The sequence below is a fragment of the Thioclava atlantica genome (genome assembly GCF_000737065.1).
Lineage (GTDB): Bacteria > Pseudomonadota > Alphaproteobacteria > Rhodobacterales > Rhodobacteraceae > Thioclava > Thioclava atlantica.
Genome location: NZ_AQRC01000009.1, coordinates 1 through 57,402, shown reverse-complemented (window position 1 = coordinate 57,402; position 57,402 = coordinate 1). Strand labels below are relative to the sequence as shown.

Annotated in this window: 49 protein-coding genes (1 of these 49 only partly in view); 18 read left to right on the top strand and 31 right to left on the bottom strand. The window is 66.7% G+C overall.

The features are described from left to right. The 3 genes in view from DW2_RS11900 to DW2_RS11890 are tightly spaced (at most 22 nt apart) and all read right to left on the bottom strand, a layout consistent with a single transcriptional unit that may run on beyond the window. On the bottom strand, positions 1-215 hold the 5' portion of the coding sequence (locus DW2_RS11900) for a transglutaminase family protein (protein ID WP_038146862.1). Its footprint begins 664 nt before the window's first position; the window shows 215 of its 879 coding nt (coding positions 1-215); its start codon is at positions 213-215; its stop codon lies off the left edge, out of view. A 4-nt stretch (positions 216-219) separates the two neighbouring features. Then, a complete protein-coding gene (locus tag DW2_RS11895) occupies positions 220-2,637 on the bottom strand; it encodes a circularly permuted type 2 ATP-grasp protein (RefSeq protein WP_038146860.1) in 2,418 nt (805 codons plus the stop codon). Positions 2,638-2,659: 22 nt separating this feature from the next. Further along, positions 2,660-6,034, bottom strand: a complete 3,375-nt coding sequence (locus DW2_RS11890) for a transglutaminase family protein (protein ID WP_038146858.1) — start codon at positions 6,032-6,034, stop codon at positions 2,660-2,662. Positions 6,035-6,315: 281 nt separating this feature from the next. Between DW2_RS11890 and DW2_RS11885 the strand changes: the two genes are divergently transcribed. The 6 genes from DW2_RS11885 (at position 6,316) to DW2_RS11860 (ending at position 12,824) form a co-directional block, all read left to right on the top strand. Then, entirely contained in the window at positions 6,316-7,437 is a 1,122-nt protein-coding gene (locus DW2_RS11885) for an extracellular solute-binding protein (RefSeq protein ID WP_038146856.1), read from the top strand. Between the two features lie 93 nt (positions 7,438-7,530). Beyond that, complete coding sequence (locus tag DW2_RS11880; RefSeq protein WP_038146855.1) at positions 7,531-8,640, top strand: ABC transporter ATP-binding protein; 1,110 nt, start codon at positions 7,531-7,533, stop codon at positions 8,638-8,640. Next, positions 8,637-10,091, top strand: coding sequence for an ABC transporter permease (locus DW2_RS11875; protein ID WP_038146853.1), 1,455 nt, complete (start codon positions 8,637-8,639; stop codon positions 10,089-10,091). The genes DW2_RS11880 and DW2_RS11875 overlap by 4 nt, the downstream gene beginning before the upstream one ends. Next, complete coding sequence (locus DW2_RS11870; RefSeq protein WP_038146850.1) at positions 10,088-10,921, top strand: ABC transporter permease; 834 nt, start codon at positions 10,088-10,090, stop codon at positions 10,919-10,921. Before DW2_RS11875 ends, DW2_RS11870 begins: the two co-directional genes overlap by 4 nt. Beyond that, the gene (locus DW2_RS11865) at positions 10,918-11,616 is read left to right on the top strand and encodes a hypothetical protein (protein ID WP_038146848.1); all 699 of its coding nucleotides are present in this window, start codon (positions 10,918-10,920) and stop codon (positions 11,614-11,616) included. The genes DW2_RS11870 and DW2_RS11865 overlap by 4 nt, the downstream gene beginning before the upstream one ends. A gap of 209 nt (positions 11,617-11,825) precedes the next feature. Beyond that, entirely contained in the window at positions 11,826-12,824 is a 999-nt protein-coding gene (locus tag DW2_RS11860; protein ID WP_038147038.1) for a Fe(3+) ABC transporter substrate-binding protein, read from the top strand. A 6-nt stretch (positions 12,825-12,830) separates the two neighbouring features. Here the strand turns inward: DW2_RS11860 and DW2_RS11855 are convergent, their stop codons facing one another. Then, positions 12,831-13,607: a hypothetical protein gene (locus DW2_RS11855; RefSeq protein WP_038146845.1), complete on the bottom strand. Its 777-nt coding sequence runs from the start codon at positions 13,605-13,607 to the stop codon at positions 12,831-12,833. A 166-nt stretch (positions 13,608-13,773) separates the two neighbouring features. Between DW2_RS11855 and DW2_RS11850 the strand changes: the two genes are divergently transcribed. The 5 genes from DW2_RS11850 to eno all read left to right on the top strand — a co-directional run bounded on the left by DW2_RS11850 (position 13,774) and on the right by eno (position 19,337). Continuing rightward, a complete protein-coding gene (locus DW2_RS11850; protein WP_038146842.1) occupies positions 13,774-14,709 on the top strand; it encodes a nucleoside hydrolase in 936 nt (311 codons plus the stop codon). A 115-nt stretch (positions 14,710-14,824) separates the two neighbouring features. Then, positions 14,825-16,255 (top strand): protein adenylyltransferase SelO, encoded by a 1,431-nt coding sequence (locus DW2_RS11845; protein ID WP_038146839.1) that lies wholly within the window; start codon positions 14,825-14,827, stop codon positions 16,253-16,255. Between the two features lie 26 nt (positions 16,256-16,281). Then, positions 16,282-17,001 (top strand): endonuclease/exonuclease/phosphatase family protein, encoded by a 720-nt coding sequence (locus tag DW2_RS11840; protein WP_038146837.1) that lies wholly within the window; start codon positions 16,282-16,284, stop codon positions 16,999-17,001. A gap of 70 nt (positions 17,002-17,071) precedes the next feature. After that, positions 17,072-17,968 (top strand): DMT family transporter, encoded by an 897-nt coding sequence (locus tag DW2_RS11835; protein ID WP_038146834.1) that lies wholly within the window; start codon positions 17,072-17,074, stop codon positions 17,966-17,968. Between the two features lie 94 nt (positions 17,969-18,062). Then, positions 18,063-19,337, top strand: coding sequence for a phosphopyruvate hydratase (gene eno, locus DW2_RS11830; protein WP_038146832.1), 1,275 nt, complete (start codon positions 18,063-18,065; stop codon positions 19,335-19,337). Positions 19,338-19,500: 163 nt separating this feature from the next. Here eno and DW2_RS11825 read toward each other — a convergent pair whose 3' ends face one another. Beyond that, positions 19,501-20,610: an anhydro-N-acetylmuramic acid kinase gene (locus DW2_RS11825; protein ID WP_038146830.1), complete on the bottom strand. Its 1,110-nt coding sequence runs from the start codon at positions 20,608-20,610 to the stop codon at positions 19,501-19,503. A gap of 59 nt (positions 20,611-20,669) precedes the next feature. On the opposite strand from DW2_RS11825, the gene tyrS reads away from it, so the two are divergent. Further along, the gene (gene tyrS, locus DW2_RS11820) at positions 20,670-21,917 is read left to right on the top strand and encodes a tyrosine--tRNA ligase (protein ID WP_038146827.1); all 1,248 of its coding nucleotides are present in this window, start codon (positions 20,670-20,672) and stop codon (positions 21,915-21,917) included. Between the two features lie 192 nt (positions 21,918-22,109). On the opposite strand, the gene DW2_RS11815 is transcribed toward tyrS, so the two are convergent. The 6 genes from DW2_RS11815 to DW2_RS11790 form a co-directional block, all read right to left on the bottom strand. Then, positions 22,110-23,960 carry an ABC transporter ATP-binding protein gene (locus DW2_RS11815; protein ID WP_081874966.1) on the bottom strand — a complete coding sequence of 617 codons (1,851 nt, stop codon included), beginning with the start codon at positions 23,958-23,960 and terminating at the stop codon, positions 22,110-22,112. A 3-nt stretch (positions 23,961-23,963) separates the two neighbouring features. Next, positions 23,964-24,839 (bottom strand): metallophosphoesterase family protein, encoded by an 876-nt coding sequence (locus DW2_RS11810; protein WP_038146825.1) that lies wholly within the window; start codon positions 24,837-24,839, stop codon positions 23,964-23,966. A gap of 71 nt (positions 24,840-24,910) precedes the next feature. Further along, positions 24,911-26,476, bottom strand: a complete 1,566-nt coding sequence (locus tag DW2_RS11805) for an ABC transporter substrate-binding protein (protein WP_038146824.1) — start codon at positions 26,474-26,476, stop codon at positions 24,911-24,913. A 59-nt stretch (positions 26,477-26,535) separates the two neighbouring features. Next, entirely contained in the window at positions 26,536-27,417 is an 882-nt protein-coding gene (locus tag DW2_RS11800) for an ABC transporter permease (RefSeq protein WP_038146822.1), read from the bottom strand. A 4-nt stretch (positions 27,418-27,421) separates the two neighbouring features. After that, on the bottom strand, positions 27,422-28,351 hold the full coding sequence (locus DW2_RS11795) for an ABC transporter permease (protein WP_038146821.1): 930 nt from the start codon (positions 28,349-28,351) through the stop codon (positions 27,422-27,424). Further along, positions 28,345-29,106, bottom strand: a complete 762-nt coding sequence (locus DW2_RS11790) for an HAD-IIA family hydrolase (protein WP_156102958.1) — start codon at positions 29,104-29,106, stop codon at positions 28,345-28,347. Before DW2_RS11790 ends, DW2_RS11795 begins: the two co-directional genes overlap by 7 nt. 147 nt (positions 29,107-29,253) lie before the next feature. Between DW2_RS11790 and DW2_RS11785 the strand changes: the two genes are divergently transcribed. Continuing rightward, entirely contained in the window at positions 29,254-30,168 is a 915-nt protein-coding gene (locus tag DW2_RS11785) for a LysR family transcriptional regulator (RefSeq protein ID WP_038146817.1), read from the top strand. 62 nt (positions 30,169-30,230) lie between these two features. Here DW2_RS11785 and DW2_RS11780 read toward each other — a convergent pair whose 3' ends face one another. The 5 genes from DW2_RS11780 to DW2_RS11760 form a co-directional block, all read right to left on the bottom strand. Further along, positions 30,231-30,977 (bottom strand): alanyl-tRNA editing protein, encoded by a 747-nt coding sequence (locus tag DW2_RS11780; protein WP_238321319.1) that lies wholly within the window; start codon positions 30,975-30,977, stop codon positions 30,231-30,233. Then, on the bottom strand, positions 30,961-33,471 hold the full coding sequence (locus DW2_RS11775; protein ID WP_051855957.1) for a DUF3772 domain-containing protein: 2,511 nt from the start codon (positions 33,469-33,471) through the stop codon (positions 30,961-30,963). The genes DW2_RS11780 and DW2_RS11775 overlap by 17 nt, the downstream gene beginning before the upstream one ends. Next, positions 33,468-34,499: a cysteine synthase A gene (locus DW2_RS11770; RefSeq protein WP_038146815.1), complete on the bottom strand. Its 1,032-nt coding sequence runs from the start codon at positions 34,497-34,499 to the stop codon at positions 33,468-33,470. Before DW2_RS11770 ends, DW2_RS11775 begins: the two co-directional genes overlap by 4 nt. A gap of 72 nt (positions 34,500-34,571) precedes the next feature. Beyond that, the gene (locus DW2_RS11765; protein ID WP_038146814.1) at positions 34,572-35,696 is read right to left on the bottom strand and encodes an NUDIX domain-containing protein; all 1,125 of its coding nucleotides are present in this window, start codon (positions 35,694-35,696) and stop codon (positions 34,572-34,574) included. A gap of 83 nt (positions 35,697-35,779) precedes the next feature. Beyond that, complete coding sequence (locus tag DW2_RS11760; protein ID WP_038146813.1) at positions 35,780-36,268, bottom strand: TrgA family protein; 489 nt, start codon at positions 36,266-36,268, stop codon at positions 35,780-35,782. Between the two features lie 586 nt (positions 36,269-36,854). Between DW2_RS11760 and DW2_RS11755 the strand changes: the two genes are divergently transcribed. Further along, the gene (locus DW2_RS11755) at positions 36,855-37,115 is read left to right on the top strand and encodes a hypothetical protein (RefSeq protein WP_038146811.1); all 261 of its coding nucleotides are present in this window, start codon (positions 36,855-36,857) and stop codon (positions 37,113-37,115) included. 111 nt (positions 37,116-37,226) lie between these two features. On the opposite strand, the gene DW2_RS11750 is transcribed toward DW2_RS11755, so the two are convergent. From DW2_RS11750 to DW2_RS11685, 14 genes are all read right to left on the bottom strand, one after another. Continuing rightward, complete coding sequence (locus DW2_RS11750) at positions 37,227-37,922, bottom strand: lipoyl protein ligase domain-containing protein (protein WP_051855951.1); 696 nt, start codon at positions 37,920-37,922, stop codon at positions 37,227-37,229. After that, on the bottom strand, positions 37,919-38,149 hold the full coding sequence (locus DW2_RS11745) for a biotin/lipoyl-containing protein (protein ID WP_038146809.1): 231 nt from the start codon (positions 38,147-38,149) through the stop codon (positions 37,919-37,921). Before DW2_RS11745 ends, DW2_RS11750 begins: the two co-directional genes overlap by 4 nt. A gap of 77 nt (positions 38,150-38,226) precedes the next feature. After that, complete coding sequence (locus DW2_RS11740; RefSeq protein ID WP_038146807.1) at positions 38,227-39,246, bottom strand: alpha-ketoacid dehydrogenase subunit beta; 1,020 nt, start codon at positions 39,244-39,246, stop codon at positions 38,227-38,229. A 24-nt stretch (positions 39,247-39,270) separates the two neighbouring features. Beyond that, on the bottom strand, positions 39,271-40,257 hold the full coding sequence (locus DW2_RS11735) for a thiamine pyrophosphate-dependent dehydrogenase E1 component subunit alpha (protein ID WP_038146806.1): 987 nt from the start codon (positions 40,255-40,257) through the stop codon (positions 39,271-39,273). Between the two features lie 140 nt (positions 40,258-40,397). Further along, on the bottom strand, positions 40,398-42,203 hold the full coding sequence (locus tag DW2_RS11730) for a sigma-54-dependent Fis family transcriptional regulator (RefSeq protein WP_038146805.1): 1,806 nt from the start codon (positions 42,201-42,203) through the stop codon (positions 40,398-40,400). A 297-nt stretch (positions 42,204-42,500) separates the two neighbouring features. Next, a complete protein-coding gene (locus DW2_RS11725) occupies positions 42,501-43,676 on the bottom strand; it encodes an acetyl-CoA C-acyltransferase (protein ID WP_038146803.1) in 1,176 nt (391 codons plus the stop codon). Between the two features lie 8 nt (positions 43,677-43,684). Next, a complete protein-coding gene (locus DW2_RS11720) occupies positions 43,685-44,977 on the bottom strand; it encodes an ArgE/DapE family deacylase (protein WP_038146801.1) in 1,293 nt (430 codons plus the stop codon). Between the two features lie 8 nt (positions 44,978-44,985). Beyond that, complete coding sequence (locus DW2_RS11715) at positions 44,986-45,618, bottom strand: 3-oxoacid CoA-transferase subunit B (RefSeq protein ID WP_081874964.1); 633 nt, start codon at positions 45,616-45,618, stop codon at positions 44,986-44,988. A gap of 7 nt (positions 45,619-45,625) precedes the next feature. Beyond that, the gene (locus DW2_RS11710; RefSeq protein WP_038146797.1) at positions 45,626-46,318 is read right to left on the bottom strand and encodes a CoA transferase subunit A; all 693 of its coding nucleotides are present in this window, start codon (positions 46,316-46,318) and stop codon (positions 45,626-45,628) included. Beyond that, complete coding sequence (locus DW2_RS11705) at positions 46,315-47,673, bottom strand: aminotransferase family protein (RefSeq protein WP_038146794.1); 1,359 nt, start codon at positions 47,671-47,673, stop codon at positions 46,315-46,317. Before DW2_RS11705 ends, DW2_RS11710 begins: the two co-directional genes overlap by 4 nt. After that, complete coding sequence (locus tag DW2_RS11700) at positions 47,670-48,434, bottom strand: amino acid ABC transporter ATP-binding protein (RefSeq protein ID WP_038146792.1); 765 nt, start codon at positions 48,432-48,434, stop codon at positions 47,670-47,672. Before DW2_RS11700 ends, DW2_RS11705 begins: the two co-directional genes overlap by 4 nt. Before the next feature lie 16 nt (positions 48,435-48,450). Further along, a complete protein-coding gene (locus tag DW2_RS11695) occupies positions 48,451-49,107 on the bottom strand; it encodes an amino acid ABC transporter permease (RefSeq protein WP_038146791.1) in 657 nt (218 codons plus the stop codon). Positions 49,108-49,151: 44 nt separating this feature from the next. Further along, positions 49,152-49,799 (bottom strand): amino acid ABC transporter permease, encoded by a 648-nt coding sequence (locus DW2_RS11690; protein ID WP_038146789.1) that lies wholly within the window; start codon positions 49,797-49,799, stop codon positions 49,152-49,154. A 100-nt stretch (positions 49,800-49,899) separates the two neighbouring features. After that, on the bottom strand, positions 49,900-50,688 hold the full coding sequence (locus tag DW2_RS11685; RefSeq protein ID WP_038146787.1) for a transporter substrate-binding domain-containing protein: 789 nt from the start codon (positions 50,686-50,688) through the stop codon (positions 49,900-49,902). Positions 50,689-50,837: 149 nt separating this feature from the next. On the opposite strand from DW2_RS11685, the gene DW2_RS11680 reads away from it, so the two are divergent. Beyond that, positions 50,838-51,794, top strand: coding sequence for a LysR family transcriptional regulator (locus tag DW2_RS11680; protein WP_038146785.1), 957 nt, complete (start codon positions 50,838-50,840; stop codon positions 51,792-51,794). A 12-nt stretch (positions 51,795-51,806) separates the two neighbouring features. Here the strand turns inward: DW2_RS11680 and DW2_RS11675 are convergent, their stop codons facing one another. After that, the gene (locus DW2_RS11675) at positions 51,807-52,394 is read right to left on the bottom strand and encodes a cupin domain-containing protein (RefSeq protein ID WP_038146783.1); all 588 of its coding nucleotides are present in this window, start codon (positions 52,392-52,394) and stop codon (positions 51,807-51,809) included. Positions 52,395-52,554: 160 nt separating this feature from the next. Between DW2_RS11675 and DW2_RS11670 the strand changes: the two genes are divergently transcribed. The 3 genes from DW2_RS11670 to DW2_RS11655 all read left to right on the top strand — a co-directional run bounded on the left by DW2_RS11670 (position 52,555) and on the right by DW2_RS11655 (position 57,267). Next, a complete protein-coding gene (locus DW2_RS11670; protein ID WP_038146781.1) occupies positions 52,555-53,829 on the top strand; it encodes a 4-aminobutyrate--2-oxoglutarate transaminase in 1,275 nt (424 codons plus the stop codon). 2 nt (positions 53,830-53,831) lie between these two features. After that, complete coding sequence (locus DW2_RS11665; RefSeq protein ID WP_038146779.1) at positions 53,832-55,286, top strand: NAD-dependent succinate-semialdehyde dehydrogenase; 1,455 nt, start codon at positions 53,832-53,834, stop codon at positions 55,284-55,286. Between the two features lie 629 nt (positions 55,287-55,915). Then, positions 55,916-57,267 (top strand): IS3 family transposase gene (locus DW2_RS11655; RefSeq protein WP_156102957.1). Its coding sequence is split into 2 segments (ribosomal slippage): positions 55,916-56,252 and positions 56,252-57,267, totalling 1,353 coding nucleotides; the frame shifts between segments, so codons are not numbered across the junction. Positions 57,268-57,402: the final 135 nt, after the last annotated feature.

Sequence of the window (57,402 nt, the reverse complement as noted above, 5' to 3'; positions counted from 1 at the left end):
GCCAGCGGCTCGTGCCAGACCACGGAGGTCATCGCATTGCCGAAGAAATCGAGCAGATCGCGGCGCTCGTCCGGCATCGGATCGCAGGTCAGAAGCCGCGCCTGCACGCTCTGCACCCCCGCGATATCGGCGGGCAGCACCCGCAGCAGGTTGCGGGCGTGATCGCTGGGCGCCTCATAGCTGTAGGTCAGCCTCAATTTCACCTCATAGCGCATTGATCTACCTCAGATATCGTTGCGTTATGAGATCGGAGAGATGGAACAGATCGGCCCGCACCCGACCCAGCATGTCCGGCGTCACCGCGTCGGGCTCGATGATCGACAGCTCGGTGCGCAACGGCATCAGGGCGCGCAGGATCTCCCCCGGTCGCCCGGCGATTTGCGCTTCAGGCAATTTCTCAAGAAGATCTTTCAAGCTATTGATAAGGAACAGGATTGCGCGCGGGTTGTCGGCGTCGAGCACAAGCAGATCCAGCACCGTGTCGCGATTGGTCTGGACACGGTAACGGCGCTGATGGGTGATCACGCTGTCGGCCACCTCGACCGCGAGATCGAGCGAACCCTCGGGGGCCGTCTCCTCGGTGAACTGCATCAGCAGCGTGGCGAGCGCATCGGCCCGCTCGAGCGCCCGCCCGATCGAGAGGAATCGCCAGCCCGAGAACCGGTACATGTTCTCGTGCACGAGGCCGGAAAACCCGGTGATCTTGCGCAACAGCACCCCCATCGCGCGCGCCGTGTCGTCGCCGGGGCGCGCCGTCGCGGTCATCTCATGCGCGGTCCGCGCGAGATCCCTCAGCGCGAGCCAGCCATCGGTCGAGAACCGGTCGCGCACCTTCGAGGCGCAGAGCCGTGCCGCATCGAGACGGGCCAGCAACGCGTCGGGAACGGGCTGCGTGACATCGATCCCGAGCCCGGCCAGGAACTCCGCGAGCCGCGCGAGGCGCGGGTCATCGGGGCTCCCGGTCGCGGCAAGACGCAAATGATAGGCGCGGATCAGGCGGACCGCGTCCTCGCAGCGCTCGACATAGCGGCCGAGCCAGAACAGGTTGTCGGCTGCGCGCGCGGGCAGCGTGCCGGGAATGGTGCGGCGGAACCCGCCCTCGGCACGCGGGGCAAGGCTCAGGGGCGGAACGGGAGTGTCCGAGACGATCCAGACATCGGCCACCGCCCCGCCACGCTGCATGGCGAGCGCCGTCGCATCGCCTTCCGGGCCGATCCGCGCATAACCGCCCTTCATGAAGCGCCAGCCCTGCGCCGTACGCGCGGCGAAGACGCGCACCGTCATCGGCGAGGGGCGCAGCGAGCCGCCCTGCCCGTCCGCATGCCAGACCGGCGTGGTCGAGAGCGTCACCGCCTCCTGACCGACGAGCGTCGCGCCCTCCGCCTCGAGCCAGTCCGCGATCGGGATCCGCGCACCGCCGCGCAGCTCCCCGCCAAGCGCCGTCGCGGCATCGATATCGAAGGGCAGGTTCACCGCCATCGCCGGGCCGATCATCATCTGCCCGGCATGCTCGCGCACATGGGCGCGCTCGGCCGCGCCCCCGCACCACCAGGTCGCGATATTGGGCAGCGCGAGCGGGGCGCCGGTGAGAATCTCGGAGATCTTCGGCAGGAAGGCCATCAGCGCGCGGGTTTCGAGCACCCCCGCCCCCAGCGCATTGACCATCGCCAGATTGCCCGCGCGCACCGCCTCCATCAGCCCCGGCGTGCCGATATGGCTGTCCGGGTCGAGCTCGAGCGGATCGACGAAACCCGCATCCATCCGCCGCCAAAGCGCGCCGAGCGGCTGCGGCCCCTCGATCGTGCGCACCATCGCCCGGCCGTTCTGCACCAGAAGGTCCTCGCCCTCGAGGAGCGACAGCCCGAGATAGCGCGCGATATAGGTATGTTCGTAATAGCTGTCATTGGCCGGGCCCGGCGTGAGGATCGCCGAACGGCCGCGCGGCGCGCCTCCTCCGGTCGCGAGATCCTCCAGCGCGGACCGGAAATCTCCGAAGAAGGCCGCGAGCCGGTGGATGTAATCGCGCGGGAAGCTCTCGGGGAAGATCCGCCCCGTCGCCATCCGGTTTTCCAGCGCGAAACCCGCCCCCGAGGGGGCCTGCGTCCGGTCGCCGAGCACGAACCACGAGCCGTCGGGCGAACGTCCGATCTCGAAGGCGAGGAAATGCAGGTAATGCCCGCCGCGCGGCCGCACCCCGACCATCGGGCGCAGCCAGTGGCGGTTGCCTGCGATCAACTCGGGCGGCAGATGCCCTTCCGAGACCAGCCGCCCGGACCCGTAGAGATCGGCCATCACCGCCTCGAGCAGCTCGGCGCGCTGCGCGAGCCCGTCGCAGATCCCGGCCCATTCGGCCTCGTGCAGGATCACCGGGATATGGCTGAGCGGCCATTCGCGCTCGGCCAGCACGTCGTTCGAGTATTGCCGGTAATAGACCCCGGCATCGCGCAGATACTGATCGCCGCGCTCGAAGCGTTGCGTGACATCCTCGGGCGGCAGATCGAGGAAACGTTCGACGAAGGGCCGCCAGACCGGGCGCATCACCCCTTCCGCCTCGAAAAGCTCGTCCGCCACCCCCGGCACGGGGCGATAGCCCGCCAGAAGCGGATGCTGCTCAAAGGGGCTCGCGGGGTTTTGCATCGGGTCTCCGATCAGGCGCGGATCAACTCAGCCCTACGGGACGTCGCAGGTCAAGCGTGAGGGGAAACTCCGGATGGGTGCTCTCGGGTTCCGGACGATAGGCGCCGGGGCTGTAGCCATGCCCCTCGAAGCGCGCCAGACGCCGGGCCTCGGCCTCGTTTCCGTTGACCGGGAAGGTCTCGTAATTGCGTCCGCCCGGATGGGCCACGTGATAGACGCACCCCGCAATCGCCCGCCCCGTCCAGTCGTCGAAGATGTCGAAGGTCAGGGGCGCGTTGACCGGCAGCGTGGGGTGCAGCGCCTCGGCGGGCTGCCACGCCTTGTAGCGCACCCCGGCGACCGAGACCCCCGAAACCTGCGTTCGCGCCAGCGGCACGGGACGGCGGTTGCACATCACCTTGTAGCGGTCCTGATGCAGCGTGGTCATTTTCACCTGCAAACGCTCGACGGAACTGTCGGTATAGCGCACCGTGCCGCCGATCGCGCCGGTCTCGCCCAGCACATGCCACGGCTCGAGCGCCTGCCGGATTTCGAGATGAACCCCCTCCGCCTCGATCTGGCCGCAGAAGGGAAAGCGGAACTCGGATTGCGCCTCGAACCATTGCGGGTCGAGGTCGAAGCCGTGCCGGCGCAGATCGGCCAGAAGATCGGTGAAATCCTCCCAAAGGTAATGGGGCAGCATGAAGCGGTCATGCAGCACCGTCCCCCAGCGCACCGGGCGGCCCTCGACGGGGCTGCTCCAGCAGCGTGCGATGATCGCGCGCAGCAGGAGTTGCTGGGCGAGCGACATGCGCGGATCGGGCGGCATCTCGAAGCCGCGGAACTCGACAAGGCCAAGCCGGCCGGTGGGCCCGTCGGGTGAGAACATCTTGTCGATGCAGATCTCGGCGCGGTGCGTGTTGCCGGTGACATCGGTGAGCATGTTGCGCAGGAGCCGGTCCACCAGCCAGGGCGGCGGGACGTTCCCGGCCTCGGGCGGTTGGATCTGGCTCAGCGCGATTTCCAGCTCGTAGAGCGTGTCATGGCGCGCCTCGTCGATGCGCGGGGCCTGCGAGGTCGGGCCGATGAAGAGCCCCGAGAAGAGGTAGCTTAGCGAGGGATGGCGCTGCCAGATCAGGATCAGCGATTTCAGCAGATCGGGCCGGCGCAGGAAGGGGCTGTCGAGCAGCGTTTCGCCGCCCACGACGACATGGTTGCCGCCGCCCGTGCCGGTATGGCGCCCGTCGATCATGAACTTGTCGGCGCCCAGTCGCGACCGGCGGGCCTCCTCGTAGATCGCCTCGGTGGTGGCGACGCAGTCCTCCCAGCTATGGGCGGGGTGGATATTCACCTCGATCACGCCGGGATCGGGCGCGACCCGGATCACGTTGAGGCGCGGGTCATGAGGCGGCGCATAGCCCTCGATATGGATCGGCAGGCCCATCTCCTTCGCCGTCTCCTCGGCCGCGGCGATCAGTTCGAGATAATCTTCGAGGTCTTCGGTCGGGGGCATGAAGACGCATAGCCGCCCGTCACGCGGCTCGACCGAGAGCGCGGTGCGCACGACGCCGTCGATCGTGTCGAGGTCCTGCTCGACGATGGTCTGTCCCGGTTCGGCCGTCTGCGCTTCGGAGACGGGCTGCCGGTGCTCGTCGCTCGGGGCCTCGACGAGCCCCTTCGCGACCGCTTTCTCCATCTCCGCGTGGAAATCCGGCAGGGCCTCTTTCGGCAGTGAGGTGTCGGTGACGTAATGATAGGGATATTGCGCGGGCGGCACATGCGGGAGCGCGCCGAGCGGCAGGCGGAAGCCCGCTGGGCTGTCTCCGGGGATCAGGAACAGCTTGCCGCGCCGGGTCTTCCACTTCTCCGAGCGCCAGCGATGGCCGGGCTGCGCCCTCGCCTGCCAACGCTGGATCGGCAGGATGTAACCCGTGGGGGTTTCGAGCCCGCGACTGAAGACGCGGGCGAACCGGGCGCGGTCCTCCGGGTTCTTGAGCTTGCTGTCCTCGGGCGTGACATTGGGCGGCAGGTTGCCTTCCTTGAGCATCCAGTCCGCCGGGTCCTCATAGGCGGGTTGCGCGTGATCGGGGTCGATCCCCAGCCGTTCCGCAATGCCACGCATCAGCGTCCCCGCCTCTTGCGGCCCCGCCCCGGTCTTGTCGCCCTCCTTCGCGATCAGGCTCTCGTCGCGCCAGACCGATTTTCCGTCGCGCCGCCAGTAGAGCGAGAAGGTCCAGCGCGGCAGGCTTTCCCCGGGATACCACTTGCCCTGCCCGTAATGCAGGAAGCCTCCCGGCGCGAAGCGGTCGCGCAATCTGCGGATCAGCGTATCGGCGAGCCCGCGCTTGGTGGGCCCCACCGCGGCGGTGTTCCACTCGTCGCTCTCGAAATCGTCGATCGATACGAAGGTGGGTTCGCCCCCCATCGTCAGGCGCACATCGCCCGCCTTCAGGCTCTCGTCGACCTTGCGACCGAGCGCATTGAGCCGCTCCCAGGCCTCGTCCGAAAACGGCTTGGTGATGCGCGGATGCTCGGCCACGCGGTCGACCTTCATGTCGAAGGCGAAATTCACCTCCGGATTGCCGCTCGCGGTGAACCCGCCCGAGATCGGCGCCGCGTTCTGGAAATGCGGTGTCGCGGCAAGCGGGATATGGCTTTCACCGGTCAGAAGCCCCGAGGTCGGATCGAGCCCGACCCATCCAGCGCCGGGCAGGAAGACCTCGGCCCAGGCATGCAGGTCGGTGAAGTCGTGCTTCGTGCCGGACGGGCCGTCGAGCGCCTCGAGATCGGGCTTGAGCTGGATCAGGTAGCCGGAGACGAAACGCGCCGCGAAACCCAGATGCCGCAGCACCTGCACCAGCAGCCACGAACTGTCCCGGCACGAGCCCGATTTCTTCTCGAGCGTCTCTTCGGGGGGCTGCACCCCCACCTCCATCCGGATCGTGTAATCGACCACCTCCGAGACCCGCCGGTTCAGCGCGACGAGGAAATCCACCGTCCCTGTGATCGAATAGTCGAGATCGCCCACGAACTGCGCCAGCAGCGGACCCTCGGGTTCGGGCCTGCGATAGATCGAGAGATCCTCGCGCAGCTCCTCGGGATAGTGGAGGGGCCAGGTCTCGGCGCGCTCCTCGACGAAGAAGTCGAACGGGTTGTAGACCGTCATGTCGGCGGTGAGATCAACCTCGATCTTCAGCTCCCGCACCGGTTCGGGAAAGACGAACCGCGCGAGCCAGTTGCCGTAAGGGTCCTGCTGATGGTTCACGAAATGCCCGCCGGGGCTGACCTTGAGCGAATGCGAGATCACGCGGGTCCGGCTATGCGGCGCGGGGCGCAGGCGGATGATCTGCGGGCCGAGCGTGACCGGGCGGTCGTATCGGTAATGCGTCACGTGGTAGATGCTTGCGTGAATCGCCATGAAATTTCGCTCCCCGAACCCGTCCTGAGACAGCTTACGCGGAAGCTCGAACGGGAAAACCCGCTATGGGTGAAAAACGCGGGAAATCCGCATGATGCGAGCAAGCCTGCCGCTTTCTTGAGCACCGCGCGAAAGCGGGTCGAAGCGAAGCGCTCGGGCACGAACACGAACTCGTGCTAAACGAAAATTAACGATTACGAGAATGGTCAAATAACTGTAACATTCGCGCACTAAAGCGCAGGGGCCGGCCAAATAAGGCCTCATTAACTCAGGGAGTTCCCATGACCATTTCGCGTCGTAACGCACTCAAGCTCGGTTCGGCCGCTCTCGCCGCACCGATGATTCTCCGTGCCACGGATGCGCTCGCCTCCTCGGGCAGCGTGAAAGTGTTCGCCTGGCAGGACTACGTCCAGCCCAACATCGTCGAGGCCTTCGAGAAAGAGACCGGCATCAAGCTGGAACTGACCACCTTCGGTTCGAACGACGAAGCTGAATCGACCATCAAGGCGAATGGCGGCAAGGGCTTCGACATCGTCTTCCCGTCGATCACCAATGCGGGCAACTACACCGATGCCGACGGCAAGACCTATTTCGCCGAGGTTCCCGCCGAGGTGAATACGGGCAACATCATCCCCTCCTTCCTGCGCGATTCCGCGTCGCTCGGCGGCGTTCAGGACGGCAAGCAGGTCGTGCTGCCCTTCGACTGGGGCACCGAGGGCGTGACGCTCAACCGTGCCAAGCTGAACATCGCGGATGCCGACATCTCCTACGGCTCGCTCTGGCTGCCCGAAGCCAAGGGCGCGGCGGCCTTCCGTCAGAAGTCGGTCCTGATGGGCACCGGCCTCTATCTCGACGCCACGGGCGAGGTTCCCTCGAACCGCATGCTCGACGTCTACAAGTCGGAAGAAGACGCGAACCGCGTGTGGAACGCCGTGACCGAGTGGATCCTGAAGCACAAGGAAAACTTCGGTGCCTTCTGGAACAACGCCACCGAAGCCACCGGCGCGTTCAAGGATGCGGGCTGCGTCGTCGGCCAGACCTGGGACACCACGGGCCTGCTGCTGAACCGCGAGAACGGCGATTACGTCTATCGCGCGCCGAAGGAAGGCATCATCACCTGGATGGACTCGATGGGCATGCTCAAGCTCGCCGAGAACAAGGAACAGGCGATCGCCTTCATGAACTTCATGCTCAAGCCGGAAACCGGCGGCATGTTCGCCAACAACACCGGCTACAACTCGGCGGTCAACGGCGCGGCCAACCACGCCAATGACGAGTTCAAGAAGCAGTTCAACGAGGTCTATACCCCGGACGTTCTGAACAACATGTGGTGGTGGCAGGCCGATACGCCCTACTTCGCGTCGGTTCGCAACAAGTATACCGAGATCCTGACCAACGCCTGATCTCAGTCACTTCGGGCGGGTGGCCATGCGCCGCCCGCCCTTTTCGCGGTGCGCCCCGGCGCGCCGCTTTCAGCTTTAGTTTCAGGAGCGCCTATGCACGGCAAGGACATCCGGCTCGAGGCCGTCGGCATCACCTATCCCAACGGATTTCGCGCTGTCGAACCCACCGATCTCGAAATCCGCGCGGGCGAGTTCTTCTCCATTCTCGGGCCTTCGGGCTGCGGCAAGACGACAATCCTGCGCACGATCTCGGGCTTCGTGAACCCCTCCGAGGGGCGCGTGCTGATCGGCGGCGAGGATATGGCCGGCCGCAACCCCGACCAGCGCCCGACCGCGCTGATCTTCCAGAACCTCGCGCTGTTCCCGCTGATGAGCGTGCGCGACAACGTGGCCTTCGGGCTCGAGGCGCGCGGCGTATCCCGGCGCGAACGCCACGCCCGGGCCGAGGAGCTGCTCGATCTGGTCGCGCTCGGCGATCAGGCGGCCAAGAAACCGACCGAGCTCTCGGGCGGCCAGCGTCAGCGCGTGGCGATCGCCCGCGCCCTCGCGGTGGAGCCCTCGGTTCTGCTGCTCGACGAGCCGCTCTCCGCGCTCGATCTCAAGCTGCGCCAGCACATGCGCGCCGAGCTGCGCGCGATCCAGGAAAAGACCGGGGTGACCTTCCTCTACATCACCCATGACCAGTCCGAGGCGCTGGCGATGTCGGACCGGATCGCGGTGATGAACAAGGGCCGGATCGAACAGGTCGGGCCCTGCGACGAGGTCTATTCAGACCCGCGCACCGCCTTCGCGGCCTCCTTCGTGGGCGAGGTGAACATGTTCCCCGGCACGATCAAGTCGGTGATCCCCGACATGGCGCTGGTCGAGACCGCGCTCGGCACCTTCACCGCACGCAACCCGCGCGGGCTCAAGGTGGGCGATGCGACCTATCTCTTCGTGCGCCCCGAGACGATGCGCCCCGCCCCGCAACCCGGCGACAATATCGTCCCCGTGCGCTTCGAGCGGCGCGATCTCGAGGGCGCTTTCGTGACCCTGCACATGCGTGCGGAGAACGGCATGGAGCTCGCCGCCCAGCTTTCCAATGACGGCGGCGCGCTGAACCCGGCCGCGATCACCCAGCTCGGCTTCACGCCGGAGGCGGCGATCGCCTTGCCCGAGGGGCAGCTGGCGCGCACCGGGCGCGAGGAGATGGCCGCGCAATGAGCCAGCTCCTTCGCACCTATGGCAAGCTCCTCACCTCGGTCTTTCTGGCCGCGGTGCTGTTCTGGGCGCTGATGCTGATCCTGCTGCCGCAGGCGACGATCCTCGAACGCGCCCTGATCGCCCCCAAGCGGACGCTCGACAGTTCGGCCGCGCAGACGCTCTCGCGCGATGCCGCGACCTGCATGGCCGTGCTCAAGACCCACGAGAAGGACGACACGAAGACCGCCGTCGACAATGGCGGGCTTGCGATCCCCTCGATGAACCCGGGCGGCGCCTCGGGCGGCTCGGCCGCCTCGAATGGCGGGCTCGCGGTGCCGTCGATGGGCGGAATGGCCGTGCCGTCGATGGGTGGCATGGCCGTGCCTTCGATGGGCGGCTCGGCGGGCGCCGTGCGCCCCTATATCCTGCAATGCGACCGGGCCAACACCCACAAGCAGCTCAGCCGCAGATCCGGTGAACCGGCCTTTCTCGACACCGCCTACGGGCTCGCCGCGATGAAGGTGGACGACAAGGCCCCGATCGCCGAGCAGATGAGACAGGCCGAGACGATCCGCGACGCGGCGCAGAAGCTCGCCGACAAGCTGCGCATCGACGAGGCGAGCCAGTCGCGCTTCTCGACGGACAATTTCCGCACCATGATCGCGGCGACCAAGATCCCGCTTTCGGAAAGCGCCAAGGCCGCCGAGGCGAACACGATCGAGAACAAACTCTACGGCCTGATGGGGCTGCGCTTCGAGAAGGATGGCGATGTCTATGAACGGCTGGGGCTGACGAACCTGACCCGGACGCTGTTCTTCGCGATCCTCGTCACCGCGCTCGCGCTGGTGATCTGCTACCCGATCGCCTTCAAGGCGGCGCTCGCCACCTCGGAGCGGCAACAGATCTGGCTGATGCTGGGGCTCATCATTCCCTATGCAATCGTGGAGCTGATGCGGATCTACGCCTGGACGACGATCATCGACAATCACGGGCTGATCAACTCGGCGCTGATGTGGCTCGGGATCACCGACAGTCCGATCGCCTTCAACCGCAGCCCCGGCACGGTCTTCGTGGTGATCGCCTATACCTATGTGCTGTTCATGGTCTTCCCGATGCTCAACGTGATGTCGACGCTCGATCGCAACCAGATCGAGGCGGCGCGCGACCTGGGCGCCTCGACGCCGCGGCTGCACTGGCGGGTGATCATCCCGCATGCCAAGCCGGGCATCGCCGTGGGCTGCATCTCGACCTTCATGCTCGCCGCGGGCGCCTTCTCGGTGCCGCGCATCATCTCGCGCGGGCTGCAGGCCGAGTGGTTCGCCCAGACCATCTACAACAAGTTCTTCGAGAGCCAGGCGTCGAATGTGGGGGCAGCCTATTCGCTCACCTACACGCTCGTCTGTTTCGTGCTGGTCGCGCTCTTCATGTGGGCGATGCGCACCCGGCTCAAGGATTTCGCGAGGGCGCAATGAAATCGGATCGTATCCTCTCTATTTACACGCTGGCCTTTCTGGCCTTCATGTTCGCGCCTCTGCTGCTGATGATCGTGGCAAGCTTCAACAACATCTCGCCGCCCTCGGTGACCGAATGGCATGGCTTCACGACGAAGTGGTATCGCTTCTTCTGGATGCCCGACAGCCAGCTCGCCGCCGATCCGGTCCTGCGCACGCTCGACCGGGGCCGTTTCATCGGCTGCTTCGGCAACTCCATGTTCGTCGCGGGGATAGTGGTGCCGCTGTCGCTCCTGCTGGGGCTGGCGGGCGCGATCATGCTCACCCGCTGGTCGTCGAAGGCGAACGGGTTGCTGTGGTGGGTGCTCCTGTCGCCGATCCTCGCCCCGGGCGTGGTGCTGGGTCTCTCGGCACTGGTGTTCTGGGCGCGGCTGGGCGTGGGCGCGGGCCTCTACACGATCATCATGGCGCAGGTGACCTTCATCGCGGGCTATCCGATGCTCGTCCTGATGGCGCGGCTGCAGCGCCAGCCGATCGAGCTGGAGGAAGCCGCGCGCGATCTCGGGGCCTCGCCGCTCCGCTCCTTCCTGCGCATCACCCTGCCCTTCCTCGCGCCCGCGCTTTTCTCGTCGGCGGTGGTGGCCTTCCTCGCCTCGATGGAGAACTATAACACCACCATGTTCGCCAAGGGCGGCTCGTGCACCTTCGCCACCGAGATCGGGGCGATGGCGCGCAATCCGAACGGTCATCCGCCGGTGATCAACGCGGTCGGCACCGCGATCATCGTGATCACCGTCGCTGCGGCCCTGGCCCATGCGCTGATGAAACGCCGGGAGGAAAAGGCCAAGTGAAGATCGTCGCGCGTTGCCATCCGGCACTCAAGGACCTGATCCCCGCGCCGATGCCGGCGGAGAAGGCCCTGCCGGACTGGCTGCGCACGATGCCCGGCGAGGTCGAGGCCGAGAGCATGGGCGGCGAGCGGCTGCGCACGCTCAAGCAATGCCCGCCGCTGCTCGACGCGCTCGGGCTGGGGGTCCTGATCCCGCTGCCCTGCGATATCCGGGTCGAGGGCGGCAGCTTCCACTGGGACTGGGCCTTTCCCGCCATCACCGATGCGCCGCTGACCCGCGCGCCTCTGGGCGCCCATCTGCCCGAACAGGCGATCGGCGCGCCGCTGCCGCTCGGGCCCGGCCAGCTCGCGATCAAGTTCACCAATTACTGGACGCTCGAGGCCCCCGAGGGCTGGCAGCTTCTGGTCACCCATCCGATGAACCGCGCCGAGCTGCCCTTCCTCACGCTCTCGGGCCTGGTGGGCGGCGATCGCTTCGGCCTGGGTTATGTGCATTTCCCCGCGCTCTGGACCGATCCGGATTTCGAGGGCGTCCTGCCGCGCGGAACGCCCGTCGCGCAGGTGATCCCGGTCCCGCGCGACCGGCCGGGTCTGGAGATCGCCACGATGACCGAGGCCGAGATCGCCCGGAGCCGCGCGATCCAGGAAGAGCTGCAAGCCGAACCCGGGGTCTATCGGAAGAAATTCCGGCGCTAGCACACGAGAATACCGACAGGTGAAAGACATGAAGGCCGGGCCGGATGCCCGGCCTTTCTCCATTTGGGCGCGGCTTCCGAAACGGTCCGCGCGGCCCGAACGCCCCGCTTCTCGACGGCTAAATTTTATTTCCGATTGTTTTGATCAACTATTGACGCGTTCGTGAACGGCCGTTACCTCTGGCCGCGAAATCGCGAATGGAGATCAACATGAAATCGACCCTGATTCTCGCCGCCACGACCGCGCTTGCCACCCCGGCATTCGCCGATGTGAACATCTATTCCCACCGCCAGCCCGAGCTGATCCAGCCCGTGCTCGACGCCTTCACCGCACAAAGCGGGATCGGTGTGAACATCGCCTATGTCGACAAGGGCATGGTCGAGCGTCTCAAGGCCGAGGGCGACCGCAGCCCCGCCGATCTCGTGCTCACCGTCGATATCGCGCGGCTCGACGAGGTGGTGAAGGCGGGCGTGACCCAGCCGGTCGAATCGGACACCCTGACCGACGCGATCCCCGCGGAATTCCGCGATCCGGAAAACCACTGGTTCGGCCTGACCTCGCGCGCCCGCATCGTCTATGCCAGCAAGGAGCGCGTGGCGGAGGACGAAGTGACGAGCTACGAGGATCTCGCCTCCGAAAAGTGGAAGGGCCGCATCTGCACCCGTCCCTTCACCTCCGATTACAACGTCGCGCTGACCTCGGCCTATCTCGCCCATCACGGCGCGGAAGCGACCGCGGAATGGCTCGACGGAATCAAGGCCAATCTCGCCAAGAAACCCGAGGGCAATGACCGCAGCCAGGTGAAATCGATCTGGGCGGGCGAATGCGACATCTCGATCGGCAACACCTATTACATGGGCCAGATGCTGGCCGATCCCGAGCAGCAGGACTGGGCGAATGCCGTGCGCATCGTCTTCCCCGTCTTCGAGGAGGGCGGCACGCATATGAACCTCTCGGGTGTCGCGATGACGAAATCGGCGCCGAACCGCGACGAGGCGCTCAAGCTGATGGAATTCCTGGTCTCCGACGAGGCGCAGCGGATCTATGCGCAGAGCAATCACGAATTCCCGATCAAGCCCGGCGTCGCGCGCTCGGAACTGGTCGAGAGCTGGGGCAGCTTCACCCCCGACACGGTCGCGCTCGACACGCTGGCGGAGAAGCGTCCCGACGCGCTCAAGCTGATCGACGCGGCCGATTTCGACGGCTGAGGCGGCTTACTGCGCCGCCACGGCGAGCGCTGGATCGGCCCCGATGCGGACCCGGTCCATCGCGACGAGGCGGCGCAGATCCTGCTGGAAGCGCCGACGCAGACGGGACGCGGTCAGCGGATCGAACTCGGCGATCGGCGCGCCTTGCGGCAGGCCCTCGTGAAAGCGGGCCAGCCGCTCCATCTGTTTCGGCCTGATCCGGATCTTCGAGCGGTGCAGCCGCTGCATCATCGCGATCGCGGTATCGGACTGGCGCTCCTGGCGGATGCTGCGCGCGATGACCCGCGCGCCCGGCACCAGCGCGGCGAGCGCCTCTTCCGCCAGCGCAGGCGCGGGCAGAAGAACGATCTCGCGCGGATCGAGGGCAGTCTTCAGTTCGGCCACCACTTCGAGCCAGCCGCGCCCGCGCCCCGCGAGCTGCTCCACCGCCCCCTCGAAAGGCTTGAGGGCGCGACGCTCGGCCAGGTGGCGCCAGAGCATCGGATAATAGGCGTCGTAGCAGGGAAGATGCAGCACGAGGCGCCCCACCGGCCCGCCAAGCGCCTCGGCAAAGCATTCCGCGCGCTCACCCGCACGGGCGAAGAAATGAAAGAGCCCCGCCGCGGCATCCCCGATCAGGGTCGTGTCGAGATGGATCTGCCCCTCGCGATGGGCACCGAGCACCGCCGGCCCGTAACCCGCCTGCGCCAGCGCCTTCTGCGCCCCGGAGAGCGAGCGCGCCATCTGCGCGCCGATCCCGCCCGAGGCCGGTGCGGCGATGAAGATATGATGGTGCCGGGTCATGGGTGCCTCTGCCTCCCTCGCAGTCGATGGCATGGGGATAGGCGGGGAATGTGACCAAAACGGGCCGGATCGGGGAAAGCTTCGGGGCGCGCGGAGCGAGGCGCGCGACCGGCTGGACTTCTGCGCGCCCGCGCAGCACTTTGGCCGCGACAACGGGGAGGCACGCATGGCACGCAAGATCATCATCGACACCGATCCGGGGCAGGACGACGCGGTCGCGATCCTGCTCGCCCTGGCGAGCCCCGAGCTGGAGGTTCTGGGGATCACCTGTGTGGCGGGCAATGTGCCGCTGCCGCTGACGTCAAAGAACGCGCGCGTGGTCTGCGAGCTTGCGGGCCGCCCCGACACACCGGTCTTCGCGGGCTGCGAGCGCCCGCTCGAACGCCCGCTCGTGACCGCCGAACATGTACATGGCAAGACCGGGCTCGACGGGATCACCCTGCCCGAGCCCGGGATGCCGCTGCAGGACACCCATGCCGTCGATTTCCTGATCGAGACGCTGCGCAGCCTGCCTCCGGGCAGTGTCACGCTCTGCCCGCTAGGCCCGCTCACCAATATCGCGACCGCGCTGACCCGCGCGCCCGACATCGCCGGGAAGATCGCCGAGATCGTGCTGATGGGCGGCGCCTATTTCGAGGTGGGAAACGTGACCCCCGCGGCCGAGTTCAACATCCATGTCGATCCGCAAGCCGCCGAGATCGTGTTCAGATCCGGGATCCCGCTGGTGGTGATGCCGCTCGACGTGACCCACAAGGCGCTCACCACCCGCGCCCGCGTCGAGGCCTTCCGCAATCTCGGCACGCCGGTCGGCCATGCGGTGGCGAGCTGGACCGATTTCTTCGAGCGTTTCGACATGGCGAAATACGGCTCGGAGGGCGCGCCGCTGCATGATCCCTGCGTGATCGCCTATCTGCTGAAACCCGATCTGTTTGCGGGCCGCCATATCAATGTCGAGATCGAGACCGTCTCGGAACTCACCATGGGCATGACCGTCGCGGATTGGTGGCGGGTGAGCGGGCGGGCGCCCAATGCGATGTTCATGGGCGATCTCGATGCGGACGGGTTCTATGCGCTTCTGACCGAGCGGATCGCGCGGCTGTGAGAGGCAGGAGGGGCGCTGCCCCGCTCGCGAATGCGAGCCCCCGGGATATTGCGATCAAGAGGAAGGGGGATTGGAACGCCCGCCGCGCGCCATACATGGGGGGCAAGGAGCGCCCATGACGATACCTTTCGACAACAGCTATGCCCGCCTGCCCGAGCGGTTCTTCGCCCGGCAGTCGCCCGAGCCCGTGAAGGCTCCGGAACTGATCGTGCTGAACCGCGACCTGGCCGGGCGGCTCGGGCTCGACCCGGATTGGCTGGCGGGGCCCGAGGGCGTGGCGATGCTGTCGGGGAACGCGATGCCCGAGGGCGCCGAGCCGATCGCCCAAGCCTATGCGGGCCACCAATTCGGCGGCTTCGTGCCGCGGCTGGGCGACGGGCGCGCGGTGCTCCTGGGCGAGGTCGTGGCGCCCGACGGGGCGCGGTTCGACCTTCAGCTCAAGGGCGCGGGCCGCACGGCCTTCTCGCGCGGGCGCTCCGACGGGCGCGCCTGGCTCGGGCCGGTCTTGCGCGAATATGTGCTGAGCGAGGCGATGGCCGCGCTCGGGCTGCCCACGACGCGCGCGCTCGCGGCGCTGCGCACGGGCGAGGTGGTGGCACGGGATGCGATGGGCCGGCCGGGTGCGATCCTCGCGCGCGTGGCCGCATCTCATATCCGCGTGGGCACCTTCCAGTATTTCGCCGCGCGCGATGACCTGGACGGATTAAGGACGCTCCTTAAAGAATTGAAAACGCGCCATTATCCGGAGTGCGAGACACCGCTCGACCTGCTCGAGGCCGTGGTGGCGGCGCAGGCGCGGCTCGTCGCCGGCTGGATGTCGGTGGGCTTCATCCACGGGGTGATGAATACCGACAACATGGCGCTTTCGGGCGAGACGATCGATTACGGCCCCTGCGCCTTCATGGACAGCTATCACCCGGGGCGGGTCTTTTCCTCGATCGACCAGTTCGGGCGCTATGCCTATGCGCGCCAGCCGCAGATCGCGGTCTGGAATCTCGCGCAATTCGCCACCTGCCTGCTGCCGCTGATGGGCGAGCGCGAGGCGGCGATCGAGGCCGCGAGCGCGGCGGTGGACGGGTTCATCGTGCAGTATCAGCGCGAATGGCTGCGCCGCATGGGGCGCAAGATCGGGATTGCGGAGGCCGGCGAGGACGACCTGCCGCTGATCGAGGACCTGCTGAACCGGATGGCGACGGAACAGGCCGATTTCACACGCGTCTTCAGTGCCTTGCGGCGTGATCCTCAGAGCGCGCGCGACGAATTCACCGAACCCCTGGCCTTCGATCTGTGGCACGGGGACTGGCAGGGCCGGATCGCGCGCGAGGCGGACCCGGCATCGGTGATGGCGCGCACCAATCCGCTGCGGATCGCGCGCAACCACCAGGTCGAGGCGATGATCGCGGCAGCGCTGGACGGCGATGACGCGCCTCTGCACCGCTTGCTCGAAGCCCTTGTGGACCCTTATGAGGAAGACGCGCGTTTCACCGCATACGAAGCCGCGCCCCGACCCGACGAACGGGTGATGCGCACCTTCTGCGGAACATGAGAAACGCCCTGTAACACATTGAGAATATGACACTCCGGATCGCCTCTTACAATCTGCACAAATGCGTGGGCAGCGACCGGCGCCACGATCCGGAGCGCATCGTCGCGGTGATCAAGGCGCTGCAGGCCGATGTCATCGCGTTGCAGGAGGTCGACCGGCGGATGGGCGCGCGTCCCGCCGCGCTGCCGCCCGGCCTGATCGAGGCCGAGACCGATTTCATCCATCACGACATGCCGCGCACCGGGCCCGACAGTCTGGGCTGGCACGGTCAGGTGGTGCTGGTGCGGCGCGGCACGCGGGTGCTGGGGGTCGATCCGATCACCCTGCCGGGGCTCGAGCCGCGCGGCGCGCTCGCGGTCGAGATCGCGCTCGACAGCGGCGATCCTTTCGTGCTCGTGGCCGCGCATCTGGGTCTGCGGCGCGGCGACCGGCGGGCGCAATGGGCGCGGATCGCGAAGACCTTGAAGGATGCGCGCCCCCATCCCGCCCTCGCGATCGGCGATTTCAACGAATGGCGCGCCCAGCACGGCTTCGAGGCGCTGACCGGGTTTCACATCCACGCGCCCGGCCCCACCTATCCGGCGCGCGCTCCCGTGGGCCGGCTCGACCGGATCGTGACCAGCCCGGGGCTGCGGGTGGTGCGTGCGGGCGTGCTCGACACGCCGGTCTCGCGCGTCGCCTCGGACCACCTGCCGATCTGGGCCGATGTCGGCGGCATCGTCACCCGCGCGCATCCCCGCCGCTGACCGGCTTGCCCCGCCCCGGCGGCACGGATAGACGGGGGTCTGACCGTCCGGTCAGGGAGCTTCGGGGGCGATGGATCTTACGCGCGAGAATTTGCACGGCAGCCTCCTGATGGTGGCCGCGATGGCGGGCTTCGCGCTCGAGGACATGTTCGTCAAGGCGATGGGTGAACGCCTGCCCGTGGGCGAGGTTCTCGCCCTGCTGGGCGCGGGCGGCGGGCTGATCTTCGGCGCGATCGCGAAGAGCCTCGGGCAAAGGCTCGTGTCGCGCGATCTGCTGGCCGGCTCGGTGCTGTTGCGCAATCTCGGCGAGCTCGTGGGCACGATCTGCTTCGTCTCGGCGGTGATCTTCACGCCGCTGGCGCAGGCTTCCGCGATCCTGCAGGCGACGCCGCTGGCGGTCACGCTTGGCGCCGCGGTGTTCCTGGGCGAGAAGGTCGGCTGGCGGCGCTGGTCGGCGATCCTGATCGGCTTTGTCGGCGTGCTGATCGTGCTGCGCCCAGGAACCGAGGGCTTCTCGGTGCTCTCGCTGCTCGCGGTGGTGGCGGTGGCGGGGCTGGCCACGCGCGATGTCGCGACGCGCCGGGTGCCGCGGGCGATCGCCTCGATGCAGCTCGCGACCTACGGTTTCGCGATTCTGGTGCCGGCGGGGCTGGTGATCTCGGCGCTCTCGCCCGAGCCGCCGGTGATGCCGAGCCTGGCCGAATGGGGGATGATCGCGGGCGCGCTGGTCGTCGGCCCTCTGGGCTATTACGCGCTGATCGCGGCGATGCGGATCGGTGAGGTCGCGGTCATCACCCCCTTCCGCTACACCCGCCTGATCTTCGCGATGGCGATCAGCTGGGCGGTGTTCTCCGAACCGCCGGACAACTGGACGCTGGTGGGCGGCACGGTGATCGTGGGCTCGGGGCTCTACACGCTCTGGCGGCAGGCGCGGCTGCGTCAGGCGCAACGACGCCGTTACCGCTAACAAATTCTCCGGAACGCCCGAAATCCGCTCTTTTCGCGGATGCAGCATGCGGCTATAGAGGCGCCACGCATCAACGGAGCCTGAGGAGAGCGCCATGAGCACCATCATCGACATCCACGCCCGAGAGATCCTCGACAGCCGCGGCAATCCCACCGTCGAGGTCGACGTGATCCTCGAAGACGGCACGATGGGCCGCGCGGCCGTTCCCTCGGGGGCCTCGACCGGCGCCCATGAGGCAGTGGAGCGCCGCGACGGCGACAAGGGCCGCTACCTGGGCAAGGGCGTCCTCGAGGCGGTGATGGCGGTCAATGGCGAGATCGCGGAGAACCTCGTGGGCGAGGATGTGACCGAGCAGGTCGAGATCGACCGCGCGATGATCGAGCTCGACGGGACCGAGAACAAGGGCCGGCTCGGCGCGAACGCGATCCTCGGCGTGTCGCTGGCCTGTGCGAAGGCCGCCGCGGATGCCTCGGCGCTGCCGCTCTACCGCTATGTGGGTGGCGCGGCCGCGCGGGTCCTGCCGGTGCCGATGATGAACATCATCAATGGCGGCGAGCATGCCGACAACCCGATCGACATCCAGGAATTCATGATCATGCCGGTGGGCGCCGCGAATATCCGCGACGCGATCCGCATGGGCTCGGAAGTGTTCCACACGCTCAAGAAGGAACTGACCGCGGCGGGCTACAATACGGGCCTCGGCGATGAGGGCGGTTTCGCGCCCGCGCTCTCCTCGACCCGCGACGCGCTCGATTTCATCCTCAAGTCGATCGAGAAGGCCGGCTACAAGCCCGGCGACGATATCTTCCTCGCGATGGACTGCGCCTCGACCGAATATTTCGAGGGCGGCAAATACGAGATGAAGGGCGAGGGGCTCAGCCTGAGCGCGGCCGAGAATGTCGATTATCTCGAGAAGCTGGTGGCCGATTACCCGATCATCTCGATCGAGGATGGCTGCGCCGAGGATGACTGGGAAGGCTGGAAGCTGCTGACCGAGCGTCTTGGCGACAAGGTCCAACTCGTGGGCGACGACCTGTTCGTCACCAATCCCAAGCGCCTCGCCGACGGCATCAAGCAGGGCGTCGCGAATTCGATGCTCGTGAAGGTCAACCAGATCGGCACCCTGACCGAGACCCTGCAGGCGGTCGATATGGCCCATCGCGCGGGCTATACCAACGTGATGAGCCACCGCTCGGGCGAGACCGAGGATGCGACCATCGCCGATCTGGCCGTGGCGACCAATTGCGGGCAGATCAAGACCGGGTCGCTGGCGCGCTCGGACCGTCTGGCGAAATACAACCAGCTGATCCGGATCGAGGAAATGCTGGGCGAGACCGCCGAATATGCGGGCCGCTCGATCCTGAAATAAGGGCGCGACCTCTGCGCCGATCCCCCCCGCCGGAGCGATGGTTCCGGCGGGGTTTTCTTTTGGGATCTCGCCTCCGGCGGGGATATTTGGAGCATTTGGAAGAAACGCGCGGCGTGCAGCCGCAGGACCGCGCGCGAAGGGGACGGCGCACTGCGCGTCGCGCTCAGTCGGGGCGGCTGATCTTGCCGCCGCCGACCAGCGCCGCGACGCCGGTCGTCAGGGGCCCCGAGGTCGGCAACCCCCGCGCGACCCGCACCGCGAGATAGGCGAAGGCCTGCGCCTCGAGCATGTCGCCATCAAGCCCGATATCCTCGATCGGCAGCACGGGACAGGGGATGCGCTCCTGCAGCGCCACCATCAGCGCCTCGTTCAGCCGCCCGCCCCCGGTCACATAGATCGCCTTCGGCGCGACCGGGTAATGCTCGCCGCCGCGCGCGACGGCCGCCGCCGCGCAGGCCGTGAGCGTCGCGGCCGCATCCGCATCGGAGAGCTCCGCGACCCGCGCGAGCATGTCGTGAAAGGCGTTCCGGTCGAGCGATTTGGGCGGCATCCGCAGAAAGAAGCGGTGTTCGAGGAATTCCGCGACGATCCGCTCGTCCACCCTTCCCGACATCGCGAGTTCCCCGCCCTCGTCGCGCGCCTGATCGCGGCGCTGCCGCATCAGATCGTCGATCGGGGCATTGGCGGGCCCGGTATCGAAGGCCAGAACCGCCCCGGGCATTTCCGGCCCGGGCTGGCGCGGATCGACCCAGGTCACGTTGCCGACGCCGCCCAGATTGAGAAAGACGCAAGGCTCGGTCAGGCCTGCATATTTCGCGCAGGCGAAATGGAAGAACGGCGCGAGCGGCGCGCCCTGCCCGCCCATCTCGACATCGACCGAGCGGAAATCCCACACCACCGGCTTGCCCAGCACCTCGGCGAGGATCTTGCCGTCGCCCGCCTGATGGGTGCGCCGCGCGCCCTGCAGGCCGTCGGGATCATGGGCGAGAGTCTGGCCGTGGAAACCGATCAGCTGGGCCTCGCCGAAGGTGCTCAGCAGCTCGGCATGGACGGTCTCGACGATCTCCGCCGCCTCCTCGACGCCCGGATCGCCCGGCCAGCGGGTCAGCGCGGCATGCAGCACCGCGCGCTCGGCCTCGGAATAGCGCCTGTAATCGGTGCGCCCGAAATCGAGAATGCGCTCGCCATCCGTCAGCACCAGCGCCGCGTCCACCCCGTCAAGCGAGGTGCCCGACATTGCGCCCACCGCCCAGACCGGACCGGGTTTCAACATGACTTCCCTCTTACCGCCTGCCCAGATATAGGCATGGCGAGAGGAAAGGAACAAGCACGATGACCTACCATCCGAAATCTGACTTCATGCGTGTGATGATCGAGCGCGGCTTTCTCGCCGACTGCACGGATTATCAGGGGCTTGACGAGGCTTTGGTCAAAGGTGTCGTGCCGGGCTATATCGGCTTCGACGCGACGGCCAAGTCGCTCCATGTCGGCTCGCTCATCCAGATCATGATGCTGCGCTGGCTGCAAAAGACCGGCCACCAGCCGATCACCCTGATGGGCGGCGGCACGACCAAGGTGGGCGACCCGTCCTTCCGCGCCGACGAGCGCCCGCTGCTGACGCCCGAGGCGATCGACGACAATATCGCGGGCATCAAGAAGGTCTTCGCGAAATACCTCGATTACGAGGGCGAGACGCCGGCGCTGATGCTCAACAACGCGGAATGGCTCGACGATCTGAACTACCTCGATTTCCTGCGCGATATCGGGCGGCATTTCTCGGTCAACCGGATGCTGAGCTTTGAATCGGTGAAGTCGCGGCTCGATCGGGAACAGTCGCTGTCCTTCCTCGAATTCAACTACATGATCCTGCAGGCCTACGACTTCCTCGAGCTGAACCGCCGCTATGGATGTCTGCTGCAGATGGGCGGTTCGGATCAGTGGGGCAATATCGTCAACGGGATCGACCTGACGCGCCGCGTGCTCGACCACGAGATCTACGGACTGACCTCGCCGCTGCTGACCACCTCGGACGGCAAGAAGATGGGCAAGTCGGCCACGGGCGCGATCTGGCTGAACGAGGACATGCTGTCGTCGTACGAGTTCTGGCAGTTCTGGCGCAACACGACCGATGCCGATGTCGGGCGTTTCCTCAAGCTCTATACCGAGCTGCCGGTCGAGGAATGCGACCGTCTGGGCGCGCTCGAGGGCTCGGAGATCAACGACGCCAAGATCATCCTCGCCAATGAGGTCACGACGCTGTGCCATGGCCGCGATGCGGCGCAGGCGGCCGAGGCCACCGCGCGCGAGGTCTTCGAGAAGGGCGGCGTGGGCGATGACCTGCCCACCCTTGCGCTTTCGGCCGAGGAACTGGGCGACGGGATCTCGCTCGCGCAGCTTGTCGTGCGCTCGGGGCTTGCGAAATCGGGCAAGGACGGCAAGCGGCTGATCGCGGAAGGTGCGTTGAAGGTCGATGACGAGACCTGCACCGATGCCGGCCGGATGTTCACCGCCGCCGATCTGGGCCAGCCGGTGAAGCTGTCGGCGGGCAAGAAGCGCCACGCGCTGGTGGAACTGGGCTGAGGCGACCTCTCCCGGCCTGCGCACCGAAGGTTGGGCGCGCATGCTGCCCTGCCGATCATCGTCGGATCATGTGACCTTGCACACGGCCCTGCCCGCCGGGCGGCGTCCGTGCGCGGCGTGGTGGGCACAAGGGCCGGGTCTCTCGCGAGGCCCGGCCCTTGTGCGGGGCGCGCAGCACGGGGCGCCCCGTTTTCACACCCGGTCGAGCTGGCTTGCACTCACACCCCGCGAGGTGGCGCTGCCCGCCCCCGCTTCCCGGCGCTTGGCGGGAGGCATGCCGATCAGCAAGGCGCTGGCCCGGTCGCGCGCGGCGACAAAATGTTCGTCGGACACCGCCACCATCTCGTAGGGCGCGGGCGCCTCGCCTGAGGGCAGCAGCAGCTTGGGGGCCTCCGGGGCGGTGATGTCCGGGCGCTCGTCGTGACGGCGCGCCGGATCGGGCACCGGCACCGCCGCGAGAAGACGTTGGGTATAGGGATGCTGCGGGTTGCGCAGGACCTCTTCCGTCGGGCCGGTCTCGACCACCTGCCCCGCCCACATCACCGCGATGCGGTGACAGACGCGCTCGACCACCGCAATGTCATGCGAGATGAACAGGAAGGACACACCGTCTTCCTTCTGCAGCCGCGCGATCAGATCGGTGATCTGGCGTGCGACCGACACGTCGAGCGCCGAGACCGCTTCGTCCGCGACGATCAGCGCCGGCCGCACGGAGAGCGCGCGGCAGATGCACAGGCGCTGGCGCTGACCGCCCGAGAACTGGTGCGGGAAGCGATCCATCGCCTCCGCCTCCAACCCGACGCGTTCGAGCAATTCGCCCGCCATCGCACGGCGTTCCGCGCGGCTCATCGGCGCGCGGATATGGGCGGGTTCGGTGATCAGATCCCAGACCGGCAGGCGCGGGTTGAGCGAGGCGAAAGGGTCCTGGAAGACCATCTGCATCCGCGAACGCAGCGGGCGCAGCTCGTGCGCGGTGAGCCGGGTGATCTCCTGGCCCTCGATCCGCACCCGGCCGCCGGCGGCATGTTCGAGCCCGAGAAGGGTCCGTGCGAGCGTCGATTTCCCGCAACCGGATTCGCCCACCAGCCCGAGGGTCTCGCCGGGGCGCAGGGTAAGCGACACGTTGTTGACCGCATGATAGTCGAGTCCCGGACGGCCCGGCATCGACCGGGTGACCGGGAAGCGCACGCTGAGCCGGTCCACCTCGAGAAGCGGTTTGGCCGTCCCCGGCAGCGGCCGCGGCGCGCCCGAGCCGAGCTTGGGCGTCGCCGCCATCAGGGTGCGGGTATAATCCGCCTGCGGATCGGCGAAGATCTGTTCCACCGGGCCGGTCTCGATCTGCTGGCCCTGGCGCAGTACCACGACCCGGTCGGCGATCTCCGCCACCACGCCCATGTCATGGGTGATGAACAGAACCGCCATCCCGCTTTCGGTCTGGAGCCGCTTGATCAGCGCCAGGATCTCGGCCTGCGTGGTCACGTCGAGCGCGGTCGTGGGCTCGTCCGCGATCAGCAGGTCGGGCTGACAGGCCAGCGCCATCGCGATCATCACGCGCTGGCGCAGCCCGCCCGAAAGCTCGTGCGGATATTGCGTCAGCCGCCGCGCCGGTTCGGGGATGTTCACCCGCTCGAAGGCGTCATGGGCCGCGCGCAGCGCCGTCAGTCGGTCGAGCCCCTGATGCAGGCGCAAGACCTCGGCCACCTGCTCGCCCAGCGTCATCACCGGGTTGAGCGCGGTCATCGGCTCCTGGAAGACCATCGAGATCCGATTGCCGCGCACCTGCTGCATCCGGCGCTGGTCGAGCGCGGTGATCTCGATCGGGTCCTCGCCCTCAAGATGGATGCGGCCTCCGGTCAGGCGCCCGCCCTCGCGTTCGATCAGGCGCATCAGCGCCAGCGCGGTGGCGGATTTGCCCGACCCGGATTCCCCCACCAGCGCGACGGTTTCGCCGCGCGCGATATCGAAGCTGAGCCCCGACAGCGCGGTGTGGGAGCCGAAGGCGAGGCTCAGGTTCTGGACCGAAAGAAGCGGTGCGCGGCTCATGGATCAACTCGCGGCTGCGGCGGCGCGACGGGCGCGTGCCTCGGGATGGTCGGCAAAGGACGGCAGCGGGGGCGTCCAGCGGCGGTGGCGGGGGGTGGTCTCGAAGGCGAAGGGATCGTCGCCCACCACTTCCCATTTGAAGCTGTCGCCCAGCTCGATCATCCCCATCGCGCCGGCAGGTTCGCCCTCGGTGGTGAAGCTTTCGGTCAGCGATTGCTGGGTCAGATGGGTGATGCCATCGACGGTGGTGACGGTGTTCCAGTGCACGTGGCCGGCGAGGCAGACGACCGGCACCTTGGCGCGGGCAAGGGCGGCGCGGGCGCGCTCGGCCATCGGGTAGGTCGAGCTGGCCGGGTTGTTCTCGAAATAGTAGTTGCCCACCTGCGAATGACCCGAGATCGGCACATGGCTGACCACCAGCGTCGGACGGTCGGTCGCCTGCATCGTGCGCGAGAGCCAGATCACGTCGGGCTCGGTCAGCACGAAGCCGGAATAGTCGGGCGTGCGGCGGATGCGGCTGTCGGCGCGCCACAGCACGATGCGCCAGCCACCGATATCGATCACGCCGTGATCGAGCGACTGGCCGAGGATTTCCTCGTTGTCCGAGATTTCCAGATGGTCGCGGTCATGGTTGCCGTTGAGATGCAGGATCGGGGCATCGACGGCACGGAAGGCCTCGGCCACCTCGGCCTCGAGCCGCAGGTCGGTGTCGCGGTTCTCGTCCGAGATCCGGTCCCCGAGATCGAGCACCAGATCGGCGCCGCCATCGCGGACATAGCGGGAGAATTCCTCCATCAGGGGCAGCGCCATGTCGCCGCGCTTGGCGGTCGAGGGCTTGCCGTGGTGGATGTCGGTGACGATGGCGATACGGGTGGACATGATGAGACTTTCCGGAGTGAACGTGGTGAAGGTGCCCGCCGCCACCCGAAAGCGGCGACGGGCGGGGAGTGTCAGTTGGACGCGAAGGCGATCGCGCCGGCGCGGAAGTCGAGCACATAGGGGATGTGGCCGGGCTTGGGCGCCCATTCGACATCCTTGCGCATCGCCCAGCTCTCATAGGGGCGATAGAGCGGCAGAACCGGCGGATCCTGCTTGATGCGGTACATCAGCTCGGCATAGGCGGCGCGGCGATCGGCGACATCCTTGGAGAAGCGGAACTTGTCCCAGGTCTTGCGATAGGCCTCGTCGGTGGTGAAACGGCCTTCCGATTCCGAGGCCGCATCCGGAGCCCACATCACGCCGAACGAGCCGAAGGGGTCCGCGAAGTACATCGGGTTCGACCAGTTGCGGGTCATCATGTCCTTGCTGTTACCGGTCCATTTCTCGGACACGTTCACCTTGCCCTTGATGCCGACCTGCGCCCACATCTCGGTGATGGCCTGCGCGGCCAGAAGGCCGTTGGTGTAGTAGACCGGGTCGGTGTCATAGGTGATCTCGAACCCGTCATAGCCGGCTTCCTTGAGCAGTTCGCGGGCCTTGTCGGGGTTGTATTCGAAGGTCTTCAGCTCCGGCATGTAGAGGTCGCCGTATTCCTTCATCGTGTGGGTCGAGGGCACGACGGCCTTGCCCATCCACAGCGCCTCGTTGAGCGCGTCGCGGTCGATCGCGAGGCTGAGCGCCTGACGGATCCGCGGATCGCGCAGCTTGGGATGGTTGGTGTTCATGATCATGACGTGGAACAGCGGCGTCACGCTGCCCGCGGCCTTGAGGTTCGGATCGGCCTCGATCAGCGACAGCTGGTCGGGCGCGACATTGGTGATCATGTCGACTTCGCCGGTCTTGAGCGCGGTGATGCGCGACGCGGTTTCCGGGATATGGATCACGGTGACCTTCTCGAGCGGCGCCTTGTCGCCCCAGAAATTGTCGAAGCGGGTATAGACCACGCGCTCGCCGGGGGTGAATTCGCTGATCGCATAGGGGCCGGTGCCGACCGGAGCCATCGAGAAGGCTTCGTAATCGCTGTCCTCGGCGACTTTCGGATCGCCGGTCAGGGCCTTGGTGTAGTCCTCGGGGATGATCATGACCTGCTGCAGGTTCACGAGCGTCTCCCAAAGCGGCTCTTCGCGCTTCACGGTGATGCGGACGGTGTAATCGTCGACCTTCTCGGCCTTCTCGAAGTTGTTCAGACGATCCTTCGAGCGCACCTGATAGGGCGGGAAAGTCGCCTGGTACATGCGGTTGAGCGAGAAGACCACGTCATCGGCGGTCATCGCCTCGCCGTTCTGGAAGGTCACGCCTTCGCGCAGCTTGAATTCCATGACCTTGGGCGACACGAGATGCCACTCGGTCGCCAGACCCGGGCGCCATTCGCCGCCGATCTTTTCGTGATCCTTGTCGATCAGCGTGTCGAAGCTGTTGTAGTAGAACTGCGAGCCGACATTCGAGTGGTCGCGGCCGGGATCGAGATATTTCGCGACGTTGGCAGCGCCGACCTTGAGTTCGCGGGCCTGGGCCCCCGTGACGCCGGCGGCGGCGAGGCCGGCGGCAAGAGCGGTGGAAATGAGCAGTCTGAGCATGGGTGTCTCCGTTGCAGGGTTTGGCGGGCGCTTTCGGCCTTCTGGTCTTGTTGCGGGGTTCAGCGTGCGCGCAGGCGCACGTCGACACTGTCGCGCAGCCAGTCACCGACCACCTGGACGGCGAAGGTCAGCAGCACGATCAGCAAGGCGGGGGCGATGACGATCCAGGGCGCGGTCGGCATGTAGTCGCGACCGATCCCCACCATCGAGCCAAGCGTCGCGGTCGGGGGCTGCACGCCGAGCCCGAGGAAGGACAGCGTGCTCTCGAGCAGGACGATATTGGACAGCGACAGGGTGAACTGGACCACCAGCGGCGAGACGATATTGGGCAGCAGGTGGGCGAAGGCGATCCGGCGGGGGCTGGCGCCCGCGGCGCGGGCGGCCTCGATGAAGGGCAGATGCATCAGGCGGCGCACATCGCCGCGCACGATGCGGGCATATTGCTCCCAGCCCGCAAGGCCCAGCACGATCACCATCACCTGCAGCGAGCTGCCGAAGATCGCCAGCGTGAACAGCGCGATCAGCGTGAAGGGCACCGCGATCTGGGTGTCGACCGCGGCCATGATCGTCGCATCGGTCCGACCGCCGACCACCCCGGACAACAGGCCCAGCAGTCCGCCCACGACAAGGCCCAGCAGCGCGCCGAGGATCGCCAGCGTCAGGGTCAGCCGCAGCCCGTGCAGGCTGCGCGAGAGGATATCGCGGCCCAGCTCGTCCGTGCCCAACGGATAGGCGGCCTTTGCACGGTCGAAGCCGATCGGCGGACGCAGCCGCGAGAGCAGGCTCTGCGCGTTCGGGTCATGCGGCGCGATCAGCGGCCCGAGGAAGGCCATGAGCAGCAGCGCAAGGCCGATCGCGAGCGCGAGCTTCTGGATCGCGTTGGTGCTCGTCCAGAGGCGGCGCAGCGCGGAGGGGGCGGGCATGTTGAGGGCCATGGTCATCGGATCACCCCTTGAGTTGATGGCGCAGACGCGGATCGGCCCAGGCATAGGCAAGGTCGATGGCGGCATTGATGAGGATGACGGCGACGGCGACGGTGATGACCCCGAACTGGAGCACCGGGTAGTCGCGCCGGATCGCCGAGGACACGAGCAGATCGCCGATCCCCGGCCAGGCGAAGATCGATTCCACGACCACCGAGCCCGACGCGGCGAGGCCTGCGACCTGAAGCCCGATCACCGAGAGCAGCGTGATCGCGGCGTTGCGCATCCCGTGCTGCACGATCACCTCGCGCTCGGGCAGGCCCTTGGCGCGGGCGGTGCGCATGAAATCCTGGCCCAGCACGTCGAGCATCGCGTTGCGGGTGAACCGGGTGAGCGCCGCGATCAGCACGCCCGCCATCGCCAGCGTCGGCATGATGAAATGCAGCGGCGTTCCGTTGCCCACCACAGGCAGCCAGTTGAGCCAGTAGGAAAACACCAGCACCATCACCACCGCGAGGATGAAATTGGGCACCGCATAGCCGAGGAAGGCCACGATCATCGCCGCGCTGCCCAGCCAGTGCTTGCGCCAGATCGCCGCGATCACGCCCAGCGGCAGCGACACCAGCAAGGTCACGCCGATCGCGGACAGCAGCAGCTGCGCCGAGGGCCAGAGCCGTTCGAAGACGATGTCGATCACCGGGCGGCGCTCGATGAAGGACAGGCCGAAATTCCCGTCGAGGAACGCGTGCAGGAAGGCCAGATACTGATCCAGGATCGGCCGGTCGAGCGCGTAGTAGCGGATCAGGATCTCGCGGTCGTGCTCGGTCATCCCCTCGCCCGCGAGATAGTCGATCGCATTGCCCGAGAGCCGGGTCGCGAAGAACACGAGCGTGACGATGACGAAGAAGGTCAGGAACATCCGCAGGGCGGTGCGCAGAAGGTAGTTCAGCATGCCGCGATCTCCTCTTCGGCCCGGGCGCGCGCGGGGCGTTCGAGCAACACGAAATCCACGCCCGCGGCGGCGGCGGCGCCGCCATCGGTTTCCGGCGTGTCGCCGATGAAGACGGCCTGCTCCGGGGCGACGCCGGCCTTCGCCAGAGCGATCGCCGCCAGATCGGCGGCGGGCTTTCCGAGGCTCGCGGCGACCGCATCGGGCAGAGCCGCGCGCACCGCGGCCCAGATCGCGCCGGTCTCGGGACGCGGCAGCCCGTCGGGGCCGGGATGGAACGGGTCGGGATTGCTCAGCCAGACCGGGACACGCCGCGCGACATGGGCAAAGAGCGCCGTGAGGTCGGAGAAATCGAAATCCGGATCGCGGCCGAGAAACACCAGCTCCGGATGCTCGCGATCCTCCACCAGCCCGATCTCGCGCGCCAGCGCCCGGATCGGAGCCGCGGCGAAAAGCGCCACGCGGGCGCCCGGATGGCGGCGCCGGATCATCCGCAGGGTCTGCTCGCCCGCCAGCACGATACGTTCCGCGGGCAGCTCCAGCCCCAGCCCGGCAAGGCGGCGCGAGAGGGTCTGCGCGGTATCGGAGGAATTGTTCGACACGATCCACAGCCGGTCGCGGCAGCGCACGAACAGCTCCGGCACGCCGGGCAGCACCCGCTCGCCGGCGATCAGGCAGCCGTCGAGATCCGCGAGAATGGCGGCGCGGTCGGGCAAGGGGCCGGACAGGAAGGTCGGCAGTCCGATCGGCTGTGGCACGTGGCAATTCCTCTTCGTTCGGGGCCCGGGGCCCCGTTGGTCTGTGTCGGTGTCGTGTGGTCTCGGGTGCCGATCGCGTCGGCTTGCTCACGGTTTGGCGACGGACTGTGAATGCGCTGTTACATTTGTAAGCCAAGCTTTCAGCCCATGAAGGAATCACCTGCAGCCCCGCCCGGAACCCTGTCTTTTTCGCGTTTGCGTGCCGTGTCGGCGGTCGCGCAGGAGGGATCTTTCTCCGCCGCCGCGCGGCTTCTGGGCCTGTCGCATTCCGCGATTTCCCAGCAAATCAACGATCTTGAGGCGCGATTCGGCGTGCGGCTGTTCGAGCGGGTCGGCGGCGCGCTGCACCCCACGCCGCTCTGCGTCGAGCTGTGCGATATCGGGACACGCGTGGGCGAGGCCGAGCGCGACGCGCTGCGCATCCTGCAACGGCGCGATGCGACGGGACGGCCGCGGCTGCGGGTGGGCCTGGGCAATTCGATGCCGGGGATCGCGATCGTCGGGCAGGTCATGCGCCAGCACCCGACGGTCAGCGTCAATGTCGAGAGCGGATCGCACCAGGATATCCTCTCGGCGGTGCTGCGCCGCGAGGTCGATGTCGCGGTGCTGCCCGACCTGCCCGCCGATCGCCGGTTCCGGCGCGCGCGGGTGATCTCGCAGGAAGTGGTCGCGATCGTCTCGGCCGACAGCCCGATGACGAAGCGCGATCAGGTCACGCTCGCGGAACTCGCCGAACTGCCGCTGATCTTCCGCTCGCACGGTTCCTCGACCCAGAAGGTCGTGGACCGGGCCTTCCGTGCGGCGGGGCTCGCGCCCGAGCCGCGCCTGACCGCCGACAGTCGCGACGCGGTCTATGAGGCGGTCGCGCTCGGGATCGGCGTCGGGTTCATGTGGCGCTTCGGCACCTACCGGTCGGATACGGTACGCCGGGTTCAGGTGCCCGAATTCGGCTCGACCGTGGATGAGGTCGTCTTCGCGCTTGCAGACGAGCGCAACGCGCTGATCGACCTGTTCTTCAACGCCGCCGAGCAGTTCCAGCCGGAGGCGAAGCTGCGGCTGTGACGGGCTGAGAGCGGCAAGGTTGTTCTGGCCCCCTGCCTCTCACCCTGCGCCGGCCTCCGTGCTCAGGCGAGGTGCAGATAGACCCGGCGGTTCTGCTTGCCCTTCTTCTCGATCTTGCCGAGCTTCAAGGTGCCGATCTCCGCGGTCGAGGCGACATGGGTGCCGCCGCAGGGTTGCAGGTCGATCCGCGCCGCGCCCTCGCCGATCGAGACCAGCCGCACCCTTCCCGGCCCCTTCGGCGGCGCGACGGACATCGTCTTCACCAGCTCGGGCTGGGCCTCGAGCTCGGCATCGGAAATCCAGCTCTCGCGCACCGGCAGATCGAGCGTCACCCAGGCGTTGAGCTGGCGCTCGATCGCCTCGAGATCCTCGGGCTTCTCGGGCATGTCGAAATCGAGCCGCCCGCGTTCGGGGCCGATCTGCCCCCCCGTGACGGGAAGCGGGATCGCGACCGAGAGCAGATGCAGCGCGGTATGCACCCGCATGTGGCGGTGGCGGCGTTCCCAGTCGATCTCCTGGCGCACGGGCGTGCCGGGGGGCGGCAGTGGCTGGGGCTCGGCCGGCACGAGGATCACCGCGCCCGGCGCCTCGGGGCCTGCCTTCACCGCCGTCGCGATCTCGATCTCGCCATCCTCCCAGATCAGCCGCCCGCTATCGCCGGGCTGGCCGCCGCCGGTCGGGTAGAAGATCGACTCCGCGCAGATGATCCCGCCCTCATCGGTGAACGCACGCACCTCCGTCATCAGCTCGCGCGCGTAAGGGTCGCTGCGGTAGCCGGGCTCGGTGCCCATCTCAGCGGTCTCCGCCATCGCCATCCTCCTGGTTCTCGACCTCTTCCATGCCCTCGCCCGGCTGCGGCCTGCCCAGATCGGCGCGGGTCACGCGGTGGGCGGGCTCCTCGGGCGGTTCTTCCGAGGCAGCCGGTTGCGCCGGTCGCGCCCCCCTGCCCTGTAGCACCTCCGGGTTGCGCAGCCACAGGTCGCGCTGCGCGAAGGGGATCTCGATCCCTTCCTCGGCGAAGCGCTGGTTGATCTCGTGGTTCATCTCGCTCTTCACCCGGAGGATGAAGTTCACATCCGAGAGGATCACCCGCACCTCGAAATCGAGGCTGTCCGCGCCGAAACCGGTGAAGATCACCGCAGGTTCGGGGTTCATCATCACCAGCGACTGGTTCTGCGCGACTTCATGCAGGATCTTCTCGACCTTGCGGGTATCGGTGCCATAGGCCACGCCCACCGGCAGGATCAGCCGCCCCGTGACATTGCCGCGCGTCCAGTTCGTCACCTGCCCCGCGATCAGATCGGCATTGGGAATGATGACCTCGGTGCGGTCGAAGGTCTCGATCCGGGTCGAGCGCACCGAGATCGCCTTCACGATCCCCATCTGGCCGCCGACCTCGATCCAGTCGCCTTCCGAGATCGGGCGCTCGATCAGCAGGATGATGCCCGAGACGAAGTTCTGCACGATGGTCTGAAGACCGAAACCGACCCCGACCGAGAGCGCGCCCGCGACGATGGCGAGCGAGCTCAGGTCGATCCCCGCGGAGGAGATCGCGATCACCGCGGCGAGGAAGATCCCGAGATAGCCGATCCCCGAGATGATGGCGTTCTGCCCACCCTTGTCGATCCGGGTCTTGGGCAGAAGCGAGGTCTTGAGCGCGCCCTGCACCAGCCGCGTCACCATCAGGCCCAGCACGAAGATGATCGCGAAGGTGAGGAAGACGCCCGGCGAGATCTGCACCCCGCCCACCGACATCCCGCTGCGGAAGGTGTTCCAGAGCTCGCGCAGATCGGCGGGGCGCGCGCCCCAGATCAAGGCCGCCACGGGCAGCGCCGCGACCCCAAGGACGAACCCGATCAGCACGGGGACGAGCGACTCCCGCCCCTCATCCTCGCGCTGCGTGACCAGCACGTAGAAATCGGTGAGGAACTGGTGGATCACGAGCACCAGAGCGATCAGCCCCAGCGTCATCGCGGTCGGCCACAAGAGCGCGTTTGCCGCGTTCACATAGCCGATCCCGCCAAGGAGGGGCGCGATCACCGCGACCGCGATCACCGCGTTGCCGGTGCCGCCCACGAGCCGGTCGCGGAACGCGCTCTCTTCGCTGTCGCAGCTCTCGTTGCGCAGGTGGCGGCGCAGGAGCTGGCCGAGACGGAACAGCAAGATCCCCGCCAGCACCTGCAGCGGGAAGGCCAGAACCCCAAAGCCCGCATCGAGCGTATGGCCCGCCGCGGTCGCCGCATCGGCCGTTTTCACCCCGGCCTCGAGCACGGATTCTCCGCGCTTGACCACCCAGTTCCCGAGAGGCCCCTGGATCGCGACGAGCAGGCTCAGCGCGATGGTGAGGAACCGTCCCTCGCGACGGCGCTCGGCCATCAGGTTGAAAGGTGCCTGCTGACGTTCGTTCTTTGGAAAGACGCGCCCCGCAAGCCAGGTGCCCACGATCAGGAGCGAGACGACGCCGCCGATCACGCCCAGAAGCTCGCGCCCGAGCGGCCCCACGAGCGCGGTCTGATAGAGCGCGGTCAACAACAGGCCCACGCCTGCCAGGGGGAGCAGCATCTGCCCGAGCGAGACGATCGCGTCGATCACCCTGCCCGCGCGCACCGCCAGCCGTTGCTCGAGCGCATCCGCGAGCCGTTCCATCCAATGCGGCCCGCGCGCGAGCAGCATAAGCGCCACAAGAAACAATCCGACGATTACGGGCGCATTGTCGCGCATCGAGGCGTAAGGATCCTTGCCGCTCAGCTGCCCCGCCACTTCGGAGCTCAGCGCACCGCCCAGCCCCGAGGCCACCTTGATCCCCTCGGGCCAGTTGATCGGATTGAGCGGCGAGGGCGTGAGGCGCAACAGCTTGTCGGTCTGTCGCCCGCGCAGCAGCTTGTCGATATTGGCAATGATCGCGTCGGCGCGGCTCGCCGCTTCGGTCGCGCGGATCGCGGGCGCCTGGAGCTGCGCAAGCTGGTCGTTGAGCTCCTTGCGGCGCTGCGCGATCGCCTTGTCTTCGGTCTTGCCATCCTGAGGCGGTGGCCCGAGCGCGTCGATCTGCGCCTTCACCGTCGAGATCTGGCTCGAATTGGTGTCCTCGGCGCCTTTGAACTTGGCCCGCCAGTCCGCGATCTTCTGGCGGATATCGTCGAAGGCGGCCTGGGTCGCGTCCCCCGCCTCCGTCATCGTCTCGGCCTGGCTCGCCACCTTCTCCCAAGCGGTGTAATCGAGCGCGGGCTCCGACTGGGCCAGCGCCAGCCCCGGAAGGGCCAGCGCGAAGATCAGCAGGAAGAGCCGCGCCAGACGCAAGATCATTCGGTGAAGACCTCCGGCATCTCGCGGGCGGGCCGGTCGAGCCAGTCAGGCACCGGCAGCCCCTTGCCCTTCAGGAAGTCGGGGTTGAACAGCTTCGACTGGTAGCGCGTCCCGTAATCGCACAGCACCGTCACGATGGTGTGGCCGGGGCCCATCTCCTGCGCCATGCGGATCGCGCCCGCGACGTTGATCCCCGACGAGCCGCCAAGGCAGAGCCCTTCCTCGGAGAGCAGGTCGAAGACCACGGGGAGCGCTTCGCCATCGGAAATGTTGAAGCTCATATCCGGCGTGAAGCCTTCGAGATTGGCGGTGATCCGCCCCTGACCGATCCCCTCGGTGATCGAGGACCCTTCGGATTTCAGCTCGCCGGTAGTGTAGAAACTGTGCAGCGCCGCGCCATCGGGATCGGCCAGCGCGATCTTCACGCCCTTGGGCTGCAGCGCCATGCCCACGCCCGCGAAGGTGCCGCCCGAGCCGACGGCGCAGATGAAGCCGTCAACCTTGCCTCCGGTCTGGTCCCAGATCTCGGGGCCGGTGGTCTCGATATGGGCCTGCCGGTTCGCAGTATTGTCGAACTGGTTCGCCCAGATCGCGCCATTGGGGTCGGTCTTCGCCAGCACATGGGCGAGCCGTTCGGAATAGCGCACGTAATTGTTCGGGTTGCGATAGGGCGCGGCCGGGACCTGCACCAGCTCCGCACCGGCCAGCCGCAGCATGTCCTTCTTTTCCTGGCTCTGGGTCTCGGGGATCACGATGACCGAGCGGAACCCCATCGAGGCGCCCACCAGCGCGAGGCCGATCCCGGTATTGCCCGCCGTCCCCTCGACGATCGTGCCGCCGGGCTGCAGCTCGCCGCGCGCGATCGCGTCGCGAATGATGTAGAGCGCCGCGCGATCCTTCACCGACTGGCCGGGATTGAGGAATTCCGCCTTGCCCAGAATGGTGCAGCCCGTCATCTCGGACGCCTTCCTGAGCTTGATCAGCGGGGTATTCCCGATCGCGGCCGCCATATCGCTGCAAATGCGCATTGCTCGCCCTCCCTTCGCACCGCCCCGGAGCGGGGCCATTGGCCCCAGACTTAGGCTGCGGCGCGCGCCACCTCAAGCCTCGGCGCGCAACCTCTCGCGGTTGCGCTCGAGCCAGAGCGCCAGAAGCATCAGCGGCGCATTGCCCGCCTCCCCCGTATTCACAAGCTCGAGAAGCTTCTCAAACGGCAGCAGATGAGTGCGGATATCCTCGCCTTCATCCGCGACGCCGCCAAGACTCGTCGCCGCGTCGTCCAGATCCGCGAGGCCGACATAACTGTAGACATATTCGGTCTTGGCGCCGGGCGACGGGTAGTAGCGCGGCCCCGCGATCAGTCGCCGGATCGTGATCCCCGCCTCCTCGCCCGCCTCGCGCAGCGCGGCCTCCTCGGGGCTCTCGCCGGGATCGACGCGCCCCGCGATCGCCTCGAGCGTCCAGGGGCTGGGCTCGCCCCGCGCCATCGGCCCCATGCGGAACTGCTCGACCAGCATCACCCGGTCGCGCACCGGGTCATAGGGCAGCACCACGCTCGCATCGCCCGAGACGAAGGCGGCACGGTCGAGCGTCTCGCTCATGCCGCCGGCAAAGAGCGCGTGGTTCAGATGATAATCCTCGACCGAGAAGAATTTCGCATAACCAATATCTTGCGAGACGATCTTCAGATCGTTTTCCTGCATCTGCCGGCGGATCGTCGCGGGCATCGGCTCGGCCCGCGCGCGCAAGGCGGACGCCACCCGAACGAGGATGGCGTGATAGCGCGCATTGGCGGCCTCGGGGCCGATCCGTTCGGCCTCGGCGACGAAGCGACGCGCGCCTTCGGTCTTGAGCGCGGCCCATCTCGGCGCCCAGTCCGACAGCGTCCACGCGGCCCCGACCTCCCAGCGATCGCGCTGTGGCAACCAGATCCGCGCGGAGACCGTGTCCGCCCCCGCCTCGACCGCGCGTTCCACCGCATCATACCCCGCCTCGTACCACGCGATGCGCTCGGCCTCCGCGCTGGTGAGATCCGCAAGCAGGCCCGGCGTCTCGGCCCCCTCCCGGGCGACCAGCACCGGAAAGCCGAGCCCCGTCCCCGCCCGGCAGGCTTCGTGCACGCAAAAGCCCGGCAGCCGGGCCGGCCGGAGCGCGGGCACGCGTCCGATCACCGCTTCGAGCAACGGCGGATGGCACAAGGTTCCGTAAAAGAAATGGCGTATCATCGCATCCCGACCACGATCGCGCGCCCGCCGCGCGCTGGCCCCACCCTGCGGAGCGACGCCGGGATGTCAAGGGAGCGGGACGCTCAGCGCCCGAAGCGGCGATGGGCCCATTCGGCGGCGAGCCCGGCAAGCGCCGCCCCCACCCCGAGCGTGAGCACCGGCTGCAGCCCGAGCGAGGCGACCGCGAGCGTCGTACCCTGCCCGATCACGTCGGTCACCGCCTCCATCACGTCGTGATAGCGCATCCGGAGCGCGAGCCGGAGCATCTGGACCGCGCCGAGGAAGACGAAGGTCGCGATGAGCAGATAGACCGCGCCCCGCAACCCGTCATTGACCGCATCGCGCCACCCGCGGCCGGGACGCAGACCGACCACGCGCCATCCCAGAAGCAGGCCGAACGAGCCCATGATGAGGGGCAGCTGGTTCGCCGCCTGCACGCCCGGCGGAAGCTGCGGCACGATGCCACGCGCGCACAGAACCCCCGTCGCCGCCAGAACGAGCCCCGCGAAGAGCTTCGCCATGGTCGGTATCTGGGCCTGCGAGTTGCGCACCATGATCCGCGGCATCGTCATCGGTTCCCTCCTGCGCCGTCACGGCCGGAATGACTTCGTTAACTCATGATTTACTCGGGGAATTGGGCGAAACTATGGAACCTCATCCGGCGCTTTCCGAGGCGCGCAGGAGCAATTGGACGGTCGTTTTGCGGTATCAGCCGGAATCGGTTCGCGAGTGGGCGCGGCGCGGTTTGGGGTAATGAGGCACCCCGACAGCCGGAACCGTACCCCCTTCCGGCGAGGAATTTCGGCGACGACGATCACCTCCAAAGTTAAAGACCGAGCGGAGAAGGGCGGGACATCTCGCGCCGGAAAGCTCAATTCCGAGATCGGAAATGGTCTCGCGCCCGCGCTTCACTTTCACAATGGTTTCAATAGCCTGGATTTGCGATCGCAACCGGAGCGCTCCCCCGGAAGGCGCGGCGGATATGAGAGGCGGCGCATCCAACTTGGCGCCCCGCCACGACCCCGAGGACTGTCGCTTCGGTCAGACGCAACCAAGCTCGAAGAAACGGACAATCCTACGAAGTGGCCGCAATGCTGCCCCGATCTTGCCCCATTTTTCAACTAGAGGTTGCTCACCCACTATTGATGAGTCCCCCATATGCTGATCATTCGAAATGAATTTGCAAGCCGTCATTCCCCGCACCGGGAGCGGAGCCACGATCGGGGCCACAGCTCGTCGACCTCGTCATGTCGTCACGCCTGCCTGATCCTCCGCGCGGCCCTCGCGGTCATTCTGTTTCTTCTCGCTCCCGGCTATATCGGGGGCGCGACTCCGGCGCTTGGCGTCGGTTTCGCCGTACTCGGCATGTTTCTCGCGATGGGCATCCTGAATCAGACCTCGGGCGCTCCGCGACGGTGACACGGATCGGGCCGGGAAATCGGCCGATTGCAAGGACAGATGACGGCTCCGCCCGAGCCGCGACGGTCCGGCTGCATGACCGACACGCCTCGGGGAGAAGGCTGTTCCGAGTCAGGCTGTGCCGGAAATAGCACCCGCAAGCGCCTCGCCGAGGGATGCGCCGCGCCCCGCCTCGCGTTCGAGCGCCACCGTGGTATGGGCGGATGGCCCCGACGTGACCGGCAGGTTCAACTCGCAATGCAGAGCGTCGATCGCCGCAAGCGGCGCCGCAAGGGGCACCTCGTCCAGGATGGCGGCATGGGCCAGGAACACCCATCCCCGGTTCGGCGACGGCCGCGGCGCCCAGCGTTGCGCCGTCCCCGCGATCTTGCGCCCCCCGCAAAGCAGGTTCCACTCGCCGTCGCAGAAACTCCCCGCGAGCGGCCCCGGTTCGCTCGCAATTCCCAGTTCGACCAGCGCCGCGGAGATGATATCGCACAGACCACGATAGGCGGCGTCGGTCGTCAGGCCGTCGGCGGGGCCGGTAAGCGCGAGATTGACGATGCCCGGCCCCTGCGGGGTGACGCCGCCGCCGGTCGGACGAAGATGGAAGGGCCAGCCGCGGGCCGCGCTCATCGCCGAGGACCGCTCGAACCCGGGCAATCGCGAAAAGGCCGAGGGCGCCACCAGTGCGGGCCGGTCCGCCATCCAGATCAGCGCGCCGCGCCCTCCCGCGCGGGCCGCCTGCAACAGCCCGCGCTCGGCGTCGATCCCCTCCGCCGCCGACGCAAATCGCCGCAGAGCCGTCGCGACGTCGAGCACGGTCACGTCACCTCGCCGATCACCGCGCCCTTCGCCACCACCGCGTCGACATCGTGAAGGATGTGGAGGCGCCCGCTTGCCGGGGCCCGGATCTCGTATTGGGTCTTCGCGGTCATGATTTCAGCGATCAGCGCGCCTTCGGAGACGCTCGCCCCCTCGCTGGCGAACCAGGATGTGATGACGGTTTCGTCGTCGCCTTCCCACAGGTCGGTCGGGATCGTGATGGCGGTCATGTCGTCCTTCCTTTGACGTCTTGCAGCGCCCTACGGCGCGGCGGAGGCCGGGCGCCCGGCCCCCGTCCTTTCGGTTTTCACGCGGCCTTCATCCGGCCCCAGGCATCGACGATCTTCGCCGGGCTGGGCAGGAAGAACTGCTCCATCTCGCGCGCATAGGGGATCGGGGCGTCGGGCGCGGTCACCCGCTGCGGCGCCGCCTTGAGGACCGAGATGTCGTGCTCGACCACCGAGGCGATCACCTCTCCCGACACGCCGAAGCTGTGGTAATCCTCGTCCACCACGATCAGGCGCCCGGTCTTGGCCACCGAAGCGCGGATCGTGTCGCGGTCGAGCGGCACGAGCGTGCGCAAATCCACCACTTCGGGGCTGACGCCCGATTTCTCCAGTTCCGCCGCCGCCTTGAGCGCGTGATGCACGCCCATCGCGAGGCTGACGATCGTCACGTCGCGGCCCTCGCGCACGACCTTCGCCTTGCCGAACTCGACCGTGTAATCCTCTTCGGGCGTATGCACGGAGGCCCCCTGCTCGGTCCCCAGCCAGCCCATGCCCTGCAGCGACTTGTGGAACATGTAGACGACGGGGCTGTCGTCGCGGATCGCGGCCGTCATCATGCCCTTCGCATCATAGGCATTGGAGGGCGTCACCACCTTCATGCCCGGCAGATGGGCGAAGGTGCCGTAGAGACATTGCGAATGCTGGCCCGCGTCGGAATAGCCCCCGCCGGTCGAGGTCATCAGCACCATCGGCACCTTGAACTTGCCGCCCGAAAAGTAGGTATTCTTGGCCATCAGGTTGTAGATCGCGTCGAAACACACGCCGAAGAAATCGGCGAACATCAGTTCGACCACGGGGCGCATGCCGTCCTGCGCCGCCCCCACCGCCGCGCCGATGAAGCCGGTCTCCGAGATCGGGGTGTCGCGGATCCTCTCGCGGCCGAATTCCTCGACGAGGCCCCGGGTATTGCCGAAGACGCCGCCCAGCGTCGCGATATCCTCGCCCATCACGAAGACACCGGGATCGGTGCGCATTTCCTGGGCGATGGCTTCGGCCATGGCGCGGGCGATGGTCAGTTTGCGTTCATTGCTCTGGGTCATCTCATGTCCTCCTGATCATCGTGCTCACGCGAAGATTTCCGTCAGCGCGTCCTCGGGCGCCGGGGCGGCGCTGGAGCGGGCGAAGTCGATCGCTGCGGACACGCGATCTTCCGCCCGCGCCTCGAGCTCCTTCAGCTTCGCCTCGTCCGCCGCCCCCTCGTCGAGCAGCCGCTTGCGCATCGCCGGGATCGGATCGCGGGCGAAGAGCGCCTCCTTCTCGCCTTTCGGGCGATAGCCTTCCGCGTCGCCCATGAAATGGCCGGCCAGGCGATAGGTCTCGACCTCGATCAGGCTTGGTCCCTCGCCGGCGCGCGCACGCGCCACCGCATCGCCCGCCGCCTCGAAGATCTTCCACGGATCGTTGCCCTCGACATAGACACCGGGCACGCCATAGGCCGCGCCGCGCACGTCGTTGCGGGCGACGGCGGTCGAATCCTTCTTGGCCACCGAGATGCCCCAGCTGTTATCCTCGATCACGCAAATGAAGGGCAGCTTCCACAGGGCCGCGAGGTTCATCGCCTCGTGAAAGGCGCCCTGATTGGCCGCGCCTTCACCGATGAAGGCGACCGCGACCCCGGGCTTGCCCTGCATCTTGCGCGACAATGCCGCGCCGACAGCCGGCCCCATACCCTGGGCGATGATGCCCGCGCAGGCGAAATTCACCTCCGGGTCGAACAGGTGCATATGGCCGCCCCGCCCTCCGCTGAGGCCGGTCGCGCGGCCGAAGATCTCCGCGGCCATGCGGTTGAGATCGACGCCCTTCGCGATGGCTTCGTGATGCGGACGGTGGGTCGCGGTCACGATGTCGCCCTTCTCGAGATGCGCGCAGACGCCGACGGCGACCGGTTCCTGCCCGTTCGACAGGTGCATCTCGCCCGGGATCGGGCCGCTGGCCATGTTGAAGACCGGTTGTTTCCCCTCGAGATAGATCTTCTCGATCGTCTCCTCGAAGCGACGGCTGGTCACCATTGTCTCGTACATCCAATGCAGTTGCTCTTTGGACGGTGTCATCGTGTCCTCCTCCCATGCGCGCCCAGATGACGGCGCTCGCATGCTCAGGTTGACGCCGATGGCGGCCCGCGCCAAACGCGATTATGCGTGTCCGGGCGGGTGTCGCAGAGCGATGCGACAGGTGTCGCAGCGGCGCGATCTCAGATCGGGCGGCTTCCGGGGCGATCGAGGCCCGCATTGCGGATCTTGCGGTGCAGGGTCGAGCGGCTGAGCCCGAGCATCCGGGCGGCGGCCGAGACGTTCCAGCCCGTCGCGCGCAGCGCCTGCACGAGGCGCGCCTCCGCCGGTGCGGCCTCCGGGCCGGGGGCGGAGGCGGCGGCGGCAAGGTGCGACGGGAGATCGCGCGACCGGATCGGACGACCGCCCGCCCGGCTGCAGGCAAGGCGCATCACGTGGCGCGCCTCGCGCAGATTGCCCGGCCAAGGATAGGCCGCCAGCACCCCCAGCGCGGCCGCGCTGATCGGCACGCGCCGGCCCGCAGCCTCGCGCGCCAGTCGCATCAGGATATTTTCCAGCATGAGGGGACAGTCGCGCAGGCGCGGCAAGACCACGCGCGCCCCCTGCAAGCGATAAAGCAGATCGTCGCGCAGCCGCCCCGCCGCGACCAGATCCTCGGGCGGACGGGCGAAAAGCCCGACGATGCGCAGCGTCGGTGCGCCGTCCGGAAAGGCCGGCCGTTCCTCGAGGAGCGAGAGCAGTTCGACCAGCCAGGCCTGCGGCACCGGCGCCAGCGCTTCGAGGTGATCGAGGATCAACGTCGCCGCTCCCCCGCTGTCTCGCGTGATCTGCAGCGCCTGCTCGACCGGCAGGCGCAGGCGCAACCGCCCGGCCTCGGTGGCCTCGACCTGCGCGCAGTCGATCGTGACGGCCTCGGCACCGGTCGGGTTGAGGTTTGAATGCAGCTGTCGCGCGAGGGTCGTCTTGCCGGTCCCGGTCTCGCCGATGAGGAGCACGGGCAGACCTTCGCCAAAGGCGGCCTCCGCCTCGGCGGGGATCTCGACATCGCGGGGCGGCGATGCGGGCTCCGGAACCGTCGCTCGCGGCCCGGTCGTACGGCGCGCGCTGACCGGCAGCGACACCTGCAGGCCGAGGGGCGCGGGATGGCGGCCGTCGCTACGCGCGAACCAGCCCGGCGCGCCCACCAGCCCGTCGAAGCCGATGCCGAACAGCGTCTCGGTGGTCTTGCCGATCATCGCGTCGGGACATTCGCCTCCCGCCATCCGCGCGGCACGGCGCGTCGCGGCCAGAACCCGCCCACGGTCATCGAGCGCGATCAGCGCGTTCACCGTGCCGTCCAGGTCGGAAGCGTCGAGCGGAGCGAGCGAGAGCAGGACATCACCGGCATGGCGCCGCCGGAACATCGCCGCCTGCAACCTGCGCGCGGTGATCTGCAGCACCGTCGCCGCGAGAGCCTGGTTCGCGCCTTGCTTGCGGTCCACCGCCGCCGATGTCAGCGCGCCCACGATCCGGTTCTCCGCATCGAGGATGGGGACCGAACAGCAACTGAACTGGCGCAGCGCGACGAAGAAATGATCCGCACCGCGCACCGTGAACGGGGCCTGCGCCGTCAGTGCCATCTGGATGCCGTTCGTCCCCGCGACGCGCTCGTCCCAGCAACTGCCCGCGACAATGCCGCGCCGCACCATCGCCGCATCGGCGGGCGCAGCCGAGGTCAGCGGCAAGAGCACCTGCTCGGCATCCGAGACCAGCAGGGTGCCGCCACCGCAGGCAAGCGCGCTTTCGAGCGGTGCAAGCTGGCCGAGGCCATCCCCCAGCATCTCGGCAAAGCACTCGGCGCGTTGGCGGATCTCGCTTTGCTGGAAGCGCAGGACGGGGCGGGAGACGTCGGGCAGCAGGTGGTGGAGGTCTTCGCACCGTCTCCACGAGGCCGCGACGAGAGGATCGGGAGGCCTGCGCCCCAGCTTGCCGCCATGGAGATGTTCCATCCGATGCCCTCCCTGCAAGATGCCGCGCATCTGCCGAACGCAAAGGGGACATGACCGCCCGATACGCGCCTCGCACCCGCCCCCCATGGTGCAGTCGCCGGTTGGAGATCGAGAGTGAACCTAGCACATTTGAGCGCCCGGCGCATGGTGTTTGAGACGGCCGCTCCGCCGATGCGTGAGCGGCCTGTGGGGTTCCGGAATTCGTGTGCGACGACGGCCGCCGAAACCGGGAGGCGGTGGCGCGGCAGGCGCCCCCGAGAATGCGTCGTGGAGCCGGGTTTTGCGCGCAGCCAGGGCTCAGAAGATCTCGAACAGGCCCGCCGCGCCCTGCCCGCCGCCGATGCACATCGACACCACGCCGTAGCGCGCGCCGCGCCGTTTGCCTTCCAGCAGGATATGCCCCGCCATGCGCGCGCCCGACATGCCATAGGGATGCCCGATAGAAATCGCGCCACCATTGACGTTGAGCTTGTCGTCGGGAATGCCGAGCGTGTCGCGGCAATGGAGAAGCTGCGCGGCGAAGGCCTCGTTGACCTCCCACAGGTCGATATCCTCGACCGTCACCCCTGCCCGCTCCAGCAGGCGCGGGATCGCGAAGACCGGGCCGATGCCCATCTCGTCAGGCGCACAGCCCGCCACCGCGAAGCCCCGGAACGCGCCGAGCGGCGAGAGCCCGCGACGCGCGGCTTCCTCGCCCGACATCACCACGCAGGCCGAGGCGCCATCGGAGAGCTGCGAGGCATTCCCGGCGGTCACGCATTTCTCAGGCCCCAGAACCGGCTTCAGGCTCTCCAGCCCGTCCAAGGTGGTGCCGGGGCGATTGCACTCGTCGAACTCCAGCCGCACCATCTCTTCATGCGTCTCGCCCGTGGCCTTGTCCTTCACGCGCTTCACCGCCTCGACCGGCACGATTTCCGCCTCGAACCGCCCCGCCTCCTGCGCCGCAGCCGTGCGTTGCTGGCTTTGCAGCGCATAGGCGTCCTGCGCCGCGCGCGTCACGCCATAGCGTTCGGCCACCACCTCGGCGGTCTCGATCATCGACATGTAATAGGCGTCCGGCACGCCGGGGCTGCGGTAGCGATAGCCGTTCCAATGGTCATTCTGCACCAGAGAGATCGTGTCGAGCCCCCCCGCCAGCGCCACCTCCACGCCCTCGGCCATCACCATATGCGCGGCAGACGCGATCGCGTTGAGCCCCGAGGCGCATTGCCGGTCCACCGTCACCCCCGCAACCGTATCCGGCAGGCCCGCGGCCAGCGCGATATGGCGCGCGACGTTGACGCCCGTGGAGCCCTGGGTGAGCGCCGAACCGAAGATCGCCTCTTCGATCTCACCACCTTCAAGCCCTGCCCGCGACACGGCGGCACGCACGGCATGCGCGGCGAGCGCCGGACCTTCGAGATCGTTGAACGCGCCGCGATAGGCCTTGCCGATCGGGGTGCGGGCGGTGGAGACGATGACGGCGTCGCGCATGGGGAACCTCAGATGGTTTCGAGACCGCACCAGTCCGCGATGAACAGGGCGGTGGATTGGGTGATGCGCCGGATGCTTTCCAGCTCGACGCGCTCGTTGAAGCCGTGGATCGCCTCGGCGCGCGGCCCGTAGACCAGAGCGGGCGTGTCGGCATAAAGCCCGAAGAACCGGGCATCGGTGGTCGCGGTGATCGCCAACCGGTCGAGCGCCGATCCGTTGACCGCCACATGCGCCGCGTCCAGCGAACCGATGGCGGCTGCGGCGGTTTCCGAACGGTCGTCAGCCAGCGCGTAACCCTCGGCCATGAAGCCGTGCCAGACGATCTCGGGCAGCGAATGCTTCAGGAAGGCATTGGAGCGCGCCGCCTCCATGATCGTGTCGACGATCTCGGCCTTGGCGGCCTCGATATCCTGACCGGGATAGATCGCGATGCGCATGTCGAAGACGCACCAGGCGGGCACCGAACTGGCCCAGTCACCGCCCTGGATCTTGCCGATATTGAGGTTGATCGGGTGGTGGACGTGCCCGTACTCGGAATGCCGACAGCCGGGCGCGTTCCAGCGCTCCTCCAGCCCGTGCAGCGCCGCGATCAGCGGGATCGCCGCCTCGATCGCATTCGCGCCGGAGCCCGCATAGGCAACGTGCGTCGGCAGCCCCTTGAGATGCACCTGCGCCCAGATCACCCCAAGCTGCGCAGAGACCAGCTTTTCCTCGAACGGCTCGGGGATCAGCGCGGCCTCGGCGGTGTAGCCGCGTTCGAGACAGGCCAGCGCCCCGTTGCCGGTGCATTCCTCCTCGACGACCGACTGGAAGAACACATCCGCCGCCGGGGCGAGGCCGATCGACCGCAGCGCATCGAGCGCAAACAGGTTCGACACCAGCCCGGCTTTCATGTCGCCCGCGCCACGACCGTAAAGCCATCCGTCATCGACATGCGGCTCGAACGGCGGACGGTCCCACATGTCCAAGGGCCCCGCGGGCACCACGTCGATATGACCGTTGAGGATCAGCGAGCGGCCCTTGCGGCTGGCGCTGCGATGGCTGCCCACCACGTTCACCGCGTCCTCGTAATCGCCGATCACCGGCGAGAAACCCGGCAGGTGGCGGATCTTCTCGACCTCGATCTGCCAGCGGTCGACCTCGTAGCCGCGCTCGGTGAGCGCCCCGGCCATGAAGTCCTGCGCGCCTTGCTCCTGCCCACGGGTGGAGGGATGCGCCGTCAGTTCGGACAGAAAGGCGATCTCGTCATCGAACGCGTCATCAACCGCCGAGAGGATGCGGGTTTGCAGCTCTTGATCCATGTCTCACCTCAGAATGTCGGAATGTCGCCAGCGGGGATCGTGATCGGCGCGCCCGTGGCCTCGCGCAGCTCGGGCAGCGAGACACCCTCGGCCAGTTCGACCAGCGCGAAGCCCCCGGGCGTCACATCGACCACCGCCATGTCGGAATAGATCCGCGCGACGCGGCCCTTCGCGGTCAGCGGCAGGGTGCAGGCCTCGAGCAGTTTCGGGTTGCCCTTGCGGTCGCAATGGGTGGTCATCACCACCACGCGTCGCGCCTTCTGCGCCAGTTCGATCGCGCCGCCCGCGCCCGGGGAGAACTTGCCCGGGATCTTCCAGTTCGCCAGATCGCCGTTCTGCGCGATCTCGAAGGCGCCCAGAAGCGTCAGATCCAGCCGCCCCGAGCGCACCAGCGCGAAACTCACGGCACTGTCGAAGAAGGCCGAGCCGGGAATGGTGGAGACATAGGCCCCGCCCGCGTCGATCAGGTTCCGGTCGGCCTGATCGTAAGGCAGAGTCGGGCCGATCCCGGTCAGCCCGTTTTCCGAGTGGAGACAGACGGGGAAATCGGCGGGCAGGTAGTTCACCACCTTGGTCGGCAGACCGATGCCAAGGTTCACGACCATGCCGGGCGCGATCTCGCGCGCGGCACGGGCCACCATGCGGGATCTAGCGTCGGACAATGCCATACTCCTGAGAAAGCTCGGTCAGTTCCACGACCTGATCGACGAAAGCGCCGGGGGTCTCGACCGCGTCGGCGGCGAGGCCTCCAAGCGGCACAAGCGCTTCGGTCTCGGCGATCACCTGTGTCGCGGCCATCGCCATGAGCGGGTTGAAATTGCGCGCAGTGGCGGCATAGGCGAGGTTGCCGAACGGGTCGGCGGTGGTCGCATGAACGAGCGCCACATCGGCGCGCAGCGCGGGCTCGACCAGCATCGGGCGGCCCTCCATCTCGACGACCTGCTTGCCCTGCGCCAGATCGGTATCGATACCGATATCGGTCAGGATCGCACCCAACCCCGCGCCGCCGGCGCGAATGCGCTCGGCCAAGATGCCCTGCGCGCAGAACTCGACCTCGATCCGGCCCTCGTTCATCGCGGCGATGGCATTGGCGTTTAGCCCGAGATGGGTGACGATCAGCTTGCGTACCTGACCGGCCGCGATCAGGTGGTCGACCCCCATGCCGGCCTCGTTCGCGTCGTTCTTGACCAGCACCAGATCGCGCGGACCCTGACGCACCAATTCGCGCAGCAGGGCAAAGGGCGTGCCGGGCACACCGAAACCCCCGACCAGCACCGTGGCCCCGTGCGGGATCGCGGCGACGGCGGCCTCCAGCGTGGTGGATTTGTCGGGCAGCTTCATGCGCTGACCTCCTCGATCACCGGCAGGTCGTGATTGGCGGCGAAGGCATCGAGCGCGTCGGTCAGGATCTCCATGATCTCGCCGATCTGCGGCTCGGTGATGATCAGCGGCGGACAGACGAGGAAGTGATCGCCCTCATAGCCGCCGCGCGTGCGCCGCGAATAGATGATCAGCCCGCGCTCATAGGCCAGTTCGACCAGCTCGACATTGGCGTTCCATTCCTTGGGCAGAACCTTCATCGTGTCGCGATCCGAGACCAGCTCGAAGGCCAGCAAAAGCCCCTTGCCGCGCACATCGCCGATGAAGGGATAGCGGTCCATCAGCCCGGTCAGGCGGGATTTCAGCACGTCGCCCATCCGCGCGGCATTGCCGATGATGTCATGCGCTTCCATCTCTTCGAGTACGGCCAGCCCTGCCGCGCAGGCCAGCGGATTTCCGGCATAGGTGAAGCCATGCAGGAAACCGCCCGCATCGAGCAGCGCCTCGACCATGTCGCCTCGTGCGACCACCGCGCCCAGGGGCGCATAGCCCGCACCAAAGCCCTTTGACATCGCCACGATATCGGGGGTGATGCCCCAATGCTCGGCGGCAAGGAACTTGCCGGTACGCCCTGCCCCGGTCATCACCTCGTCATAGATCAGCAGGATGCCGTATTCGGCGCAGATCTCGGCCACGCGCGTGTAATAGCTGTCGGGTGCGACCAGCGCTCCGGTCGAGGCGCCGCCGACCGGTTCCATCAGGAAGGCCAGCACGGTGTCGGGGCCCTCGGCCTCGATCTTCTCGCGCAGCATCTCGGCATATTTCAGGCCGCGCTCCTCGTCGCTCAGGCTGTCGCGATCAAGATAGGCGGTGGGCGCCGCGATCTTCGGCATCTCCTCGAACATCGGCGCGAAGGGGCCGGTGAACAGCGGGCTGCCGGTCACGCCGAGCGAGCCCATCGTCGCCCCGTGGTAGGAGGGCAGTCGCGAGATCACCTTCCAGCGGCTGCCCTGGCCTTGCGTCACCGCATATTGCCGCGCGAGTTTCATCGCGGTTTCGACCGCCTCGGAGCCGCCCGAGACGAAGAACACCCGATCGAGCCCCTCGGGCATCAGCGAGGCCACCTTGGCGGCCAGATCCTCGGAGGGACGGGTGCGGAAATGCAGCCGGTAGCCGAAGGTCGCGCGGTCCATCTGCGCCTTCATCTTGGCCAGCACGCGCGGGTTGGAATGCCCGATATTGGACACCATCGCGCCCGACGATCCGTCGATATAGCGCTTGCCCTGCTCGTCGTAGAGATAGACCCCCTCGCCATGGTCCAGGAACGGACGGGGCTGGCGGGACTGGTAGAACAGATGGGACTGTTCGTCGCTCATTTCGCACCTTCGAGATGTTTGCGCAGGAAATTCCGGGTTCGCTCTTGCGTCGGGGTCTTGAAGACCTGTTCGGGCGGGCCCTCCTCGACCACGACGCCCTTGTCCATGAAGATCACGCGGTCGCAGACCGAGGCCGCGAAATCCATCTCGTGGGTCACGATGATCATCGTCATGTGCTCCTGCGCGAGCTGCTTCATCACGAGGTTGACCTCCTCGACCAGTTCCGGGTCGAGCGCCGAGGTCGCCTCGTCGAACAGCATCAGCTTGGGCTTCATCGCCAGCGCCCGGGCAATCGCCACGCGCTGCTTCTGACCGCCCGACAGCTGCGCGGGGTAATAGTCGATCCGCTCGAGCATGCCGACGTGATCGAGCTGCTCCTCGGCGAGCGCATTCGCCTCCTTGTCCGAGATCTTCTTGAGAAGCTTCGGCGCCATGGTGACGTTCTCGCGCACGGTCAGATGCGGAAACAGGTTGAAATGCTGGAACACCATCCCGATCTGCTGGCGCATCTCGTTGATATGCTTTTCATACTGGCGATGCGGCAGCGTCTTGTTCACCTGCACGCCATCGAGCCAGACCTCGCCGCCGGTCAGCGGATCGAGATCGTTGATCGCGCGCAGAAGCGTCGATTTGCCCGAGCCCGAGGGGCCGATGATCGCGACGATCTGGCCACGCTCGACATCAAGCGAGATGTCCTTGAGCACTTCGAGCGTGCCATAGGATTTCTGCGCGTGGCGGATCTCGACGAAATGTTGGGTCATGTCGATATCTCCTGGTTCAGCGATAGAGGCGGTTGCGGTTCTCGAACCAGCGGAGCACCGCCTCCATGCCGAGATTGACGACGTAATAGAGCAGCGCCGCGACCGCATAGAATTCGAAGGCGCGATAGGTCTGGCCGATGGCGCGCTGCGCCGAGAGGGTCAGTTCCGACACCCCGATCACCGAGACCAGTGCGGAATCCTTGAGAAGCGCGATCATGTTGTTCCCGATCGGCGGGATCACGTCGCGCACCGCTTGCGGCACCACGACCTTGATCAGCGCCTGACGGCGCGACAGGCCGAGCGTGCGCGCGGCCTCCATCTGGCCCTTGTCCACCGCGATCATCGCGGTCTGGATCAGTTCGGAATTGTAGACCGCGTAGTGGAACCCCAGCCCGATCACGCCCGCGACGAAGGCCGGCAGGTCGATCCCGATCTGCACCAGCCCGAAATAGATCAGGAAGAGCTGCAGCAGCAGCGGAGTGCCCATGAACAGCCAGGACAGGAAACGGAACGGCAGCCGGATGACAATCGGCGCATAGAGCGCGATCACGGCCAGCAGGATGCCCCCGAAGAAGCTGAGCACGGCGGCGGTCGCGGTGATCGCGACGGTCCAGAGAACGCCAAGCGCGAGCGTGCCGTAGAAAGGCGGAAGGACCGAGAAATCGAGACCCATGTCTTACTCCTGTGGCGCGGATTGGAAAGGCGACGGGTTCGCGATCATGGCAGACGTACCTTGCGGTCGAGATAGGCGACGCCCTTGCCGACAGTGGTGATGATCACGAGGTAGAGCACCCCGGCCAGCAGGAACATCTCGAAGGGTTTGTAGGTCGAGCCGATATAGCGCTGCGCGGTATAGGTCAGCTCGACCACCGAGATCGCCGAGACCAGCGCCGTGCCCTTGATCTGCGCGTTGATGTTGACGCCGAGCGGGCGGATCATCAGCCGCAGCGCCTGCGGCAACACCACATTGCGGAAGGCCTGCATACGCGACAGGCCCAGCGTGCGCGCCGCCTCGCCCTGCCCCCGGTCGATCGCGATGATCGCGCCGCGCATCGTTTCGGTCATGTAGGCGCCGATATTGATGCCCAACCCGATCACGCCCGCCTGAAACGCGTCAAGCTGAATGCCGATCTGCGGACCGCCGAAATACAGAAGGAAGAGCTGGATCAGAGCGGGCGTGCCGCGAAAGAAACTGACATAGGCCGCACCCAGAAACCGAATCCCGGCAAGGCGCGACAACCGCGCCGCCGCACCAAGCGCCCCGCAGACCAGCCCCAGCAGGATCGTCAGGATCGACAGTTCGATCGTCACGACCGCCGCCTGAAGGAAATAGGGATAGACCTTGAGGATCAGTTCCGTGTCCATGCGCGTTTACGTCCCGCTGTCTTGAAGAATGCTCCCGGCCAGCCCGCCGCGGCATGTCGCGCGGCGGACCCCGTGGGGAGGTTGCTCGGAAAGGATCGGCTCAGCGGATGTCGCCGCCGACCCATTTCTTGGCGATCGTCAGGTAGGTGCCATCGGCCTGCATCGCGTCCAGCGCGTCCTGCATCGCCTTGTGCAATTCGGGATTGCCCTTGCGGATCGCGATGCCCGCCTGATCGGCCACGCCGCCCAGATCGACCTCGAGCTGCTTGATCGGGGCGTCGTTCTTCGCGACGGCAAGCAGCACCGGGATATCGTCGTTCACGATCGCGCCGACGCGGCCGTTCTCGAGCTCGAGCATCAGTTCGGGCAGGCCCTTGTAGGTGCGCACGTTGAAGCCCTGCTCGCGCGCCCATTGTTCGTGGGTCTCGCCCAGCGTCACGCCGACCGTGGTCTCTTTCAGATCGTCGAGCGAGGCGATCTTGCTGTCCTTGGCGATGAAGATCCCGCGGCGCATCCGGTAATAGGGACCGACGAAATCCACGACCTTCTTGCGCTCGTCCGTGATCGACATCGAGCCCACGATGGCGTCGTATTTGTTGGCCAGCAGACCGCCGATGATCCCGTCCCAGGCGGTGGTGATGATCTCAACCTTGAGACCCATGCGCTTGGCGATTTCCTCGCCGATGGCCGGGTCGAAGCCGACAACCTGGTTCTGGTCATTGATGAAGTTGAAGGGCGGGTAGGCCCCCGACATGGCGATCCGGATCACGCCCTTCTTCTTGAGGCTTTCCAGCTCGTCGGCCAGCGCCAGCGAAGGCATCGAGATCCCGGTGGCGGCCAGCGCGCCCATGCCGAGCATGGATTTGAGAACGGTTCTGCGGTTGGTCATGTCTCTCTCCTGTTGGTGGTATCAACGGGCGACCTGTTCCCGGTGCATCCCGTCCGCGAAGGGCCGTTCGGCCTTATCGCAGCAAACGCTTGCATGGGAACCCGCATTGCGCAAATAAATAAACCAAATCCTGAATATCGGTTTCATTTATGGTCAAACCCTACGAACAGCGCTTTCCCTGGCATCTCGACTGGAACCTGCTGCGCACCTTCATGGTCGTGGTGGAACAGCGCGGGATCTCGCGCGCCGCCTATTCCCTCGGCCTCAAGCAGCCCACGATCTCGGCCGCGCTCAAGCGACTGGAAGAGACGACGGGCCACGAGCTGATCATCAGGAAACCCAATGAATTCAGCGTCACGCGCGCCGGCAATCTGCTCTATCAGGAATGCTCGCAGATCTTCGGCTCGGTCTCGCAGCTGCCCTCGCTGCTCGATAGCGGGGCCGAGGAATTGCGCGGCCATATCTCGATCGCGACGACCTCTCATGTGATCTCGGACCATTACGACGCGATCTTGCATGACTTCGCGACCAGCCATCCGAAAGTGACGTTCTCGATCACCGTCGTCGAAAGCGAGGAGGTCGTGAGCCGCGTGCAGCAGAACCGCGCGAGCTTCGGGATCTGCCTGTTGCACAAAATTCCGGCAAACATGAAAGCGTCGGTCCTCTATCGCGAATATTTCGGCCTGTTCTGCGGCCCCCGCCATCGGCTCTTCGCGCGCGACGAGATCGCGCTCTCCGAGATCGAGGGCGAGACCTCGGTCTCGTTCCAGACCGAGACGGAGGAAGGCCCGCTCTACCCCGTCGCGCTGCTGCGCGCGCGTGCCAAGCTGGCGCCGGGCTGGCGCGGCGTGTCGTCGAACCTGCACGAGCTGCGCCGGATGATCGTGGCCGGGGTCGGGATCGGAGCGCTGCCGCTGCATGTCGCGAAACGCGATGTCGACAGCGGGCGGTTGCGGCAATTGCCGCCCTATGACGACTTGCCGATGGTCAATATCTACCTGCTGACCAACCCGCTGCGAAAGCAGTCCGATGCCGAGGCCGCCTTTCTGGACGCCTGTCACGAGGCGATGCGCCAGACCGATCTGGAAACCCGCACCTACGAATAGAGCGGGCGCCGGTCAGAAGGTCGGCGGGGTCGCGGCGCTGACCACCACGCAGCGTTTCTGCGTCACGTTGCGAAACCGGTGCGGCAGGCGGCTGTCGAACAGATAGGCATCGCCCGCGCGCAAGATCTCGGTCGTATCGCCCACGCTGAGCAGCAATTCCCCCTCGATGACGAAACCGCCCTCCTCGCCTTCGTGGCTATAGGCTTCCTCGCCCGTATCCGCGCCCGGATCGTAGGTTTCATAGAGCAGCAGAAGGTTCGTCTGCCCCTGCTTGCCCGCCCGCCGGAGCGACAGCGCCTTGAGCGCATCGGCCCCGGCCGAAAGGTAGATCCGGCCCGGATTGATCTCGGTCAGCTCGTCATGGCGAAAGACGAACCTGCCCGGATCGGCGGGCGCGCCGCTGTCGAAGAATTCCGCCAGCGTCATCCCGAGAATCTCGAGGATCTTGCGCAGCGAGGTGATCGAGGGCGAGGTCTTGTTGCGTTCGACCAGCGAGACGAGACCGTTCGTCACCCCCGCCCGCTGCGCCAGTTCGCGCTGCGAGAGGCCGCTATCCTCGCGGATCGCCTTCAGCCGGGCTCCGACATCGAAATCGCTCAAACCAACATCCTTTCAGACCCGTCTTCTACGGGCAGACCCGCGCGGTTTCAATCGAACCGGAACGCGGATTTTCGTTTAACAAAATAAACATTGAGACGCCACATATTAAACGTTAGCGTCGCTGCAAATTCCCGATTCCCTGCCATTCGCGAGGCTTCCCATGACCAGCAATACCGAGCTTGAAACCCGCCGCGCCGCCGCGCTGGCCCGTGGGGTCGGCGTCCAGACCCAGAATTTCGCGGTCTCCGCCGAGAACGCGACCGTCATTGATGCCGATGGGCGCGAGCTGATCGATTTCGCCGCCGGCATCGCGGTGGTGAATACCGGCCATCGCCACCCCAAGGTGATCGCGGCGGTGAAGGCCCAGCTCGACGCGTTCACCCATACCTGCCACCAGGTCCTGCCCTATGAACCCTATGTGCGCCTGGCCGAGCGGCTCAACGACAAGGTGCCGGGCGATTTCGCGAAGAAGTCGATCTTCGTCACCACCGGCGCGGAATCTGTGGAGAACGCGATCAAGATCGCACGCGCCCATACGGGGCGGAACGCGGTCATCGCCTTCGGCGGCGGCTTCCACGGCCGGACCTTCATGACGATGTCGCTCACCGGCAAGGTCGCGCCCTACAAGGCGGGCTTCGGGGCGATGATGCCCGACGTGTTCCACGTCCCCTTCCCGAACGCGCTGCATGGCATCACCACCGAGGACAGCTTCGCGGCGATGGAGAGCCTGTTCAAAACCGATCTCGATCCTGCGCGCCTTGCCGCGGTGATCTTCGAGCCGGTTCAGGGCGAAGGCGGCTTCTACCCCGCCCCGCATGATTTCGTGAAACGCCTGCGCGCCTTCTGCGACGCGCATGGCATCGTGATGATCGCCGACGAGGTGCAGACCGGATTTGCCCGCACCGGCACGCTCTTCGCGATGGACGCTTACGGCGTCGCGGCGGACATCACCACGATGGCGAAGGGGCTGGGCGGAGGCCTGCCGATCGCGGCGGTGACCGGGCGCGCCGAAATCATGGATGCGGCCAATCCGGGCGGTCTGGGCGGCACCTATGGCGGCAACCCGCTGGGCATCGCGGCCGGCAATGCGGTGCTCGACGTGATCGAGGAGGAAGACCTCTGCGCCCGCGCCAACGAGCTTGGCTCGCGCCTCAAGCAACGCCTGGAGGCGATGCGCGCCACCATGCCCGAGATCGCCGAGATCCGCGGCCCGGGCTTCATGGTCGCGGTCGAACTGATGTCGGAGGGCAAGCCCGACCCGGCACTGACGCAACGTATCCGCGTCGAGGCGCTCAATCGTGGCCTGCTGCTGCTGACCTGCGGGGTCTATGGCAACGTGATCCGTTTCCTCGCCCCGATCACCATTCCCGACGACCAGATGGCCCGCGCGCTCGACATTCTCGAAGAGGCGATGCGCGCCGCCAAGGAGGCATGAGCATGCTGAAACTGAAAGACCCCAGCCTTCTGGAAACCCGCGCCTATGTGAATGGCGAATGGATCGAGACCGGCAAGACCTTCGACGTAAACGATCCGGCCACCGGAGAACTGGTGGCCAGGGTCACCGATCTGGGCGTGGACGAAACCCGCGCCGCGATCGAGGCGGCCTATGCGGCGAAACCCGCCTGGGCTGCGCTGACCGGCAAGGAACGCGCGATCGTGCTGCGCAAGTGGTACGACCTGATGATCGAGAATGCCGACGATCTGGCCGCGATCCTGACCGCCGAGATGGGCAAGCCCCTGCCCGAAGCCAGAGGTGAGATCCTCTACGGCGCGAGCTTCATCGAATGGTTCGCCGAAGAGGCCAAGCGCGTCTATGGCGACGTGATCCCCGGCCACCAGCGCGACAAGCGCATCATCGTGCTCAAGCAGCCCGTGGGCGTGGTCGGCTCGATCACGCCGTGGAATTTCCCCAACGCGATGATCGCGCGCAAGGTGGCCCCGGCGCTGGCCGTGGGCTGCACCTTCGTCGGGCGTCCGTCGGAATTCACGCCGCTCTCGGCGCTCGCGATGGCGGTGCTGGCCGAACGCGCGGGCATCCCCGCGGGCGTGTTCAACATCCTGCCCGGCCTCGATGCGGCGGGCATGGGCGAAGAACTGTGCGCCAATCCCAAGGTCGCCAAGATCACCTTCACCGGCTCGACGCGCGTCGGCAAGCTGCTGATGAAACAGGGCGCCGAAACGGTCAAGAAGATCAGCCTCGAGCTGGGCGGCAACGCGCCCTTCATCGTGTTCGACGACGCGGATCTGGACGCGGCGGTGGAAGGCGCTCTGATCGCCAAGTTCCGCAACAACGGCCAGACCTGCGTCTGCGCCAACCGGATCTACGTTCAGGCCGGGGTCTATGACGCCTTTGCCGAAAAGCTGGCGGCCAAGATCGGCACGCTCAAGCTGGGCCACGGGTTCGAAGAGGGGGTGACGACCGGCCCGCTGATCAACGCGGCCGCGCTCGCCAAGGTCGAGGATCACATCGCGGACGCGACCTCGAAAGGGGCCGAGATCGCGACGGGCGGGCATCGCTCGAACCTCGGGCGGACATTCTTCGAGCCGACGATCCTGACCGGCGTGACGCAGGCGATGAAGGTGGCGCGCGAGGAAACCTTCGGCCCGCTCGCGCCGCTGGTGAAATTCGAGCACGAGGCCGACGCGGTCGCGATGGCGAATGACACCGAGTTCGGTCTGGCCGGCTATTTCTATTCGCGCGATCTGGCCCGCATCTGGCGCGTGGCCGAGGCGATGGAGACCGGTATGGTCGGCGTCAATACCGGCCTGATCTCGACCGAACTGGCGCCCTTCGGCGGGGTCAAGCAATCGGGTCTGGGCCGCGAAGGGTCGAAATACGGCACCGACGATTTCGTCGAGATCAAGTATATGTGCCTGGGCGGGATCGGCTGATCCGAGGCCCGGTTCGGCGGCAGACCGGCGCCCGCCCCATGATGTTTTTCTGCTGAAGGTGAACACGCGAACGCCCGCCGAAACGGCGGGCGTTCGATCAATGAGCAGCCGGGGCCGAGGGACAAGACCCTCACGGCAGGGCGTCGATGCAGGGACGCCCCGCCCCGCTCCCCCCGCCGTCATCGGCGCCACTCCCCAAAAGGACGCGTCACGCCGAACCTGCCCCCCCGAGGGGCAGCGCCTTACCCGATCCGGTAGTTCGGGCTCTCACGGGTGATCTGCACGTCGTGGACGTGGCTATGTCACATTTATTTTCAACATATTATTCTGCGTTTGCATCTGTTTTGCATCTATCCAGGCCCGGTCAGATGCAGGATCTTCAAGCTTGAGATCGGTCTTGCAGTGTTTCTGTATCTCCGGCCACCACTCGTTTTCGAGCGCCCGCCGGATCGGATCAAGGTGCTAGAGTTTCGCTCTGAGATTGATGCGCGTCGTCTCGCTGCCGTCGTTCTGACGAAGTCGACGACGCTCGCGTGTGTCGAGTGTGTCCGCCGTCAGCACCCCTGGGACATCTGAGTTGATTTTGTAATGGAGGGTTTCTGGCTCATCGTAACCACCAAGGAGTGAAGATGAGACAGAAACCCGGAACAGCGAAGCCGACGGCGGCGTCGATGGTGAAGGACATCCGCCGGCGCACGCGGAAGCACCATTCCGCCGAGGAGAAGATCCGCATCATCCTGGAAGGGCTGCGCGGTGAGGACAGCATTTCCGAACTCTGCCGGCGCGAGGGGATCGCCACGAGCCTGTATCACAGCTGGTCGAAGGAGTTCCTCGAGGCCGGCAAGAAGCGGCTCGCGGGCGGCACGGCCCGCCAGGCCACCAGCCCCGAGGTCAAGGAATTGCGGCACGAGGCCGCCGCTTTGAAGGAGGCGGTGGCCGATCTCACCCTGGAGAACCGCTTGCTCAAAAAAAGCATGCTCGGGGATGGGGGAGACGAGGAATGAGATATCCCGCCTCCGAGAAGCTCGAGATCATCCGGCAGGTGGAGCAATCGCACCTGCCGGCGAAGCGGACGCTGGACATGATCGGCGTGCCACGCACGACCTTCTACCGCTGGTATGACCGCTATTTGTCGCTCGGTGCCGCCGGGCTCGAGGACCGGTCCTCGCGCCCGGATCGGGTCTGGAACCGGATCCCCGACAAGGTGCGCAAGCAGATCGTCGATCTGGCCCTCGAACAGCCCGAGCTGTCACCCCGGGAGCTCGCCGTCCGCTTCACCGACACTCAGCGCTACTTCGTGTCGGAAGCCAGCGTCTACAGGGTTCTGAAGGCACATGACCTGGTCACCAGCCCGGCCTTCGTGGTGATCAAGGCGGCAAAGGAGTTCCACGAGAAGACGGTCCGACCGAACCAGCTCTGGCAGACCGACTTCACCTACCTGAAGGTCATCGGCTGGGGCTGGTTCTACCTATCGACCATCCTCGACGATTACAGCCGCTACGTCATCGCGTGGCGGCTCTGCACCACGATGAAGGCGTCGGATGTGACCGCCACACTGGAGGATGCCCTGGTCGCCTCGGGTTGCGATCGGGCCACGGTTGCCCACCGGCCCAGGCTGCTCAGCGATAATGGCAGCAGCTACATCTCCGAGGAACTGGCCGACTGGCTTGCTGACGAGGGCATGGATCACGTCCGGGGCGCTCCCCGCCACCCTCAGACCCAGGGCAAGATCGAGCGCTGGCATCAGACCCTCAAGAACCGCATCTTGCTCGAGAACTATTACCTGCCCGGCGCTCTGGAGCAGGCGATCGGCGACTTCATCGACTACTACAACCATCACCGCTACCACGAGAGCCTGGGCAACCTCGTGCCCACCGACGTCTATCTCGGCAGGGCCGAAGCCATCCTCAAAAGACGAAAGGAGATCAAAGCCAAGACCATTGAGAAGCGCCGCTTGCTGCATCGCCAGACCGCGGCATAGACTGAAACCACAACGAGCCAGGCCCTCCGTTCCAGATCAGCCCCTCGTGTTCCAAATCATCTGACGACGGACAATACGCGCTCGGCATTGTCCTCGGACCATGTATGGATGGCTCCCGCGTGGCAAGGGCGTTTC

Excerpts from the sequence above, each read along its gene's own strand:
- DW2_RS11720 (WP_038146801.1), bottom strand. The coding sequence starts at position 44,977 with ATGGATCAAGAGCTGCAAACCCGCATCCTCTCGGCGGTTGATGACGCG.
- DW2_RS11735 (WP_038146806.1), bottom strand. The coding sequence starts at position 40,257 with ATGACACCGTCCAAAGAGCAACTGCATTGGATGTACGAGACAATGGTG.
- DW2_RS11895 (WP_038146860.1), bottom strand. The coding sequence starts at position 2,637 with ATGCAAAACCCCGCGAGCCCCTTTGAGCAGCATCCGCTTCTGGCGGGC.
- DW2_RS11755 (WP_038146811.1), top strand. The coding sequence starts at position 36,855 with ATGCTGATCATTCGAAATGAATTTGCAAGCCGTCATTCCCCGCACCGG.
- DW2_RS11815 (WP_081874966.1), bottom strand. The coding sequence starts at position 23,960 with ATGAGCCGCGCACCGCTTCTTTCGGTCCAGAACCTGAGCCTCGCCTTC.
- DW2_RS11835 (WP_038146834.1), top strand. The coding sequence starts at position 17,072 with ATGGATCTTACGCGCGAGAATTTGCACGGCAGCCTCCTGATGGTGGCC.
- DW2_RS11870 (WP_038146850.1), top strand. The coding sequence starts at position 10,088 with ATGAAATCGGATCGTATCCTCTCTATTTACACGCTGGCCTTTCTGGCC.
- DW2_RS11875 (WP_038146853.1), top strand. The coding sequence starts at position 8,637 with ATGAGCCAGCTCCTTCGCACCTATGGCAAGCTCCTCACCTCGGTCTTT.
- DW2_RS11700 (WP_038146792.1), bottom strand. The coding sequence starts at position 48,434 with ATGACCCAACATTTCGTCGAGATCCGCCACGCGCAGAAATCCTATGGC.
- DW2_RS11690 (WP_038146789.1), bottom strand. The coding sequence starts at position 49,799 with ATGGACACGGAACTGATCCTCAAGGTCTATCCCTATTTCCTTCAGGCG.
- DW2_RS11840 (WP_038146837.1), top strand. The coding sequence starts at position 16,282 with ATGACACTCCGGATCGCCTCTTACAATCTGCACAAATGCGTGGGCAGC.
- DW2_RS11795 (WP_038146821.1), bottom strand. The coding sequence starts at position 28,351 with ATGCTGAACTACCTTCTGCGCACCGCCCTGCGGATGTTCCTGACCTTC.
- DW2_RS11885 (WP_038146856.1), top strand. The coding sequence starts at position 6,316 with ATGACCATTTCGCGTCGTAACGCACTCAAGCTCGGTTCGGCCGCTCTC.
- DW2_RS11760 (WP_038146813.1), bottom strand. The coding sequence starts at position 36,268 with ATGACGATGCCGCGGATCATGGTGCGCAACTCGCAGGCCCAGATACCG.
- DW2_RS11805 (WP_038146824.1), bottom strand. The coding sequence starts at position 26,476 with ATGCTCAGACTGCTCATTTCCACCGCTCTTGCCGCCGGCCTCGCCGCC.
- DW2_RS11680 (WP_038146785.1), top strand. The coding sequence starts at position 50,838 with ATGGTCAAACCCTACGAACAGCGCTTTCCCTGGCATCTCGACTGGAAC.
- DW2_RS11880 (WP_038146855.1), top strand. The coding sequence starts at position 7,531 with ATGCACGGCAAGGACATCCGGCTCGAGGCCGTCGGCATCACCTATCCC.
- DW2_RS11800 (WP_038146822.1), bottom strand. The coding sequence starts at position 27,417 with ATGACCATGGCCCTCAACATGCCCGCCCCCTCCGCGCTGCGCCGCCTC.
- eno (WP_038146832.1), top strand. The coding sequence starts at position 18,063 with ATGAGCACCATCATCGACATCCACGCCCGAGAGATCCTCGACAGCCGC.
- DW2_RS11780 (WP_238321319.1), bottom strand. The coding sequence starts at position 30,977 with ATGGCGGAGACCGCTGAGATGGGCACCGAGCCCGGCTACCGCAGCGAC.
- DW2_RS11725 (WP_038146803.1), bottom strand. The coding sequence starts at position 43,676 with ATGCGCGACGCCGTCATCGTCTCCACCGCCCGCACCCCGATCGGCAAG.
- DW2_RS11730 (WP_038146805.1), bottom strand. The coding sequence starts at position 42,203 with ATGGAACATCTCCATGGCGGCAAGCTGGGGCGCAGGCCTCCCGATCCT.
- DW2_RS11715 (WP_081874964.1), bottom strand. The coding sequence starts at position 45,618 with ATGGTGGCCCGTGCCGCGCGCGAGATCGCGCCCGGCATGGTCGTGAAC.
- DW2_RS11810 (WP_038146825.1), bottom strand. The coding sequence starts at position 24,839 with ATGTCCACCCGTATCGCCATCGTCACCGACATCCACCACGGCAAGCCC.
- DW2_RS11710 (WP_038146797.1), bottom strand. The coding sequence starts at position 46,318 with ATGAAGCTGCCCGACAAATCCACCACGCTGGAGGCCGCCGTCGCCGCG.
- DW2_RS11890 (WP_038146858.1), bottom strand. The coding sequence starts at position 6,034 with ATGGCGATTCACGCAAGCATCTACCACGTGACGCATTACCGATACGAC.
- DW2_RS11850 (WP_038146842.1), top strand. The coding sequence starts at position 13,774 with ATGGCACGCAAGATCATCATCGACACCGATCCGGGGCAGGACGACGCG.
- DW2_RS11695 (WP_038146791.1), bottom strand. The coding sequence starts at position 49,107 with ATGGGTCTCGATTTCTCGGTCCTTCCGCCTTTCTACGGCACGCTCGCG.
- DW2_RS11745 (WP_038146809.1), bottom strand. The coding sequence starts at position 38,149 with ATGACCGCCATCACGATCCCGACCGACCTGTGGGAAGGCGACGACGAA.
- DW2_RS11685 (WP_038146787.1), bottom strand. The coding sequence starts at position 50,688 with ATGACCAACCGCAGAACCGTTCTCAAATCCATGCTCGGCATGGGCGCG.
- DW2_RS11740 (WP_038146807.1), bottom strand. The coding sequence starts at position 39,246 with ATGACCCAGAGCAATGAACGCAAACTGACCATCGCCCGCGCCATGGCC.
- DW2_RS11845 (WP_038146839.1), top strand. The coding sequence starts at position 14,825 with ATGACGATACCTTTCGACAACAGCTATGCCCGCCTGCCCGAGCGGTTC.
- DW2_RS11765 (WP_038146814.1), bottom strand. The coding sequence starts at position 35,696 with ATGATACGCCATTTCTTTTACGGAACCTTGTGCCATCCGCCGTTGCTC.
- DW2_RS11770 (WP_038146815.1), bottom strand. The coding sequence starts at position 34,499 with ATGCGCATTTGCAGCGATATGGCGGCCGCGATCGGGAATACCCCGCTG.
- DW2_RS11860 (WP_038147038.1), top strand. The coding sequence starts at position 11,826 with ATGAAATCGACCCTGATTCTCGCCGCCACGACCGCGCTTGCCACCCCG.
- DW2_RS11670 (WP_038146781.1), top strand. The coding sequence starts at position 52,555 with ATGACCAGCAATACCGAGCTTGAAACCCGCCGCGCCGCCGCGCTGGCC.
- DW2_RS11855 (WP_038146845.1), bottom strand. The coding sequence starts at position 13,607 with ATGACCCGGCACCATCATATCTTCATCGCCGCACCGGCCTCGGGCGGG.
- DW2_RS11785 (WP_038146817.1), top strand. The coding sequence starts at position 29,254 with ATGAAGGAATCACCTGCAGCCCCGCCCGGAACCCTGTCTTTTTCGCGT.
- tyrS (WP_038146827.1), top strand. The coding sequence starts at position 20,670 with ATGACCTACCATCCGAAATCTGACTTCATGCGTGTGATGATCGAGCGC.
- DW2_RS11825 (WP_038146830.1), bottom strand. The coding sequence starts at position 20,610 with ATGTTGAAACCCGGTCCGGTCTGGGCGGTGGGCGCAATGTCGGGCACC.
- DW2_RS11705 (WP_038146794.1), bottom strand. The coding sequence starts at position 47,673 with ATGAGCGACGAACAGTCCCATCTGTTCTACCAGTCCCGCCAGCCCCGT.
- DW2_RS11775 (WP_051855957.1), bottom strand. The coding sequence starts at position 33,471 with ATGATCTTGCGTCTGGCGCGGCTCTTCCTGCTGATCTTCGCGCTGGCC.
- DW2_RS11665 (WP_038146779.1), top strand. The coding sequence starts at position 53,832 with ATGCTGAAACTGAAAGACCCCAGCCTTCTGGAAACCCGCGCCTATGTG.